This is a genomic window from Hominilimicola fabiformis (genome assembly GCF_020687385.1).
In the GTDB taxonomy this organism is placed as follows: domain Bacteria; phylum Bacillota; class Clostridia; order UBA1381; family UBA1381; genus Hominilimicola; species Hominilimicola fabiformis.
This window is the reverse complement of sequence record NZ_JAJEQM010000017.1, coordinates 1-57,671: the sequence shown is the minus strand read 5'-3', so window position 1 is coordinate 57,671 and position 57,671 is coordinate 1. Positions and strand designations below refer to the sequence as shown.

Below are 57,671 nucleotides of genomic sequence, written 5' to 3'. Positions count from 1 at the left end.
AGGACCGCAAGCACTTTCCAGTATTCTTGCACCTGCGTCAATCATAATAGCCAAAGCACCGTTATTTGCAAGCATATTCAAAACCTGCTTTGAACCCGGAGCGATTGCAAGAGAAACATCAGGATTAACAGTCTTGCCTTTTAGAATATGTGCAACTTTCATCATATCAAGAAGTGATGAGTTTGTGCATGAACCGATACAAACTTGGTCAATCTTCATACCGCTAAGTTCACTTACCGACTTAACATTATCAGGTGAATGAGGGCAAGCTGCAAGCGGTTCAAGTTTGCTAAGGTCTATATTAACTTCTTCGTCATATACAGCGTCTGCGTCTGCACATAGAGGTGTGTATGCATCTTCTCTGCCTTGTGCTTTCAAGAATTCATGTGTTATTTCGTCTGATGGGAATATTGATGTTGTTGCACCAAGTTCCGCACCCATATTTGTAATAGTTGCTCTTTCGGGAACTGATAAAGTTTTAACTCCTTCACCGCAGTATTCGATAACTTTGCCTACACCGCCCTTAACAGAAAGACGCTTTAGAACTTCCAAAATTACATCTTTTGCGGCAACCCACGGTTGAAGTTTGCCTGTAAGATTTACCTTAACGACTTTCGGGCAAGTAATGTAATATGTACCTCCGCCCATTGCTACAGCAACGTCCATACCGCCCGCGCCTATGGCAATCATTCCTATACCGCCGCCTGTCGGTGTATGGCTGTCCGAACCGATAAGTGTTTTACCCGGAATACCGAAACGCTCAAGATGTACTTGGTGACAAATACCGTTACCGGGTCTTGAGAAGTAAATTCCGTGTTTTTTACAGACACTGCCGATAAATCTATGGTCATCAGCATTTTCAAAACCATTCTGCAATGTATTATGGTCAATATATGCAACAGAACGCTCTGTTTTTACTCTTGGCACACCCATAGCCTCAAACTCAAGATATGCCATTGTACCTGTTGCGTCCTGTGTAAGGGTCTGGTCAATTCTAATTCCGATTTCACTGCCTTTTACCATCTCACCTTCAACAAGATGTGCAGACAGTATTTTTTCTGTTAATGTTTGTCCCATAACAACTTCCTCCGTAAACTCATTTTTCTATATTATTTTAATACAAATCCTATGTATTTGTCAAGTCATACACACCTTTTATTTAAAACCGCATATTATAAAGCGGAGGTGTTTTAGATATGACGGATATATGTTTTATTGCATTGTTTACTGTGTTTTGTACTATGGGAATATACTTCTTTGTAAAAGAAATTACATCGGCACTTTTGAAAAACCATATTAAAACGAAAATTCTTCTTGAAGTACATAATTCCGATATTGATATTGAAGGTCAGATACGTTCGATTATTTCGGCAAATCCCGAAAGTGATATATTGATAAGCGATAAAAGTGAGAATGACGAAATAGGTATGATTCTTCATAAAATGTCCGCTGATAATTCGTGTATAATTTTAGACAACGTTAAAAGCTCCCAAAAATAAATTTTGGGAGCTTTTTAAATTATTTATCTTCGTTTTTTGCTATTTCTTTTATTGATGTTACAAGTCCTGCAAGTCCTTGTATTTCCGACGGTATAATTATCTTTGTAGCCTTGCCATCAGCGGCTTTTTCAAAACTTTCAAGCGCCTTTATTGCAATATACGGTTCACTCGGCTTTGAGTCGTTAATTCTTCTGATACCTTCGGCAACGGCTGTCTGTACTGCGATAATTGCTTCAGCCTCACCTTCCGCCTCTTTAATAGCGGCTTGTTTTTTAGCCTCTGCACGAAGTATTGCAGACTCTTTTTCACCCTCTGCCAAAAGAATTGCAGACTTCTTTTCACCCTCTGCACGAAGTATTGATTCACGTCTTTCTCTTTCGGCTTTCATCTGACGTTCCATTGCGTCTTGAATTTCAGCAGGAGGCATAATGTTTTTAAGTTCAACTCTGTTAATCTTAATACCCCATGGGTCAGTTGCCTCGTCAAGAATTGCACGCATTTTTGTATTTACAGTATCACGTGATGTCAATGTTTCATCAAGTTCAAGATCACCTATAATATTTCTTAATGTTGTTGCAGTAAGATTTTCAATAGCCATCATAGGTCTTTCAACACCATATGCAAACAATTTAGGATCTGTTATTTGATAATAAACAACCGTATCAATCTGCATTGTTACATTATCCTTTGTTATAACAGGTTGCGGCGGAAAGTCAACAACGTGTTCCTTTAAATTAACTTTCTTTGCAATTCGGTCTATAAACGGCACTTTAAAATGAAGTCCGACACCCCATGTTGCATAGTAACCGCCAAGACGTTCAATAATGTATGAATGTGCCTGTGGAACTATTTTGATATTTGCTACAATAATCACCAATATAATGATTAATAAAAGTATAATTGCTAATGGCATTTTAATCATCCTTTCTCTTTACAATAAGTTTTACACCCTCAATTTTTTCAATAACAGCCGTTTCACCTTTGAGTACATGAGAGTTGTCTATACTTCTTACAGTCCAGACTTTTCCGTCAACTTTGCCCTCTCCCAAGCCTCTGATATTATCGACATCGCACGTTATCAAAACTTCTTTACCAACCAAACTTTGAGCATTTGTTTCAACATTTCTCGGTTTGAAAAATTTCATTGAAATCGGTCGTAAACACAGTATACAAATAAATGATACCGCAATAAACACAGCCATTTGAACATAGAAATTTACACCTGAAAATGCCGCAATCATTCCTCCTAATGCACCGATTGCAAACCAAATGCTGACAAGCTGATAAGTAACTGCCTCAAGAATAATAAACGCTATTATTCCCAAAATCCATATTACAGCCTGTTCCATAACTATAACCTCCCTCTATTTCATTATATATTAAAAGTTATAAACTTACAATAGTTTTTCAAAAATATTTTTCACATATGTTTTTCTTTTACATATTATATATTAAAAGATTACAGAGGTGGGATATATGCTTAATTGTTGTATGAGAGGTTGTTCAAAGGCAGTTGGGCTGGCGGCTTTGTCATTTTGTGCAGGTGTGATAGCGGGAGCATTTCTTCCTATGTCTATTATTGCGGTAATCGAAATGATTTTTCTTCTGCTTTTTGGGTATTTGTGTTTGTTTAAATGGTAGAAAGGAGTAGGTAAAAATGAAAATCGTTGTCGTTAAAATGCCAAAATGTCTTAGAGGTATCGTTAAAACAATTTTTAAAATGTAGTACATAGAAAAAGGAAAGCAACTTAATGCTTTCCTTTTTCAGTATTATAAATTGCTTACCCAATTTTTAATTTCTTTTTCCGATATACCGTTTACCATTTTACCTGTTTGCCATTTTGCATTCGGGCTCAGTTTGCTCAAAACATCAACTGTCTTACCCATACCGCTGCCACCTGAAGTTGCAAACGGAACGATTGTTTTACCTGACAAGTCATAGTTTTCAACAAATGTATCTATAATTATAGGTGCAACGTACCACCAAATTGGGAAACCGATTAATACTGTATCGTAATCTGCCATATTGTCAAGCTTGTTTGCTATTTTCGGACGTGAGTCGGGATTGCTCATTTCAACTGAACTGCGACTTGTTTTATCTCTCCAGTCAAGGTCTGCATTTGTATAAGGCATTGTAGGTTTAATTTCAAATAAATCCGCATTAGCCACTTTTGCAATTCTTTCCGCTACGCTCTTTGTAACACCGCTTGCGGAAAAATATGCTACCAATTTTTTACTCATTTTAAATTCCTCCTAATTACTTATTGAATCCGCTGTTTGTAAGCCATTTCTGTATTGTCTGTCGCTTGTGTTGTTTCGCCTGCAACACAACCTGTTATACCGCAAAATACAAGCGAGCTGTAAATTCATGTTATTATTGATATTATTCTTTTTATGGTGTTTCTCTCCTTTTAGTTTTCTTTTGGATAATGTTCATCATCAACAGGTTCAAACCATTCATTTGATGTATTTTCACCCGGACACTCAACTGCCAAATGGCTGAACCAACTGTTTGCCTTTGCACCGTGCCAATGCTTGACACCTGCAGGAATAGCGACTATATCGCCCGCTTTCAGGCTTTGCGGTTCTTTGCCTTCTTCTTGATACCAGCCTTCACCGTCTACACATAAAAGAAGTTGACCGCCACCGCTTGTTGCGTGGTGAACGTGCCAATTATTACGGCAACCAGGCTCAAAAGTTACATTTGCCACAAATACCGTTTCATTCGGATTTGTAAGCGGTTTTAAATAACTGTTTCCGATAAAATACTTCGCATATGCCGTATTTGCCTCACCAATACCGAACATTCCTCCGTGATTTTCAACAGTAGTATCATCGGCATACACTTCTTTTACAACGCGAAATGCCGACCACGCGTTCGGCCAACCCACATAAAAAGCAAGATGTGTTAAAATCTCTGCCATTTCTGTTTTTGTAACGCCGTTTTTCTTTGCGGTCATTGCGTGGTACTGAAAAGAACTGTCGATTAGACCTTTGCTAACCAATGCGGTTACTGTAAGTATTGATCTCATTTTTAAAGACAATTTATCTTCTCGCGACCATACTTCTCCGAATAATACATCATCATTCAGTTCTGCGAATTTCGGAGCAAAATCGCCTAAACTGTCCCTACCTGCTGTTTGTTTTACCATTTTAAATTCCTCCTAATTATTATTTTTTATTTCATTCTTTAAATAATCTAAATTAGATATTTGTTTTTCTAATATATGAATTTTGTCAAGCGCTTTTTTTCGTTTTTGACTTAGGATTTTAAGACATTCCTCGTCATTTTCGCCTGACAGTATCAGCTGCATATATTCATCAATATCTTCTTTTGAAAAATCTGTTTCATACAATGTCATTATCATACTTAATCTTTTTATATCTTCATCATCATAATGCCATTCGCCCATAACTCTTTTTACGGTTTTGCAAAGTTCCATACTTTCATATTCTTTTAAAATTTTTATGGGAATACAGTATTTTTCGCTTGCCTCTTCTATTGTCATAATTTCCTCCATAAAAAATATAGATGTCTTTTATTTGACATCTATATTCTATCACTAACAAGTACATATGTAAAATACTTATATTGTATTTCAAACTATACATTCAAGGCATTTCTTAATGTGTTTTATAAAAGAATTGACAGACGGTGAAACAGTACGATTTTTTCGCCAGACTATTACAGTTCCTGTTTCAAGCATCGGTGAAAGCGGTTTAAAGCATAAATCGTCGTAATACATATCACTGTCAATACACAGTGCCAAACCTACTCCGCCTTTTACAAGCGATTCGGTATTATATATAAGGTCACAGCTTGCCACTATTTTGATATTGTCGTAGCAATCACCGAACCAATTTTCTATTTCATTTCGTACGCTTTCACGTTTTGCGAATATCAAAGGCTGACCTGCTAAATCTTTGGGAGTAATATATTCTTTTTCCGCAAGCGGACAATCTTTTCGCATTATAACTCCCCATTTTTCTTTTTGCCCCAAACGCACAAATTCATATTTACTTATATCGACAGGCTCTTTCAAAAGACCAACATCAACAGTACCGTTTTCAATTTTATCTTTAATATCGTCAGCAATTCCACTGCAAACCTCAAACATTACTTTCGGATTTTCTTTTCTGAATGATGCCGCCAACTTTGCAACTCCACTCAATACACAAGTTTCTCCGCTTCCAATGGTTATCGTTCCCATGAGCATATCGTCACTGTGTGACAAATCTTCTCTTATCTTTTCTTCTATATTTATAATTTCCTGTGCACGTTGTTTTAACAGTATTCCGTCCTCCGTAAGTGATATACTGTGTTTTCCGCGTTTAAACAACTTCACTCCGAGTTCTTCTTCCATCTGCATAAGCTGTCTTGATAAAGTAGGTTGCGTTACATTCAGTCTTTGTGCCGCTCTTGTTATATTTTCCTCTCGTGCAATCATCAAAAAATATTTTAATACTCTAAGTTCCATCGTAACCTCCGAATATTTGTTCTTTATTTTAGTTTATCACAACTATTAAACAAAGGCAATCCGAAAATTCCGAATTGCCTTTAACTTGATATTTTGTTTTACCAAATATGCACTCTGTCCTCAGGGGCAACATACATACCGTCATTTTCCTTTATGCCGAATGTATCATAAAATTTCTGGTCATTTACAATAGTACGGTTTGTACGCAATTTATCAAGGCAATGAACATTTGTTTGAGAAATATATTGCATATATTCACGGCTTGAGCTTGATGCCCATGTTCTTGCTATTGATTTATATAATGCCTCGTAATTCGGATTATCAAGGTGAGAAACTATTTCCGTTATACAAGATACCGCACCCAAATCGGCTATATTTTCACTCAATGTCAGCTCGCCGTTCACAGCAATTCCCGGTGCCGCCTCTTCTCCGTCATAAAAAGCTTCAACATCCTTGCAAAGTTTTGAAAATGCACTGTAATCTTCTTCTGTCCACCAGTCAGTCGCATTACCGTTTTCGTCAAATTTAGCACCGTTATTGTCAAATGCGTGTGTAATTTCATGTGCAATAATATATCCGATACCACCTAAATTTTCTTCATATGACGCGTTTACATCATATATTGGTGCTTGCAATATTCCAGCCGGGAATGTTATACTGTTTGCCAATGAGTCATACATTGCATTAACCGTATAAACAGCCATGCCCCAATCATTTTTATCTATCGGTTCGTCTTGATGTTCAATCAAATTTTTCACCTGTTCTTTGGAGATTGCAAGCATATTTTCAAAATAACTTCCGCCGTCTGCAGCTGATTTAATTTCAACATCGTCCATATATGACTGAACATCTTCCGGATAACCTACATTAATTTGCATTGTATCAAGTTTTTTCAATGCCTTTTCCTTTGTGGTATCGCTCATCCATGTAAGCTTTTCAATCCTTGTTCTGTATACATCTATTATGTCACTTATCATTTTCTCGACATTTTGTTTTGCCTCTTTGCTGAAATAATTTTGAGCATATAATTCGCCAAGATAGTCATACATAACGTTTTCTATTGTTATAGTTGCCTTTTCCTCCGCTGTATAACTTCCCTCTGTTCCGTAAAACGCATTTTGGAAATCGGTTGACACTTGTGTAAATTCTTCATTTAACGTTTCGCCCCAACCCAACAATACTATAAGTTTGGCTCTTGTCTTTAAAACATCAATATTGTCTTTATTATAAAGTTCTCCGTTTTTCTCCAACAGACCAACGTCCGAAACAAGGATTTTACCGTTATACTTCAATTCCGAATCCTTTAATATTTTTGAAATATCCATATTCGGTACTGCTTTCTGCAATTCTTCCAATGTATACAGATTGTATATTTTGTCAACATCAGCATTATCCTGTGTATCAAGCATACTCTCGGCAAGCTGTTTTTCAAAATCAAAATATGCCTCTGAATGTTTTTGAGCGCTTTCTTTAGTTTCTCCGCTCAATACTAAATTTTCAGTCAAATAATCTTTGTATGCTTTTATCTGCTCCGCATTATCCGACATATATATGTCTTTCGGCAATATCGGTGCTATCATATAAAAATCCAGTATATTTTTTGTGTTGTCCTTAAAATCAGCCGTTACCGAAAAATCACCCAATGCCGATATACAAAGCTCCTTAATCAATTCACTGTTTATTTCGTTTAAATCCTTAATTGTCTTTGCTTCATCAATTTTATCAAGATACGGTTTTATTGGAGTAATACCTGCTTTATTTCTTGATTCCGTATCTGTTATATTATTGTATAAGTCAGCTATTTTCTGTTCTTTTGTACCTTTTGCGTGTGATTGGTTTATGATATTTGCCAGCAAATCATTTATTCGCTCTGTATTTGTATCATCTAAGCTGTATGCATTACCTGCAATCAATCTGCCGGGTTTTATTTCAAAATTGTTTAGTGCTTCTTTATTAACCGTTGCATAAAAATCGTCTTTTAAATTGCTGCCGAAAACCGCATATGTTCTTTTTATAAACAAATCCATTTGAGTGTCGGTTACATTTTCATCAGGTGAAAATACTCCCTCAGAAGTTCCTGCCACAATACCTGCGTCAAATACGTCCGCAAGTTCGGTTTCTGCCCACTTCGGTATGTCCGTAAAATCTTCTTTAGGTATTGCTATACGTTTTGTGTACTCGTTCAGTTCAGGCATTTTTCCAAAAGCACGCTTTAACATAACAAGTGCCTCTGCTCTTGTTACATTCCAATCTTCGTGAAGTTCGCCGTCCTCATATCCTTGTATAATATCCTCTTTCTTCACATTCGGGTTATAATCGTCTGCCGCAACCAATAACATATCCGCAACCTGACCTCTTGTTACATATTGGTCTTTAGCCGATACGACATACATACTGCCAACAGCTATTGACAATGCCAATAGTCCTGAAACTACCTTTTTAATTTTCATCCTTTACCCCTCCGTTTTATAATTTTTAATCCAATATTCATCATCAACATTTGTCATTTTTCTTTTTAAATGCAATTTTGAAAACATCGTATATAACATTTTAACTTTTAATGACATAGTGACCTTTTCGGAAGTCTTATTTATTTTTCTTGCTGTTTTATCAAGTTTTTTCAAAAGTGAATTTTTAAATTTATCGGGCATATTGTCCCAAAAATATCCCCAAACACCTTGATAGACAGAATAAGTCCTTGCGACTCCCCAATAATCCATACTGTCCTTTATATCTTTAACCGTTGCTTTTAAGCCTCCGCCGCCTGCACTTGCAATTATAACGGCTCGTTTTTTCAGCATTTTAAAATCGGGACGATGAACCAACCACCTGTATCCAAAATGGTCAAGAAAACTTTTAATTTGACCGGGAATATGACCTACATAAACAGGCGAACAAAATATAATAAGACTTGAATCATCAAATGCGTCTAATATAGGTTTCAAATATTTATATCCACCGCACTTTTCCTCATCGCCTTTTATACACGCATAACACCCGCAACATATATGTGGCATATCCTCCGGCAAAGTAAATTCATAAACTTTATCAACATTTTCCAGCTTAGATATAAGATATTCAGCCGAATTATATGTAGTGCTGTTTTTTCGTTTATTGGAACGAATAAGTGTTATATTCATATTTTCCTCCGCAAAATTATTATATTATTTTATTCGGATAATCGGGAATAACAAGTGCGGCAATGATGTATGCCAAAATTCCCGTTCCGAAGAAAACTACAAGCACAACCCAAATTAATCTCACTATCGTTGAATCAATCCCCAAATATTCCGCTATTCCTCCGCAAACACCGCAGAGCTTTCTGTCAACATCAGATTTGTATAACTTTTTCATAATAATCACCCTCCGTTAATTATATTTTCCCCCAAACAAATAATTTGTTGATTGTAAAATCTTTACTTCATTATATATGTTTATTTTTTTAATGTAAATAGATTATAAAAAAAATTTATAATTATTTTTGAATTTTAATGTTTTTTTAAGGTTTCTGTCTTATACTTCAATTATGGAAACGAAATAAAGGAGAAATTCAAAATGTTAAAGAAAAAAATTACAACTCTATTAATCACAGTGGCTTTGCTTACTTCGATAATGCCTGAGGCATTTGCCGATACTACGGAACAGCCACCGCAAATGCCGACACAGTCACAGGGCGAACAGCCACCTGCAAAACCTGACGGAGATCAATCCGACGGTGAGCAGCCACCGCAAATGCCTAACGGCGAACAACCGCAAGGTGATATGAATGTATCAATTCCGTTCACCGATGTTGCAAGTGATGCTTGGTATTATAATGTAGTATCACAAGCATACGGAAAAGGACTTATTTCCGGTATGAGTGATATAGAATTTTCACCTGAAAGCTCCGTTACAGGTGCTCAGATTATTATGATGCTTTACAGAGCAGACGGTAATACAGTCAGCGAACAAACAAGCGGTAATTGGTATGACGAGGCAGTAGATTGGGCTAAAGAAAAATCAATCATCTCCGACAACAACGGTTGGACTTTTGACGCAAATGCCGATTTAACACGTGAACAAATGATGGTATTTTTATATAACTATTTGCAATACAAAGGCAATGATTTATCGGCTTTAGATGATTTATCATCATATACTGACAGATCTGAAATTTCAGCATATGCCGAAAATGCAGTAAAAGCACTTGTAGGTAAAGGAATTATCGAGGGCGACGGCAAAACATTAAGACCGCTTTCGTCACTTATCCGTGCGGAAACAGCCGTAATTTTAATTAACGCAGTTGATTCCGTCAATCCTAGTGCTAATCAAGGCGGTATGCAACCACCGAGCGGTAATATGCTGGGCGGATTTGGCGGTTCGGATACAGTAACACAAGGCACATCTGCTACAACAATCACTGAGGACGGAACATATTCATCAACATCATATTCTTCAACAGGTGATGACGAAAACGCACTTCGTGTTGACGGTGCAACTGTTACACTTGATTCTGTAACAGTCGACAAGTCGGCAGGTTCTTCGTCAAATACAGAGGACGGCGATTTCTACGGTCAAAATGCCGCATTGCTTGCAACAAACGGTGCTAATGTTACAATAAAAAATGCAACAGTAAACTCATCTGCACAAAACGGTAACGGTATCTTCAGTTACGGCACAGGCACAACTGTAAACGTATCCGATTCAACTATTACAACAACTGCCGATAATTCCGGAGGTATTCAGACAACAGGCGGCGGTACAACAAATGCTACAAACCTAACTGTAAACACAAGCGGTAACTCTGCCGCAGCAATTCGTTCGGACAGAGGCGGCGGTACAGTGGTTGTTGACAAGGGTACTTATACTTCAAACGGTTACAACTCCCCTGCCGCATATTCAACATCCGACATAACTGTTTCAAATGCCACTCTTACCGCAAACAATTCTGAGTCACTTGTAATTGAGGGTAAAAACTCAATCAAGCTTAATAATTGTGACGTATCGGGCAATATGAGTTCTACGGAAGGCAGCAGTTCTGACGAAAACGTACACAACGTTATGATTTATCAATCAATGTCAGGTGACGCAGAAGTCGGAACATCCGAATTTGATATGACAGGCGGTTCTCTGACAGGTAATAACGGAGATATGTTCTATATTACAAATACTCACTCAATCATCAATTTGTCAAACGTTGATATTACCAACAAAGACGCTGACGCTTATTTAATGCGTGTTACAGGTAACAGCGCTGCAAGAGGTTGGGGCAAAGCAGGCGCAAACGGCGCACAAGTTGAATTTACCGCGTCAAATCAAACGCTTAACGGCGATATTGCAGTAGATACCGTTTCCACTCTTAATATGACTCTTACAGATTCATCTGATTTTACAGGTACAATAAACATCATTGACAACGCACAAAACGGCACTGCTGTTGATAATAATGCAGTTGTTACAATCGACTCCGACAGTACTTGGACTTTGACAGGTGACTGTACTGTAACAAGTCTTGAAAACAACGGTACAATAAACTTCAACGGTCACACAATAACCCTTGCAGACGGTACTGTTTTAAACAAATAAACACATACAAAAAAATGAGCCTTGAAAGTACAGACATAGCCTTGAATTATCAGCATAAAATTGTCCAAGAATATGTTCACCCCCCGACTCAAAAATAATGTTTTTGTAGGTTTACAACCACTTTGGAATGGCAATCCCGAAGTTAAAATCTATGCTGTTGCATAAATTTTGCATGATAAAACTCCGATGTGAAATACATCGGAGTTTTGTATCAGTTATTTATATATACTGTTCTTGAGTCACCGTCCCAGTTAACCGATGCACCAAACGCTTCTGACACAGCTCTTACAGGAACCATTGTATATCCGTTGTACAGTACAGTAGGCGGGTTTAGAGTTATCTTTTTAGTATCCGTAGCTTGTCCGTTCTTTAAGGCGGTTATGCTCATATATGACGAATCGACCTCAAACACTATGCTTTTAGAATTTAATGTTGCTGTTGCACTTCTGTTACTGTTTCCTTTTTTCGGTGTGTACCAATCAACTTCAGCACCCATTGACTCAAATATCGTTCTCATCGGAACTAATACACCGTCATTTAAAATAACGGGATTTTGTTCAAACGATAATTGTTCGCCATTCAATACAACTTTGACATCTGAATCACTTATATTTGTGTACTTGAAATTATCTTTATAGAACATATACCCTGTTGTACCGCAATCACGACCGTTTTCGTAACCATGCCAATCAAGCCAAATACCTTGATCACCTAAGTCAAGGTTAATTGTTCCCTTTACAATAAAATCGCCGCCGTCCCATACTTCGTAATAGTCTGATTTAACCTTCTTACCGTATATTGACCCATATGTTGTTACGGCAAATTGTCCGTATTGGAAGTGGATTGTCATTGAGCCGTCACCTGCTTTATTTATCTGTAATTCAATCGGTGTTCCGCTACTCTCTTTTATGTGCCATGTTCCCTCATAGCAAGGATAATATGGTTGATCTGCAAATGCAGGTATTGCCATTGCCGCCATAAGCATTACTGTTGTTAGTATAATCGATATTACTTTTTTCATTTTTATTTCTCCTTTTTAATTATTGTTCTTCATCATTAATTAGTTTTGTTCCACATTCTAAACAGAATTTTTGACCTTCTTCGTATGTAGTTCCGCAGTTAGGGCAATTATGCTCAACTTCAACCAACGCACCGCAATCAGGACAGAATTTCACACCGTCTTCAACATCATGTCCGCATTTAGGACACTCTTTCATCAGCTTTGCTCCGCAATTAGAACAGAATTTCTTGCCTTTTTGATTTGCTGTTTTACAGTGTTTACAGATAACTTCATCTTGATTTAACATTCTTCCGACACTCATTCCGATAGCCGCACTTTGACCACCGCTTAGAATGAATTTTTCTATGAAGTCAAAAATTTCACCAGGCAATTTCTTTTGTAAAAATGCACCTATTGCCGCTGTTATTGCAAGTGGTGCAAAAACAAAATATCCTACCACTCCGGCACCTATTTTATCTGACCATTTACCAAATCCCGTAGTGACATTTACAACATTTTCTGCTTTAAACATCTGTACACTAATCGCTTGGTCTGTACCGGATATCCTCTTCCAGCCGTCAGCCTCCTGTCTACCTTGTATAAGGTATCCACCTGTTGTTTGTCCCGCTTGAGTCTGCATACCTTTTGAATCTCTTAAAAAGCCTTCGACCGCCTCTCCAAGCATTTCAAGTGTTACTCCGTTCATTAGTTTGAATACTCTCGATTCTGCCATTTTAAAAACCTCCTCAAATTGAAATTAACAGCATTTTATTTTTATTGATTATATGTCTTATATATAACATATGTAGATTTAGCACAAATCCAATATAGTTACCTATAAGCAAATTTAAAATACATACAATCAATATAATTACAAGACTTTTTTCCCATTTGGATACAAACATACTCGCTTTTGATTTTATGTCATACGAGGCATATATTTCACATATGCTTATTGCTATGTTCCACGCACCAAATGCGTGCTGATACTGAATATATTTAAATATTTCAATATTGAACATTCCTCGAATGTAATAAATATCAAAAAGCTGTAATGCTCCGATACATATCCATAAAATACAATTAATAATAATGTGTATCTTAATTTTATTTCTCGCCTTTTCTCTGCATTTATATAGTACAAACGGTGCCGTCCCTTGATATTCTGCTCCACATTTCGGGCATACTCCGTTTTCCACTAATGCTCCGCATTTTCCGCAAAATTTAGCCATTTTTTCTTTTCCTTTAAAATGTATGCAACAGACAAAATATGATTATTTAAACAAATAATTTATCATCTTAATTACTATTTTCTTCATCATTAATTAGTTTTGTTCCACATTCAAAGCAGAATCTTTGACCTTCTTCATATACCCTTCCGCAGTTTGGGCAATTATGCTCAACTCCAATCAATGAACCGCAATTAGGGCAAAATTTCACTCCGTCCTCAACATCATATCCGCATTTAGGGCACTCTTTCATCAGCTTTGCTCCGCAATTAGAACAGAATTTCAGACCTTTATCGAGAGCCACATCGCACTTCGGACAAGATATTTTCTCTTCAACAGTATCTTCTCTTTTTTCTACAAATTCAGTGCCACATATCGGACAAAAGCGAAAAGCATTTTGTCCGATGTATCCACACTGCAAGCATTTGAATTCATTACAGCTTACTCTTTGTGCATTTATTGTATTACCTTGTCTGCTCTTAAATTCACTTACCGCTTTAGGGATTATTTCAAGCCATTTCTCCTTATCTTTTTTCCAGAATGTAAACTCAAATTTTTCCCCTAAACGAGTTTCGACCTTTATCATATTTGGATTTGGCACTAACGGATTAAATGTTTTTGCCGTACCTGTAATATTTTCAAGAGGTATTTTATCTAAACGAGTCCCTATATTGAACACATATGCTTGAAAAACAAGCTGCTTATCAGTCAGTATTAGCTTTCCGCCTTTATTGCCACCTAAATTTATACCTTTGACGTTCCATACTTTACTCGCTGCACTTTCAAATATAATATTTTCTCCCTGAGATAGCCAATCGTAGGTCTGCATAATATACCTCTTTCTAAATCATTAAAAATTTCTGTTTTCTGCTCTTTGAAAAATTTCTCTGTTTGCAATAACAAAATTTCGTATGGTCAACTCATATATATTACCAACAACACCGATTAACCCACCGAACAGAACATTATAAATCAATGAGATAACTATCGGTGTCATGCTTTCATATCTTGATATAATAGCAATAGGTCTTTGGAGCAATTCCTTACTGTATTTATAATCTTTGTATCCTGCTACTATATTTAAAATTCCTATGGCCATAACAGCTAATGTGTAAATTGATGCATCATAAAAAGCAAACATATAAATTGCGCCTATTATTTGCAACGCTCCTATGACTATCCATATAAGCGCATTTGTTTGATTTTTCTGCGAAAGCTGTGCAAGCATATTTTTCATAGTTATATCATCATTACCAAAAGCTGCATTATTCGGATTTTGATATACGTTTGCATTTTGATATTGATTTGTATTCTGATATGAATTCACATTCTGTGTATTAGATACACTTTCCTTTGCTTGGTTCACACTTTCTGTATTAAAACCACACGAAGGACAAAATTTCTCCTCCGTTTTTAACTCATGTCCGCAATTTGTACAAAATTTGTTCATGTTATTTCCCTCTAAAAATTAATAATTTATTTTGATTTATTTTTTTATTTACTTAAATTGTAGTGTTATATCATAATCCGACATTTGTCTACATCCGCCCTGCATTTTACTTCCGCAAATCATCTGACTATTTTTCCGGTGACATTTTTTCCGGCAACGTTGAAATATCTATGGAGCTTTCACTGCAATCTACCATATACTTAATTCCGTTACTACAATAAAAATCTTGATATCCTTTTATATACATTGCATTATCAAGCATTTCTTCAATTTTATCTGTGTCAACTTCATCATCAATTATAGAAAAAGCACTTATTACTGTATCAACAATATCATCATAATATTCTTCATAATATTCTGAATCCACATTAAAATCTATAGCAAATATCTTATCATTATCACTGTACGTTGTAATCATTGTGTAGCCACCCGTATCATTCCATATATATGAGTTAAGTTTGTCCGATTTTTTTAACTCAGCCGATTTCACAGATATCTCGCTATTTGTTACTTTGTTGAATTTATTAACATATTCTTTAATTGTATATTTAAATTGCCATTCTCCGGATGCACGTTCTTCTACCAAATCACTATATTGTGTACTAACTGATTTTGAAGATCCTTTATCATGATATACATTATATGCTTTTGTGTCAATGTCTTCCATAATAGGCGATAATATAAGGCAAGCTACAAAAGCTGCTGCCAAAACAGGTATTGTTACTTTTAAATTTGCACCGTACTTTGGCAATGTAGGATTTGCCGCTCTGTACATTTTTACTTCTTTATTGTATGAAAAATATTTTATTAGTGAAAAAATGCAAATCAGCACTGCCGCTATTATAGTCACAACCGATAACACTGACATTATATGAAGTAATGTTTTTTCAAATCCGTCCTCAAACCAAAACCACTTATCATAAAACGGAATCATTACAAGTGCAACAGATATAGCACCGATAATTGCATAAATACATGACGAACGTTTCTTTTCAACCTTGAAGTAATCGTCATTATTATTAATCTCACAACCAAATATTTTCTTTACCGTAGCCCTAACTTTTTCTTCCGTGTCATTCTGTGCATATGAGTTTGTTTGGTAATTAAAATTTTGATTGTAATTTTGCTGTTGATTCACTTGTTGATTTACCTGCTGATTTACCTCATTTGCCACCTTTTCTTGATTGGTACTCTCCGGTTGCGTATTTTCGTTTGCAATTTCAGCACCGCAATTTGTACAAAACTTTGTACCCTCAACCAATTCTTTTCCGCATTTTATGCAAAATTTGCTCATCGTTATCCCCCCTAATTTTAATATTTCTATAAGTATTATATCATATTTTGTCTATTTGTCAAGTTTTACGTCTTGTATATTGTGTCAATGAACAACAAATTATATTAAAATAATATAAAGGAGGCGATTCAGTGAACAATATCAATTACGTCAATCTCGGCAAAAAAATTAAATCTACTCGCAAAGAACGCGGATACACCCAAGAAAAATTGGCAGAAATATGCGACATTTCCACAGGTTTTCTCGGGCATATCGAACGTGGTACAAGAAAGCTTTCTTTAGATACATTATTTTGTATCGCAACGGTTTTAAATGTCAGTATAGATTATCTTTTAATAGACTCGGCAAACAAATCAGACAATTTTCTTGAACAAATGGATTCGGTTGCTCGTTCTTTAAATCCGTCAGCCTACAATTCTTTTCGCAAAACCGTTAAAATTCTTGCGGAACATATTGATGAAATGTAACAAAAAAGACTTTCTATATCTACCGTTTTCATTATATCGGTATTCATATAGAAAGTCTTGTACTTTTTGTCCAATTTTAATTTATTTCCAACATTCCGTTGTAATACACATCAACCGTTGAGGACGCTCCGGTCAAAAACATATAATATTTACCTTTATGATTATAATGCGGCATTCCGTCCGTACTCAACAAATTATCATACTTCGTCTTTGCCATATCGTATGCCTGTTCGCTTGTGAAAGCCTGTATTGACAAGATGTCATTAATCGATTTACACTCTCCGCTTGTATCTGCCTTAACGTTCACAGTTCTTTTTGCCTTATCATATTCAACTTCCGCACCGAATTGCTCGGCAAATATTTTCAAAGGAATATATATTGTGTCGTTTATCTCGGCAGGCTGACAAGAAGATATTGTTATTTGCTCATACTCGTACGGATACGATGTTTTTATATTTTCATCATGAGTCACATACAAATTCCAATCCATATCATCAAATGACGAAAAGAATATTATGGTCTTATCATTCATTATTGTAATTCGCTTTTCGCTGTCACCTGCCCAAGTTCCGCAGTCATAATATGCGTCAAGTTTTATCTCACGCGGGAATGTATCATACGGAACATATATTTCATCGTCAATCATAAGCACAGGATTATTTTCAAGTATAACTCTGTTTCCGTTTACATTAATCTGAATGTCTTTTTCCAAAATCTCATCCGCATTTATCGAACTTGACGATTTCGTGTCGGACGTCGTTTTGACGGTTATTTCATTACCGTTTAATTTTAGCGTTCCGTCAGTGTTGTCTGTATGAAAATCAACCGTATTATTATTTATCTCAGCCGTAACATTATTTAGACTGTATATACCGCCGTTATCCTGCTGTTGCTTTAAATTAAACGTCATTATGTTATTATCCACACTCAAAACCTCAAGCGAAATATTGCTGTCATTATGCCACGTTCCGATATAATCGTCATATCTATTTTCTATATGTGTCTTTAAATTAATCACAAACACACAGCACACAACCGCTATGCACAAAATTAAAATGGTCAAACCGATTGTCACACCGTTAATAAATTGCATCGACATAGCTCGTTTAAGCTGTTTGATACTTTGGTATCTTTGCATTGGATCAAAACGTTTGCATTTTTGAGCAATTCCTAAAAGTCTGCCTTTCTCACCTGAATATTTCATAAGCTGTTCTATTGTTGCACCGAATGCGTATATATCGGTTTTATAATCGGTAGGCATCATACCAAATTGCTCAACAGGTGCATATCCGACCGTTCCCAAAACTGTTGTATCTTTTCTGACTTCGTTGTTTACAATTCTTGCAATATCATAATCTATCAGCCAAATATGTCCTTCAGAGTTCATAATTATGTTGTCGGGCTTTATATCTCTGTGTATAATACTGCACTTATGCAAAGCCTCCATTGCAGATACAAGCTGTTTGGCTATCGAATTTATTTGACCTTTTGCAAATTCAAAGTGATTTTCCATAAATTCATTTAATGTTATACCTTGAACAAACTCCTCAATCACAACGGTTTTATCCGTCAATTCCACATCATATATCTTCGGAATATGATTGTTATTGATTTTTTGAAGCATTTTATAGATATATCTAATATCATCATTTACAGAACGCTTTATAAATCGTTGATTTGTTTTCGGATTGTAAATCACCTCGATTTTCTGCCTGTCATCATTCTTTAATACTTTTTCTAAAACAAAATCTTCCAAATTCGTCTGCTCCCCTCTTGCAAATAATGTCGATTTATACTATACTGTAAGTATAATACAATGTTAGAAGGATTGTCAATGAAAACCATAACTCAAGAATTACTCGACGGCTTGAAAAATGCCGATGATATAAAGACTTTTCTTGATTTGCATGAACAAGATTTTTTATCACAATCGCTTATTGACTATTTAAACGAATTGATGAACGAAAAAAATATAACCGTTGCACAAGTCGCTAAAAATTCAGGTATCGGTGAATATGTTTATAAAATTTTCAACGGTGAAAGAAATGCAAAACGTGATACACTCGTTGCGATTTCATTCGGTATGCACTTGACTTTTGAAGAAACACAGTTGCTTTTGCGTATTGCAAAATTTGCTATTCTTGATTCACGCGACCGCCGCGACGGAATTATAATTTATGCTTTGATGCACGGTTTAAGTATATTTGAATGTGACGATTTACTTAACAATGATAATCTCATAACCTTGGTATAAAAAAATCTCCGATATTTATTCATCGGAGATTTTTACTGTATAAATTTTAATATTATCAAATTGTGCTTTTGAATAAGCTTTTCCGGCTTTAAAGTTCAGTCCTACAGGCGTTATATCTGTTGTGGCGATTGAATATTTTTATAAGGCACAGTCATTTGAATGACGGTATGTTTCCTGTGCCAATGTTGCCATAACCGTGTCATAAAAACGTTTATCCTCAAACAATTTTGAAAACGCCTTCATCTGTTCTATATAACCATCCTGTGCAACCTGCTTAAACACCTCAGGGAATATCGACTTTGTATAAACTTCCTCATCATTTTTCTGTGCCTGACGGTTTAGTTTCTTGTTTTCCTTTGCCCTGTTGTAAAGAGTTTCAACGATAACTCTGTCGCCCTCCGAAAAAATACCGTCAAACCGTTCATTTATTTTGCTGATTATTTCTTCAAGCAAAGCATCTTCTTCGGGCATAAATCCTGCCGTTTTTAATGACTTCGGATTTTTGAGCGTTTTTGCTGTTTCCGCCGGTGCTAAACCAATATCTCCGTGAAAATCCTCTTGGTCTTTCACCTCATCTTCCGCAAGTCCTTCAAGCTCGGCATATTCCCTTACAGTATCTTTGATTTTTTCTAAATGTTCTCAGTGGTTTGTTGTATACGTTTTTAAACACTCACGTACACTGTATTGATAAAGAAAAGCCTGTACATTCCGTAATTTCTTCTATCGGCATATAGTATTTATGAGCATACTGTGTACTTTTGTAAGTCTTAAATCACCACGTTCCAACGTGTAACATGTGTTGTCGTAAAACAAGTACCTTTTGCCCGATAACTGCAAATATATTTTGTAAGTATCATGATAATGTTGAACAGACATATTGTGCTTGTTTTCACTTTTCAAATATTGAACATATAACTCGTTATGTGAAGAAAATGCTGTTCTTTTCATATCCTTTTACCTCTTTGTGTAATGATACATTAATATTATCACATTTTCTTGTCGTTGGCAATTATGAGTTCACAATCGCCGTTCTGCTATCGGCGTCCCAATCTACGTCATATCCCATATTTTCCGAAAGGAAACGTAGCGGTACCATTGTTTTGCCGTTTACAAGTCTTGCTGGCACGTCCATTTTAGCGGGTTTATTATTTATTCTTGCGTTGACGTTATCTATTGAAAATGTTACTGCCTTATTATCAAGCGTTGCTGTTGCTGTCTGAGTTTCGCTATCCCATTCAACATCTGCTCCCATTTGCTCGAACAAAAATCTCATAGGTACAAGCGTGCTGCCGTCTTCGATAATCGGCGGTTCATCAAAGCCGAGAATATCATCGTTAAACTTCACATAAACAGGATTATTAGGCAATTTTTCACGCAGCTGTGAAAATACTTCTTCCTTATCACCAACATAATAGTCACGATAGTCTTCTATTACTATCTCATCTCCTACTACAAACATATCCTGAATACCTTCCATTTTTTTATCTATAACCATATACACCCAATATACACCATCATTTGAAAATGCTAATACTGTATTATCTTCTGTCTTCTTTTCATTCTTTTTATCTTCTTCACAAAGAAATTCTCCAACCTTATACGTTGGTCTTGAATAATGGTTTTCATATACTACCTTATCAAAATTTCCATCAGAATACAAATAATTATCTATAAGCAGTTTATTATTTATCTTGTGCATATCAATATAATAGTTGTCCTCATAATCAACCTTTGTCCATTCATCACAATCATAGCTATAATATATTTCGAACTCGCTACTATTTATACCTAAAACACGCCCATCACTTACACTTGGGAACACATTTTCTGTTGCTATAAAAATTTTATCATCCACAAATTCCATATAATTTATCCAATTTGGAATTTCATATGTATTTAATATTTGCTGAAAATCAGCTGAAAGTCTATACAAATACTTTTGCTTATCATATCCTTTGTAGTCATGGTCACTACGATATACTAAATAATCGTTTCCCGTCCATACATAAATATAACGACTATTTTGCAACCTATTCTTAACTGCTTTATTTTCTTCTATATCAGTAAACTCAATAGCATTTTTAGAGATGCGGGGAGGATATTTGTCCGTAATCCATTCTCTACCACTCCATGTTATATTTTCGTCCATACGTTTTTGGGTAAATTCAACGTTGTTTAAATATTCCGAGGCATATGACACTTCACCGAAAACAACTATTATTAAAAATAGAGATATTACCTTAATTATTTTTTTCATACACTTCACCTCATTTTATCATTGCAGTAGCACTTCTTACTATTATAATAACATATGTTGCATAAATTGTAAACCAAAATAATACATTTACATACAAAAAAGCAGTCCATATTATATGAACTGCTTTTTTTCGTCAATGTATTATTGTTTAGCTGACAATGAAATTGTGCTTGAACCCGAATATGCTCCGTCTGTAACCAAGCCGTAGTTTCCGTTTGTGAACGTTCCGCCTGTTACCGAACCGCCATAGTTTAGAGTATATGTGCCGCTTGACATTTCAGGTGTTGACACAAGCACCCAAGAATATTGCTTTGACGGTACATAAGTTACTATCTCATTACCGCTTGAATCTGTAAGCTTAAATGCCTTGCCTGTCGCTTGTGTTGAAAATCCAGAACTTGATGAACTACTGCTATGTCCGCCAAATCCGCCACCGCCGCCTGACGATGATGAACCTGATGCAACAACATAATACTGCGAATTAGTCGCTTTAGTAGGTGTAACAGCCATATCAGATGTACCTGCACCGATTACAATACCGCCTGTTATCGTCAAAGTATTGTTATTGTCGCCTACATCAAATACGCCGTTACCGCCGCTTGTAGGACCGTTTACAAGTACAATACCGCCAGTGATTACGCCGTCACCGTTTGAGTCAAATCCATCACCCTCGGCTTCAATATAAAGCAGACCTCCTGAAACTTCAAGATAACCGTAGCTTGAACTGTCCTCACCGCCCCAGTTAGGTCCTTGGTTTCCGCCGCCAAAACCGCCCGGTCCTGCAAATTCGGCTATATCATCACTGCTTAGAGTAATTGCATTCTCTGTCGGCTCATCACCTGCCGCATTTGCACCGTCATCGGTTGACACGATATACGTTTTACCGCCTTGTACATATATTTTTGCAGCCTCAATACCCTCATAACTCTTTGTTATGTTTATATCTGCATTATCTGTTATATACAAATAGCTGTCGCCGTGTACACCGTCATCACCTGCGGCAATATCTATATCACCGCCCGATATACGAACAGTGTTATTTGAATGTATGCCGTCATCATATGTGTTTATATTAAATGTACCGCCACTGATATTTACAAGACTTCCTGCTTTAACACCTTTACAGCTGTCTGTTGTAGATGAATTATTTGAAGATACCGTTGCAGGTGCTCCGCCGTATGATTTCAAATTAAATGTACCGTCAGAGATATTCATAATATTTTCAGCTTGAATACAATCCATTTTTGAATCAACCGTTATATCTCCGCCTGTAATCGTGATATTACCTGTACCGCACTGAATACCGTCTTCACTGCTTGTTATATTTAAAGTTCCGCCGCTTATTCCTATACTTCCCGTTACATATGCTTTTACGGTTGTTCCGTCTGATTCGTATGTAACTTCATTTACCTGTATGCCTTCTTTAGCTTTTATAATTGTAATTTCGCCGTTTGATACATTAACGCTCTTTACTGCCTTTATACCATCCTCACCGGCTGAAATATTGATTGTACCGCCTGTGATGTTAATACTTCCGTCACCGTCTTCCAATGTCGGATTATCTCCATCAATACTTGACGCATTTGCTTTTATTGCGTCGCCTGTTGATGTGATGTTAATTGTACCGCCCGATATAGCACATAGCATTGATGCTTTAATACCGTCACTTGTTGATGTTGTGCCGTCCTTTGTGGTCGTTCCAGTTGTCAATGTAACTGTACCGTCTGCAATTTTAACAGTTCCACCCTCTAACACGTCGCCGTCATATGCAGGATCTTCGTCTGATTTTATCGCGTCACCGTTTGAATTTACAGTTACATTACCGCTCTCGACAGTTACCGAATCATTACCCTTTATACCGTTGTTCGCCGCCTCGGTTATGTTCAACGTCAAATTCTTTATTGTAACGTCAGCTTTACAGCCGATTGCGTTGTTATATGTTGAGCTTACCTTAAGTGTACCTTTACCTTTTATCGTCAAATCATTTTTACTGTATACACACGCATTGACTGTTTCTTTATTGTATGTTGCGGTTGATGTGAATGAATTTGTCGTTCCTTTTTTTGCCGAAAGGTCAACTTTACCTTTTGTAGCCGCAAACGGTGCACCTGTGGTTGACGTTACGTCTACACCTTCAAGATTTATAGTGACTTCATCCGATTTTGTAGGAAGCGCCACTGCTATCTGACCGTCTGACAAGCTACCTGTCACTGTGTATTCACCGGCTTGTGAAATGGTTACGACAGAGCCTTCCGCTGTTGCACCTGTTCCGTCAACGGCTATTCCGTCATCACTTAATGTTATAACAGCTCCGTATGTTGTCGGATTGTCCGTTGTTGGTGTATCTGTTGTTGTCGGTTGACCTGTTTCACTCGGTGTTTCCGTTGCGGTTGGCTCATCCGTTTCAGTTGGCGTGTCTGTTGTTGTCGGTTCATCTGTTACAGCAGGCGTTTTTGTTGCGGTTGGTTCATCCGTTACAGCAGGTATTTTTGTTACACTTGGTGCCTTTGTCGTGCTCGGATTTTCTGTCGGTTCTGAAACACCGCCTTTATATATCTCGCCTACAGGTTTCATACTTCCGTCCCATATGAAGCACTTCAATGTTTCGGTATCTTCGTCAAATTCAATCTCTTTGCCGAAGTTAAATACTCCGCTGCTTGTGATACTGTCAACCGTATAAAGTCCTTGTAATAATTTATCTTTATATACCGCCGCATATATTTTATAACTACCGCTTTTTGTAACATCTACCGTTACAGTTCCGTTTTCGGCATCTATGCTTTTAATTTGTGCATTATTATCTGTTTGCGCCGACACAACACCCATTGACATAACTGTCATAATGCTTGCAGTCAGCAAAGCCGTAATTTTGCGATGCACTTTGTTCATAAAAATCCCTCCTAAACTTCGTTTTGATATATAATTCGCAATTTATATCGAAATTTTTGGGGTAATATGAAATTTTTTTATAAAAAAATGCAGAAACTTTTTGTTTCTGCATTTCAAATTATTCTCTGTCAAAATGTGGCATTGAATCTTCACCGTTTCCATATGGCTCACTCGGTGGCGGTAAAAAAACATTTCCGTCATTCTGTTCCGGTGGAATATCGTTCTTACTTCCTCCAAAATCATTTGATTTATTCGGACCTGTCGGTTCATTAAAATCAGGTGACTGATTATTTCCGCCGTTCGGCTCATGTGACAGATTACCGTTGTCTGGCGGTGGCTGTGGATTTTCGTAAGGTTTATTCGGTGGTTCATTACCGCCGTCAAAATTCGGTCTTTGCGGTTGTGGCGGTGTATTGTCTTTATATATATCATTCGGTTTATCATGATTTTGTGGTTGTGGCGGTTGATTATTAGGATTGTCCTGTGGTGGCTGTTCATTGCCATTATCGGGTATAGGCGGATTAATTTCCGTATCACCGTTAGGTTTATTCGTATTGTTGTCCGACGGTTTATCTTGATTTTGATTTGAATTATTAGGTCTACTGCCGGATGTTGTATGACCGCCGTGACTTGTCTGTGGTTTTATTTCTTCTTTCGGCTCGTCTTGTTTCGGCTCTGTCGTTTTTATAGGTTTAACTGTTTCCGACGGAACAACTATTTCACATTGATTGTCCGATTTATACTTATCTTCATGTATCGGTCTAACCGTAGGCTCTTCAGATTCGGGTACAGTATCATTTTTTACCTGTGGCTTATCTGTAATTTTAGTTTCTTCTTGAATCGGACCAGGCAATGTTTTTGTTATAGAATTATCAAATATCGTATCATTCGACTTTTCTTCTGTAATCAAAGTATTAACCTTTTTACTTACTGTGTCGATATTTTTCGATCGTCTTACATTTGTAACTCTGCTTACTTCTTGTACTTCTTTTGTCGGTACAGTTTCGTTTTTTGTTCGAACGGTCGGTTGAAGTGTTTGTACACTATTTGAAATATTCTTGTTTTCAGATTTTTGAACAGGTATACTTTCCTGTTTAACTTCTGCTTTATTTTCAGTCTTGCTTTCGATTTTGACTTCCGATTTATTTTCAAGATTTCTTCTAATCTCTTTTACAGACTGATTTTCAAATTTATGCACATTTTCTTCTATACTGCCGCCGTTTTGTTTCGTATATTCGGCAATAGCTCTTGCTTTTGCAATAGATACACCCATTTCTTTTGCATTTTTCAAATCGGCTTTATCGGCATTTTCAATAATAACCTCTACATCACCGTAATTTTTATCCGGCAATTTAATTTTGCCTATACCGTCAACCACTTCAACGATAACATCTTTATTATGCTCATTCAAATATCCGATTTCTTCCGACTTTTTTATAAGTTCGTCCATACTGTCCGACACACTCATACCGCTTACATCGGTTTTTGAAAGCAATATCTCCGCGTCATCATTAAGCGGTTTTGTATTAATAACCCTGTTGTAAATATTAATCGTCATCATAACACTTGGGTTAATATCCACACTCATATATTTTGCAGGCACAAAATATGAACTTATACCGCCGCACACAACAATAAAGCTTGCCGCAGCCGCAAGGATTTGCCCTTTATACTGCGGTATTTTCACTTTGTCGCCGACAGAATAATTTTTGTTTTTTACCTTTATAAAATCGCTGTTTTTTGTAAGCAAAACCGCATATCTGCCCTTCACGGACACAATAATTCCGCTCATATTTCACACCTCCCTCATATTGAAATATTCGGCAATGGCAGGATAATCCTGAGTTATAGCAATAACCGCCGTTATTATGTATTTCCTGTGACGTTCGATAGCTTTTCTGTTCAGCTTTATATTATCGGTAATCTCTTTTATCGGCAATATGTGCTTATTCATAATTATATCGACAAGTTCACTGTTGTTTATAATATAGTTCACTGCATCAAAACAAAGCCGTTTCGTTTTACGACTTTTCGGACTGACCTCCGCAAGTTCAAAAAATGATATTTCAAAATTGCTGAGTTCCTCCGTAAGTGATTCGATTTCCCACTTCAAATCGCTTTTATCAACGGTATGTATTTCAAATTCAATCGTTTCACCGTCTGAATTTTCTTTTTCCAACGCAGAAAACGGCACTGAATTATGTTTTGCCTCACGCCTTATACTGTCAATAATTCTGTTTCGTATAACAGTCTTTGCAAAGCCGAGAAAATCACCTTTATTTTCATTATAGCCGTCAATCGCGTCGCCGAAAGCCATCATAGCAATGATATACTCATCATCACTTGTCGTAACACTTCTTTTAAGCGTCTTGCTTGCAGCTGCCAAGATGAAATTTTGGTATTCACCGATTAAATCATTTTTCAGTTTTTTATCATTTGTGGCTTCTGCCACTCTTTCTTCTAACTTCATCTTTCAATATATTATTCGTATTCTCTTTCATAAAAAATAGGGTAGTTTTAAATCTTGCATTTACTTTTTATTTTATATTTGTATCGTATTACAAATATAATTGCTCTGACAAACCAATCAATCGTCATTGCAATCCATACACCGAGTACACCAAATCCGAGCCATTTGGCTATTACCACGCTTGCACCTATTCTGAATATCCACATCGACAAAATTGCAACTATCATTGTAAACATTACGTCATTTGCGGCACGAAGTGAATTAGGCAATGCGAACGAAAGCGGCCATATCGTACAAGTACAGATTGCGTGATACCATATAATTTGTTTTGCAATCTCGGTTGTTTCACTTGATAAGTTGTACGCTTTTAATATAAGCGGAAGTATCGCAACCACAACTACATTTATTGCAACGGCAAACACATATATCGTTTTCATAAGTCGCTTTATGTAAAAATCAAGCTGTTTATAGTCGTTTGCACCGACACACTGACTTGATACGGTTAATATAGCCTGACATATCGCCATACCCGGCAGTATCTGAAACATTGCTATTGTGTTTGATACCGCATTTGCGGTTATAGCTCTTGTGCCGAATGCCGTTACTATTGTAAGCACCAATATTTTACCAAGCTGAAACATTGAGTTTTCAAGCGAATTCGGTATTCCTATTCTAAGTATCTTTTTAATCATTCGCCAATCGAATTTCAGCTTAAACGGTCGGTCAATATGTATCTGTAAATCTTGATTTCCAAGTCTTACAACAATCACAACTGCCGCAACTATCCTTGATATAAGCGTTGGTATTGCCGCACCGGCAATTTCCATATGAAAACCGTAAATAAGTATCGCGTTACCGACTATGTTTACAAGATTCATAATAAGCGATGTGTTCATTGAAACCTTTGAATTTCCCATTGCACGGAATATAGCCGCGCCCGCATTATACATTCCGATAAACGGAATTGACGCCGACACTATGAGCAAATATGTATTTGCATAATTTGCAACATCATCTTCAATCTGTCCGAAAACGGTATGAAGTATAAAATTTTTCAGCACATACACGATAATCATTACAAACAGTGCAATAAGCGTTGTAAATATAAGCGTTTGGTTCGCCGCTTTGCAGGAATTATACTCCTGTTTCATTCCTATATACTGCCCTGCAACGACAGCTCCGCCTGTTGCAAGTGCCGTAAATATGTTTATAATAAGTATGTTTACAGTATCAACAAGCGATATTGCCGATACCGCCGATTCTCCGACACTCGCAACCATCATTGAATCTATAAGACCGACAGCAATAGTCAAAAATTGTTCTATTACAAGCGGTACAATAAGTTTTTTTAAATCAATTTTACTAAACAAATAATTTTGAGGGATTTGCCTCAAGATGACCACTTCTTCCTAATAATTTCATACGAAAATACACTATTCGTAAGAATAGTGTATTTCGTGATTTAACCACGCAAAAAGCCTTCGATAATCTTTGCCTCCGCCTCTTCCGAAGTAAGACCGAGAGTCTGCAATTTTATAAGCTGTTCTCCTGCAATTTTTCCGATTGCCGCTTCATGTATAAGTGACGCGTCAATATCGCCTGCAAACAAAGCCGGTGCGGCGTTAACCTTACCGTTTCCGACAAGTATTGCGTCACATTCGGAATGTCCCGTACAACGGCAGTTACCCTTTATTGTCGAATGATATTCCTGATACGAATTGCCTTTTGCAACCGAACGTGACACCAAATCAACACCAGAATCTTCACCGTTAAGTTCAACCTCAAATTCAGTCTTAGCCTTTTCGTCACCGTCTGTCATAATTCTTTCGTGTATAATAAGCTTTGCTCTTGCACCGAGTTTACCCGATGTTTTTCTTACAGTTGAATCAACACCGCTAAGCTGAATTGTATCCATTTCAAGTACGGCATCATCTTCAAGATATGCGTCGGTTACAGGATCAATCGTTCTTTTTCCGACACCTTTACCTGTTCCGATATGCTTTTCTTTATACAAAACGTGTGCACCTTTACCGATAAAGAAACGGTGTATTCCGTTATGTCGTGCATCGTGACCGTCTGATGTATGCACACCGCAACCGGCAACAATAATAACGTCTGCACCTGCCTCAACATAAAAATCATTATATACAAGGTCGTCTACATCACCATGCGTAACGCAAGCCGGTATATAAACTGTTTCCTTTTGTGCATTTTTGCTTATGTGTATAACAAGACCCGGTCCGTCCTCTTTTGAATCAATCTTTATATTCGGAGTAGATTGTCTGCCCGCACACTGACTGTCCTCACGAATGTTAAATGCCGCCGTTTCAAGTTCGTTGCCTTGAATGTCGGAAACGATTTTCAAAAATTCTCTTGTTGTTTCATTCATCAGTTGTTCTCTCCTTTCTTATCCTTACCGAGAGGACACTTTGACTCTTTTTCTTCTTTCAAAAGTTGAGGAAGAACATCTTTACCCTCACCAAATGCACGAACATTACCGTCCGCAATCACAACTATATAATCCGCAATTTCAAGTATACGTTCTTGGTGCGATATTACAAGCAAGGATTTTCCGCTTTCGTTTTTAAGTTTTTGGAACGCGTCAATAAGACTTGTAAAGCTCCAAAGGTCAATACCTGCCTCAGGCTCGTCAAATACAAGTATCTTCGCATTTTCACGCGATAAAACGGTAGCAATCTCAATTCTTTTGCTTTCACCGCCCGAAAGACTTGCGTCAACATCTCTTTCAATATAATCTCTTGCACAAAGACCGACTTCACCGAGTACAGAGCATATCTCTCTTTCGGACAATGTTCTCTCTGCCGCAAGATTAAGCAAATCTCTTACTGTAACGCCCTTAAAACGCACAGGCTGTTGAAATGCGTATGCAATGCCGTTTTTAGCACGTTTTGTAATATCCCAATCGGTTATATTCTCACCGTCAAGCAAAATTTCACCCGAATTAGGCACTTCGAGTCCTGCGATAATCTTTGCAAGAGAAGTTTTACCGCCACCGTTCGGACCTGTTATAACGGTCATTTTGCCGTCAGGTATTTCTAAATCTATACCCTTTAAAATTTTATCTCCATCGGGAATTTCCCAACTTATATTTTTAAGTTCAAGCACTTTTCAATGCTCCTTTCGACTGTTTATCATTAGTTATGATAACATAATATTCATTGAATTATAATTTTATCATAAAACAATACCGTTGTCAATTTTATCTAACAAAAAATGAGCGTTCCGTAAACGCTCATTTAATCATTAATTAATTACTTTGTTTCAAGAATTTTATCAAGGCTTACAAGTTTTACGCAAGTAACGAAAATTTCACATGCCTGCTTTAATTCTTCTGTTGACGGGAATGTCGGTGCAATACGAATATTTGAATCGTGAGGGTCTTTTCCGTACGGATATGTTGCACCTGCCGGAGTCATAACAACACCTGCTTCTTTACACATAGCGACAACTTTTTTAGCACAACCGTCCATAGTATCGAAACCGATAAAGTAACCGCCGTTTGGCTTTGTCCATTTTGCTATGCCTAAATCTCCAAGTTCCTTGTCAAGCATCTCAAGCACAGCTTCAAACTTAGGTCTTATAATATCTGCGTGCTTTTTCATATGCTCAAGCATACCGTTGAAGTCACCGAAAAATCTTGCATGACGAAGTTGGTTAAGTTTATCATGACCGATAGTCTGTACCGACATCTGCTTTTTAATAAAGTCAAGATTAGCCTTTGACGCTGAAATAGCGGCTATACCCGAACCCGGGAATGTAACCTTTGATGTTGAACAGAACTTAAATACCATATCAGGATTACCTGCTTTTTCACATTCTTCAAGAATTTCAAGAATGTGGTCTTGGTGATCCTCATATAAATGATGTATGCAGTATGCGTTATCCCAATAAATTCTGAAATCCTCAGCCGCCGGCTTTAGATTTGCAAAACGTCTTACTGTTTCATCAGAATATGTTATACCCATAGGATTTGAATACTTCGGTACACACCAAATACCCTTGATTGCCTCATCCTTTGAAACAAGGTCCTCAACCATATCCATATCAGGTCCGTCCTCAGTCATAGGAATATTAATCATTTCAATACCGAAAAATTCTGTAATTGCAAAATGTCTGTCATATCCAGGTACAGGACACAAGAACTTAACTTTATCAAGCTTTGCCCATGGAGTTGAGCCCATAACACCGTGCGTCATTGAACGGGCAACTGTGTCATACATAACATTAAGACTTGAATTACCGTAAATTATAATATTGTCTACGGGACATTCAATCATTGCACTTAGAAGTCTTTTAGCCTCAATTATACCGTCAAGCACACCGTAGTTACGACAGTCAACGCCTTGTTCACCTACAAGATTGTAGTCGGTAAGTGTATCAATCATTCCCATAGAAATATCAAGCTGTTCGGTATTCGGCTTACCTCTTGACATATCAAGTTTTAAACCCTTAGCCTTTAGCTCATCATATTTTGCCGCAACTTCTTTGCGGATTTCCTGTAATTCTTCTTTAGTCATTTCTTTGTATGACATCAAAAACCCTCCTTAAAACATTCCACTTTGTTTTATTATACCACACACTGTATAATCAGTCAATTAAAAATGTTACAAATAACGCAAAAAGCCTACTTTAATATCTGTTACTTTACAATAAATTTGTACTCTGTTGTAAAATTATATTCATCGCCGACCTTTAAAATAGGAGCAATAAAGTGACTGTTCTTCATACCGTTTGGGAAATACTGTGTTTCAAGACAAAATGCCTGATGTGTACTGTATTTTGCACCTTCTTTATATATTCCCTCCGGAAGTCCGTTTGATGTATATAACTGAACACCCGGTTTATCTGTATACACTTCCATTGTTATGCCGTTTTCAAGGCACTTTGCAATGGCACAAAGTCTGTAACCTCTGCCCGAAATCGCAAAGTTGTGATCATAACCGCCGAACATTTCTATTTGCTCAAAATCTGCGTTTATATCCTGTCCTATCGGCTTTGGTGCTCTGAAATCGAACGGCGTACCCATAACAGAAAGTACTTCGCCTGTCGGCATACATTCACTGTCGTTCGGTGTATAAAATTCCGAATTGATTTGAAGTATCTGATTATTGATTGTACCGCTTGCGTGTCCCGCAAGATTGAAATAAGAATGATTTGTAAGATTCACCACTGTATCCTTGTCTGTCACCGCACTGTAATTAATTTTCAGTGCATTTTCCTTTGTTAGAGTATATGTAACAGTTACTTTAAGTGTTCCAGGAAAACCTTCCTCACCGTCCTCTGACACGATTGAAAGTTTCAATGACGGTTCTTCCCCGTCAACTTCTTCCGCACTCCAAACCTTTTTATCAAAGCCGTTTATTCCGCCGTGCAAGCTGTTCTTGCCCTCATTAAGTCCTACATTATATTTTGTACCGTTAAGCTCAAATTCGCCGCCTGCAATTCTGTTTGCGTGTCTGCCGATAAGTGCACCGAGAAAACCGTCGTTATTTAGATAATCTTCCATCGTTTCGCGTCCAAGCACAACGTCGGTTTTAACACCGTTCTTGTCCTCTACATAAAGATTTCTGACAATACCGCCGTAATTTAAAATTCTCGCACTTACTCCGTTTCCGTTATCAAGTAAATATGCGGTTATATCCTGTCCGTTTGTCAATGTTCCGAACAATTCTTTTGTTATAGCCATTATTTTCATCCTCTCAATAAAAAAATTCCTTGTGAAAATTTTATCATCATCACAAGGAATTGTCAATCTAATTATTTAAGAGAAATGTACATATGTATCTCCATATTATCCATATCGTCACCTGCTTGGTATTCTTCAAAGTCACACACAAACGAACGGTCAAGGTTCATATTCCAAACCTTTTGCCAAAATTCCTGCACCGCCGTAACAACGTTGCCTTTTACAATAAATTTAGCATATTTTCCGCTTGGTATTGTAATCACTTCGTAATTCTGATTTGCATCGTTCACCTCCGCACATATTGAAACGGTATAGTCACCGTTTGGCTGATACTTATGATACATACCGATTGATTTGTTATTCGCTTTGTCGTTAATCTCACCGTAGACCTTTTTATAAAATTCGTCCCACAAACCACCGATAATCTTCGGCATTTCAGGTGATTTGTTGTTGGTTACGGCTGATATGCCCACCGCTTTCTTTTCTTCGAGATTTACAATTTCATATTCCATTTTGTTATCCTCCTTTAACTTGATACAAGAAGTATAACACACCTAATATGACATCGTTATGTCATATTATAAATAATTGTTTATCATTTTCTCTATTTTCGTTTTAATTATATCTCTTATGTATGTTGGTTCAAGCACTTCCGCATACTCCCCAAACGACATTATATAGCCGTAAAGCCATTCATTTTCGGGATATGACATATTCACAATAAAATCGCCGTCCGCTGTTTTTTCTGTGTCTTGAAATTCGTCATAAACACGGTATTCGGCATTTTTGCTTATTTTCAATTTTACATTAACACAAATATTTTCATCGTCATTATCATATTTATATTCACACATTTCACGTTCAAAATGTTCGTTTGTCACTTCAACATCCCTTATTCGTGACAACCTAAATATTCTGTAATCATCGGCTTTTCTGCAATATGCGATAAGATACCACGATTTACTTTTAAAATACAGTTTAAGCGGCTCTGCAATACGCTCGGAAATTTTGCCGTTACTGTTTATATACTTCAGCTTCAGTGCAAATCGTTCAATTATCGAATCTCTTATTTTATCGAAAAAATTTTTTTGTTCCACATTCCAATCCGAAAAGTCAACGTCAATCCATGAACTGTCGTTAGATTTAAAAAGTAATGACATTTTATCCGCAATGCCTGTTTTTTCAACATTCGGCAACACTGACATAGCAGTAAGTGCCGTTATTATCGCACTTTGTTCTTCCTTTGATATAACCGACTTGTCAAGTATAAAATTATCAAGAATAGATATTCCGCCACCTTTGCCCTTGGTGGTGTAAATCGGTATTCCGGCACCCGACAGGATTTCAACGTCACGATAAATCGTACGGCTTGATACTTCAAATTTCTTTGCCAATTCATTAGCCGTTACGGTCTTTTTGTCAAGCAATATGTATATAATTTCAAATAATCTGTTAATTTGCATAATTTCACCTTTATCTATGTACAAAAAAAGGAGCTACAAAATTGTAACTCCTTTAAATGACTTTTACGCAAGTTTTGCAAGTTTAAGAGCAAGCTGTGACTTCTTTCTTGCAGCGTTGTTCTTGTGAAGAATACCGCGGTTTACACTTTGGTCAAGCTTCTTTGCAGCTTCGTTGAAAAGCTGTTGAGCCTCTTCCTTGTTGCCTGCCTTTGCAGCAGCTTCAAACTTTTTGATAGCTGTCTTTAGAGCAGTCTTGTGAGCCATGTTGATAAGAGTCTTCTTTTCTATAACTCTTACTCTTTTTTTAGCTGATTTAATGTTTGGCACTTTTTTACACCTCCACGAAATTTAATCTATAATACCGTAATATTATACATCATCACAGAGAGAATTGCAAGCTTTTTTTATTATTTTTTAACGTTTTATCTATTTTAACCAAAAAACATTGTTTTTTCAATAAATATATAAATACTTTTATGTAAACTAACCAATTACATAGTGAGCATTGTTTTATAATAATCCAAACTTGAAAACTTTTGGTCAAGCTGAAGTTCAACATACTGTTCGGCGATTTTGCAAAGCAACTTCATCAATCCGTCACTTGCATTAAAACTGAGCATTTTTTTATCATCTGAATATATTATGTAATCCAATGCTCTGTAAAGATTTTTGTCCAACTTAACAATATATTTGCCGCCGCACGCTCTGCACACACTTCCGCCCTTTAGCAAGTCAAACGCATACACCTCATTACTTCCGCATGACACACACGCATTAAGCTGTGGCGAATATCCGCCTATACTCATCATTTTGAGTTCATACACCGCTTTAACCTTGTCCATCGGCTCATCACGGTACGCAAGTGCATACACACTGTTCAAAAACAAATGCAACATTCTCGAATCGGGGTTATTCATACCAAGAATACAATAAGTTATATCTGCAAGATAAACGCACAGGGATAATTTTTTTATATCTTCCGAAACAGGATAAAAGCCGTCAAGAGTGTCAATATTATTAATTGTCATTATATCTTTTCCGACACCTTTGTAAAAATCAAAATCACCGTAACACAAAAATTGACTTGATGCGGCAGCTTTGCTCTTTGATTTTTTAACACCGTAGCTGACGGCCTTAACTATCCCGTATTCTTCCGTAAATACAGTCAGCATTCTATGCCCTTCACCGTAATCGGACTGCTTTATGATAATGCCTCTTGCTCTAATTTCTGCCATGTATCATCCTTATCCTCTTGCTCCGTTATACCGCTTACCGTTTTATACAGCAAATAAGCGTCTATATCGCCCGTTCTCGTAAAAGTTTCCCACGAAAGTCTGTTAAGCTCCATAACCTATCCCTCCGAAAAAATAACTTATTATCCTTATGTTTTTCATTTTTTCAGCGGTTATACTAACACTATTTACTATTCATTTGTGAAACCGAAATTCTTGATTAAAAAGTCACTGTTTCTCCAATCTGATTTTACTTTTACCCAAAGTTCAAGGTAGACTTTTTTATCAAGCATTTTCTCGATGTCGCCTCTTGCCATCGTACCTATTTTCTTAAGCATTTCTCCGTGCTTACCGATTATAATTCCTTTATGTGACGCTTTTTCACAGTATATTGTCGCGTAAATATTTGTAATTTTTTCTTTTTCCTGCATTTTGGTAATTTCAATAGCAATACCGTGCGGAACTTCCTTATCAAGCAGCCACAAAAGTTTTTCGCGGATAATTTCAGCCGCAATCTGTTTTTCGGGCTGATCCGTTACCATATCCGAATCATAAAATTCCGGTCCTTCTTCAAGATAGTCCTCAATATCGTGCAATAAAATATCGACTCCGTCATTATTCTTTGCACTTACAGGCACTATCGACGCAAAATCGTGCATACTCGAATAATCTGCAATTATCGGAAGTAAATCCTCTTTTTTCATAAGGTCTACTTTATTCAAAACCAATATGCACGGAAGTCCTGTTTTTGAAATATTTTTTGCTATTTCACGTTCTGTTTCCTGTATTTTTTTACTTGCGTCCACAACAAATATAAGTACATCCGTATCGTCCATACTTTCATTTGCAACGTGTACCATATATTCCCCAAGCTTGTTATGCGGTTTGTGTATTCCGGGTGTATCGGTAAATATAATCTGTTCTTCATCTGTTGAGTAAATTGCAAGTATTTTATTTCTTGTTGTCTGAGGTTTATCTGATATTATTGCAATCTTTTGTCCTACTATCGTATTAAGTAATGTTGACTTTCCCACATTCGGCATACCTATTATTGCCGCAAATCCCGATTTAAAACTTTTCTTATTCTTCATAATTTTTCTCCTAATCACGAGTTATTCCGAGCGAAGTTAAAACTCTTTCCTGTTTTTCGCACATTATTTCTTCGCCCTCTTTATCATCAACATGGTCATATCCAAGCAAGTGGAGCATTGAATGTGCCGTCAAAAAAGCCACTTCTCTCAAAAAACTGTGTCCGAATTCATTCGCCTGTTCTCTTGCACGTTCCATTGATATAACAATATCACCAAGCATCACAAGTTCACCGTCCATATCGTACTCATCGTCCGATATTCCGTCCTCATCAAATTCCAGCATTGGGAATGACAAAACATCCGTTGCTCTGTCAATATCTCTCTGTTCCTTGTTTATAGAACGAATTGTATCATTATCCACAAGCGTAACGCTGATTTCAGCGTCGAAGTCACATTCTTCTTCCTCCATAACGGCAACACAAACGTCCTTTATTGCCTTTTCAATTTCCGGAGTTAACTCTTCCTTATCCTGTTCATTTTCAAGTATTAGTTCAACCATTTGATTTCCTCTTGTTTCTTCTCTTTTCCTGTTCCTCGTCATACTTTGCGTATGCTTTTATAATTTGTTGTACAAGCGGATGACGTACAACGTCTTTTTCGGTAAATGTACAAAAAGCTATATCTTCAATATTTTTTAGAATTTTAGCCGCCTCTTTTAATCCCGAGCGCTTATCTCCCGGCAAGTCGATTTGAGTTATATCACCCGTTACAATCGCTTTAGAGCCGTAACCTATTCTTGTCAAAAACATTTTCATCTGCTCAGGTGTTGTATTCTGTGCCTCGTCAAGAATTATAAACGCATTGTCAAGAGTACGGCCACGCATATATGCAAGCGGTGCAACTTCAATTACGCCCTTTTCCTGATATTTCAAGAAGCCCTCACCGCCGAGCATTTCATACATACCGTCATAAAGCGGTCTTAAATACGGGTCAACCTTATTCTGCAAGTCACCCGGAAGAAAACCGAGTTTTTCGCCTGCCTCAACAGCAGGTCTTGTAAGAATAATTCTGCTTACCTCTTTACTTCTAAGTGCCGTTACAGCCTTTGCAACCGCAAGATATGTTTTACCCGTACCGGCAGGACCTATACCGAACACAATAGTATTTTTGTCTATCGCGTCAACGTACTTTTTCTGTCCGAGCGTTTTTGTCTTAATCGGGTGACCTTTTGCACTGATTGCAATACAGTCATCACCCATCATTTTAATGTCAATCCCGCCGTTTTCCTGTACCATTGTTATCGCATACAATACTTTCTGCTGGTCGATAATCTCTCCTCTTGCGATAATCTGCATAAGCATATTAATAACTTGGCTTGCCTTTTCAACATTTTCTTCTTCACCTGTCACTCTCAAAGCGTTGTCGCGTGACGCGATATTTACCGAAAGTGCTTTGTCAAGCATTTTGATATTTTCATCAAAATTTCCGAAAAGAGATGCCAAATCGACCTCCTGCGGTACTTCAATCTGTCTGTTTATCAAGTATTTCCTCTCCTTCTGTATCAGCCGAAATAGGCTGACTGGTAGCTATATTTTGTATGAAATCCATTTCAAGTTTTACATTTATTGTTTCATTATCAATCTTTTCATATTCAACATTCTCGTCTGTCAAAATTGAGCCGTACAGCAATTCATTTGATATTTTTTCTTCTAAGTCATTTTTTGCAAATTCTACTGCTGTTTCTATGCTTATCGGCTCTTTGTTTACATTTACTTCGGTATATTTGACCGTATCGAACGCAATCCCCGTATATCCGAAAAACGGTATACATATCTCATGCCTTGCTTCATTTATATCATATTCTTCAAAATTCATTCTGCCCAAAGGCAATGAAAACATTTTTCCGAAAACCTCAAGCGAAACCATATATCTATTTTTGCCGGTCGGCACTCTCGATTCATAATACAGCTTATAGTCGCCGTTTTTTGAATGAGTTGTATAAGCCATTATATCCGCCATTGAGTGAACATATATGTATTCTTCGGGATAACCCTCTTTATAAGTTGCAACCTTTCCCGATACAATCACATCGCCTGTTTTAACCGCGTCACCGTCATTCAAAACTTCTTCGCCGTTTTTGACAACCATATGATTTATAATTCCGTCACACGCCGCAACAATGTCACAAGGTGTATCTTTGTCAAGAATATTCGGCGGAATAATCTGTTCGTATATCTCTACGCGTGCCTTTGCACCCTCAATATAAACCCATGCCCAAGCTATATGGTCATTGTTATTTATAATCGCCGCCTTGCTTTCCATACCGTCAGGCAGTTTTGCTTTCAGTGCGCCGCTCTTTATACCGATACTGTCAAGCGTAGATATTATACCGTTTATATCGCTGTTTTCCACACCGTTAATTTCAACAACCCATATAAACTGAGCCGACACGGCAAAAAATATGATACACAATGCAAATCCAATCAAAAACAAATATCGTTTTCTGTACAGACGCATTAAATGCTTTATTCCGCGTCTTTGTGATATTTTGATTTTTACATTACTCTTTTTTCTTACTTGACGTATATGAAAAAAATCCTTTATGTAAATACACATTTCAATACCGTCATCAAACGGTTTTATGTTCCATACATCAATATTACGTCTTAAACAAATATTTATAAATCTTTCTGCACCTTTGCCATATACTTTTATTATAACATATCCGTAAAGAAATTTAAAGAACTTCTTAAACATTTTTTACTCCCTTTTTCAGATTTCGTATTCAATTTGCTTAAATTGACCCGATATTAATATATCTTCAAGACGTATTCTGTCAATCGAAAGTCCATTTCCGAACACTCTGACTATCCCCATAGGCGTTGACACCCGAATTTCCGTATCCGTATAACTGAGTATTCCTTTATGATTTTCTATATATATTTCACTCGCACCCGCGATTGTAAGTTTGGGAATATTCATTATAACTTCTTTCGGCACTCCCCAAGCATCCGCTATACTTTCTGATATACGTTTTTTCATTTTTACCAACTCCTATAATAAATTATGATAAACAAGCGGTTTTAAGTACAAAAAAGTTATCATATAATTTAATAAAAATTAAAATCGGAGATGATAATGTGAAAATAAAGAAAATACTGATTTACTTGTTTGCTGTCGGTGCGGTTGTTCTGCTTATAAAAAATGCGTCAAGTGCGATAAGATACGCCTCAGACGCAATAGATTTATGTCTTGAAATGATTGTACCGACTCTTTTTCCGTTTTTTATATGTTCGGGAATTTTAATATATTCCGGCTTTTGCGAACTTTTGGCAAAGGCATTTCAATTTTGTATGTATCCGCTTTTTCGGATAAGTCCTGTCGGGAGCAGTGCCTTTATACTCGGTATTGTAAGCGGTTATCCTTTAGGTGCTGTTACCGCCGGTGAATTATATGCAAACAATTACATTTCAAAAACAGAGGCTGAACGCTTGCTTGCTTTCTGCAACAATTCAGGTCCTTTGTTTATATTGGGTTCTGTCGGTATTGCGATATATTCAAATATAAAATACGGTATCGCTCTTTACGTTGCACACATTCTTGCGGCTTTAACGGTCGGTATTCTGTTTAGATTTTACGGCAGAAACAAGCACACCGCCCCTCCTACAAGAATGACAACACCTGAAAGAAGTATGGGTGAAATATTCGATATCGCACTTCAAAACAGCATCAGAAATATATTGACCGTTTGCGGAGCGGTACTTTTTTTCAGTGTAATAAGCAGACTTTTTCTTGACATTTTGCCTGTCGGCGGAGTTACGTCCGCACTTGTTTCGGGGCTTTTGGAATTTGTTACGGGGACAGTAAAAATATCGGGATTGACTATTCCTATTATGGATAAATTGGTATTTACATCTGTTGTTGTCGGCTTTGCGGGACTCAGTGTACACGCACAGGTTATGGCTGTAATTGCAAGATTTCATCTGTCGCTTGCACCGTATATAATCGGTAAAGCCATGCACGGAATTATAGCGGGACTATATATGTACATATACTTTAGATTTAACCCTATAACAACAGCAGTATTTGAGCCGTCTATGAGCCGTTCGTTTGCAATTTCATCGACTATCGAAACCGTTACCGCAATCATTGTTGTTATAGCCTGTATATTTTGTGCATTCGGTCTTTATTTAAAACAAAATAGTGAATATAAAAGGGACACTAAATTTTAGTGTCCCTCAAACTCTGATATATATTTTTTTAGAATACAAATTCAAATTCCAAATCACCGATTTGAACAATTTCTCCCTCTTTTATTCCCATATTGATTAAGTCCTCAATAACACCGCGTTTAAGCAATGCACGTTGGAAATACTGTAATGACTCTTGGTCGGAGAAGTTTACACTGCCGCCGACAGCCTCAATCCATGAACCCGATATAACGTATTTTTCGTTTTCGCGTTTAATTTCATAGCCTTTTTCGTCATCCGTAATGTATTCTTCTTCGTTAATATCCATTTCAGGCTCGAATATAGCTATCGGAGGTAATTTTGAAAGTTCCTCGTAAGTTTTATTCATAAGTTCCGCAACACCTTTATTTGTAGCGGCAGAAATTTCAAATACTTCTATACCTCTGTTTTTCATTTCTTCAAGAAATGCGTTGTATTCGTCCATATCTTGAATTATGTCTGTTTTATTTGCCGCAACAATCTGCGGTCTTGATTCCAATTCCAAATCGTATTTTGAAAGTTCCGAATTGATAATATCAAAATCTTCTATCGGATTTCTTCCCTCAATTCCAGAAACATCAACAACGTGAATTAATATTCTTGTACGCTCAATATGTCTTAAAAATGCGTGTCCAAGACCTACACCCTCACTTGCACCTTCTATAATTCCCGGAATATCGGCAAGTACAAAACTTCTGTGGTCGCCAAGATCGACTACACCCAAATTCGGCTCAAGCGTTGTAAAGTGATAATTTGCAATTTTCGGATCTGCTTTTGTCGTCATTGAAAGCAATGTAGACTTACCGACATTAGGAAAACCTACAAGTCCGACGTCAGCCAAAAGCTTCAATTCAAGTACAATTTCACGTTCATCGCCTGTTTGTCCATTTTTCGCAAAGTTCGGAGTTTGTCTTATCGCCGTAGCAAAATGAGCATTACCCCAACCGCCGTTACCGCCTCTTGCAAGAACAACCTCTTTATCGGGATCGGATAAATCGGCAATCAAGCGATTACTTTCCGCGTCACGAACGATTGTACCTTGCGGTACTTTGATTATTATATCTTCGCCCTTTTTACCTTTTTGACGTTTACCCGAACCGTCCATACCGTTTTGAGCGACATACTTTCTCTTATATCTGAAATCCATAAGAGTAGTCATACCAAGCTCAACCTTGAATATAACATTACCGCCTTTGCCGCCGTCACCGCCGTCAGGACCGCCTGCCGCAACATACTTTTCACGATGAAAAGATATTGCACCGTTACCGCCCTTACCGGCCTTTATAAAAATTTTAGCCTTATCTATAAACATATTTATTCTCCGTTTCGATTATTAACAATTATATATTTTTTCCAACTTATAATATATCATTACACCGCCGTTTGTGTCAATAGTTATTTTATATAATGAATTATTAATTATTCAAAAAAAATATACCCTACAAGTGTAAGGCATATTTTTTCTTATGCACGCGGGTGTGCTTTTGCATATACGTCTTTAATTTTACTGTTCATCATTCTTGAATAAACTTGTGTCGATGAAATATCGGCATGTCCCATCATTTCTTGAATTGAATGTAAATCAGCACCGTTTTCGAGAAGATGTGCCGCAAACGAATGACGTAAAGTATGCGGTGTTATATCAGTTTCAATACCTGCGATATGCTGATAGTATTTTATAAGTTTCCAGAAACCCTGTCTTGAAAGACGCGCACCGCTGCAATTTACGAACAACGCTGTTTCGTTTTCATCTTTAACCATATATTTTCTGACATTGTTTATGTAATTTTCAAGTGCGTCTTTTGCCTGATGTCCCATAGGAATAATACGTTCTTTCTTTCCGCCCTTACAACGAACAAAACTCATAGGAACATTAACATCACTTACGTCAAGATTGATAAGTTCACTCACTCTTATACCTGTTGCGTACAAAAGTTCAAGCATAGCCTTGTCGCGTATACCCTTATTATCACAGTTTTTAGGCTGTTCCAAAAGAAGTTCAACTTCTTCGCCTGATAAAATTTTCGGAATTTTCTTTTCCACATGAGGTGCCTCAAGATTAGAAGTCGGATTTGACTTTACAACACCGTTTTGCATCATAAACAAATAATACGAACGAAGTGACGCAAGTGTCCTTGAAACAGTCGAGCTTGCTCTGCCCTCCTTTTGAAGATAAAGCAAATATGACAATACCGTGGTCTTTGTTGTAGACGATATATCCGTTACGCCTGTTCCGTCAAGATAAGAAATATATTGTGTAACATCACGCTTATATGATTCAACTGTGTTTAGCGATTTATGGCGTATATCTGTCATAAAACTTGTGTATTCCTTAACGTAGGTATTCATTTTGTTCATTCCTCCGAGTTTACTGTTTCTTTACGTATATTTCAAAAATATTTCATTTATATTTCAATGTGATTATAATTATACCACATTTTTTTAATTTGTAAACCCCTATTTTTCTTGTTTTTATGCCATTTTCAGCGTTTTAGCTTAATTTCGGCGAAACCCAGCTCATAAATGTTGTGGTCAAGTATCCCTCCGACAATGACGCAACACAAAATATAGAAATTATTATTATCATAAAAAATATATACGAAAAAATTATTTTTTTTGATTTTCTTTCGGAATTAAGTGAATATTTAATGCTTACAGCCGAAAAAAGCAGTAATGTCGGTATTGTTATAAGTATTGTCGGCATTGTTGAAAGCATAACAAGCATACCTTTTGCTCCATAGAATTTAATAAATGACGCGGTTGTAAAACCTATTATAAACCCTTTCCTTACAATAATCGCTCCCGTTACAATAAAACCGAATCGCAAAAATCCCATTAAAAATATAATTCCGACACTGATAAGATTAGCTTGTAACGAATTTTTAAAAACAGTCATACTGTTCTTATTTTCGCTTACAGCCGTACAAAAACTGCCTATATAATTTTTTATCCCCTCTCCCATATCGCCGCTGTTTTTCGCCAAATACACACTCCCTACCGTCACACCGACAACAAGCAAAAAAATAAGCAATCCCAAAAGTCCGTTACCGTGTTTTTCGTCGGCTACAATGTCGTTTAATTTCACACGTCCCACCTCCAATTCAATATTATTCAAAAAATCAGTGTTTTATCACCAATTTATTGTGCTTATCTTCTTATATTATTTACACCGCCAATTTTTTTTGGTATAATAATATAGTTAAAAAACATACGTAAGGAGAGAGATACAATGAACAAAACACTGAAAAAAGTCTTAAGCGGTGTTATTTCAGCATCTATGTTGTGTTCGGCACTTGCCATACCTCACACCGCATTGGCTGATGACGCACTGCCTACGGACGGTCTGCTTATGGACATCACGTTTGATGAAACAGGCACTTCCTCCGGCTCATTCAATGCAACGGTCGGCGGTACCGTTATGGAACACGGCAGTGTAAGCTATGTTAACAACTATGACGGTTCAAGCAAAGCATTAAGCATTTCAACAGACGCAGCAGGCAATTATCTTGAACTTCCAAAAGGTCTTTTAAACGGCAAAGATGCCGCAACATTTTCTTTTTGGATTAAACCGTCAAGCAGATGGGCGTTTATGACAACACCTGTAAGTGATAAGCAAAACTTTAATTATGAAAAGTATTTAGGTATGCTTGCCTCATCTTCAGGCTATACCGTTGAGCGTTACAACAACAGTGGAACACGTCTGAGCAGCGTTAATGCAAACGCAAGCGGTGACTGGCAATACGTCACAGCAGTATTTACCGCTGACGGTACAAAGGTATATGTAAACGGTAAACTATTAGCCTCAGACACTGCGGCAGTTGACATTAAGTCACAGTTTACCGCCGACGCTTCTACTTGGATTGGTCACGGTAATTGGTATGATGACAAAACTGGCAAATTTGAAGGTTTTTCGGGTATGATTGATGATTTCAAAGTATACGGCAGAGCATTGAACGAAACCGAAATTAATCAGCTCGCCGCAAAAGCTATACAAAGAGAGCAAGAGGAAACTGTAAAAGAAAAGAATTGTCTTGATATTAACACTCAATTCTACACAAATTACAGTGTTACAGAGAGTGGCAATAACGTTACTGTTTCAGTTCCGTCACCTTCAGAGGACAAATACGAAATAATTGCGGCTTCATACTCAAACGGTGTTCTTACAAATGCAGCAAAAAAGAGTAAATCAGATGTAACATCAGACAAAACAGTTACTTTTGAAAATATAAAGAAAAACGAAAATGACACTGTAAAAGTGTTCGTATGGAACTCAATAGACGGCTTACAACCGTTAAGTGACAACAAAGCATTCCAAATCCGTACAGGCGATAAAGTAAAAGTGAAAACAAGCGTTACAAACTACACTCCGTCGGAGCAGTCTGTTTCATTACAAATTGTTCCTTTTGACAAAGACGGAAAGCAGTCCGATGCTGTACAGACGCTTGATTCTGTAACACTCGGTATTATGGACAGTTACGATTTTACAGATTACATAACAGGTGACAGTAATGTTTCATATTATAAAGTTCTTGTATCAAGCACAGCTGATGACAAGACTGCAACTTACGAAGCAGGTTACTTGCCTACCGCAAGTGTTGAGTTCCCTGACGCAACACCTGCCGACAGCGCAGACACAACAGAAGAAGCTCACGACCCAACAATATTCAAAGACCCTGTTTCGCACCGTTATTATGCTTATTCAACTCACAATCTTGTATTTGAATCGGATGACTTGATTAATTGGGAAAAGCACGATTATAGAAGTGAAATAACAGTTCCGGAAAAGGCTAAAAAGTTTATTGATGATAACTACCAGCAAACAGATAAAAATGGAAAAATTATATATCCAACAGTCAACACTACTTATTGGGCACCCGATTTATACTATAAAGAGGGTGACGAATATCCGTATTGGTTCTATCTTTCAACATCATGCGGTTTTGGTGGCAGAAACTCAGTCATCAGCCTTATAAAAGCTAAGTCACCGGGACTATGGGACGATGAATATATTGACGCAGGTGTCGTAATCGCAAGTAAGGAAAACAACAATTACAATACTAACTGTATTGATGCAAACATCTTTACAGATACAGACGGCAAGACCTACTTTATTTGGGGTTCGTTCTGGAAAGGTATTCACATAGCTGAACTTGATACTGATACCGGTCTTGTAAAAGGCATCGACTATACTTCTGACGAAACAATCCTTTCAAGCAGTCAAAAATTCGGTACGAGATTATTCTCAACTCCAAGTGGTGTCGTAGGTCCGGAAGGTCCGTATACTGTATATAATAAAGATACAGGTTACAGATATATGTTCACTTCATACGGATATTTAGGCACTAACTACAACTTAAGAGTTGCAAGAACAGATAAGACTTTCAGTACTATTCTTTCGAATAAAGATCCTCATAAACAACTTCTTGACCAGAAAAACAGACCTGTCGGTGCAACATATTCAGATCAGGTTAAAGAAGGCGGTTCGCTTGATGAACTTTGGGGTTACAAGATGTCAGGTTCATTCCGGCTTGGTGACGGTATCGAATATGTCGGCAGCGGTCACAACAGTGTATTTCAAGACGATGACGGTCAATGGTATCTTGTTCAGCACTGCCGTAAGGTAGCCAATGCATTTGCTTATCTTCAAGTCAAGAAAATTCTTTGGACTGAGGACGGTTGGCCGGTAATCTCACCTCTTGTATACGCAGGTGAAAAAGAGCAAAAAATTCCAAAGGAAATGATTTACGGTACTTGGGATTTATCAAGTGTAGGTCATACAATTATGGCTGACGGTGTTACCGATGTAAGTAAACCGGATAATAAAGAAACCAATTATTACGGAGCACGTGAAAATAGCGACTTGCCTGTACATTCAAGCCAAATTATTCTCCAACCGGACGGTACAATCGGTAACGGTATCGGCACTTGGGATTACGACAATGACCATACTGTAACACTAAACTTTGACGCAGACGGCAACAATGACAATTACGAATTCTATCAGTCAGGCGATACAATGAAGTTGTTTGTTATGACAGGTTACGATAAAGATAAGAGAGAATCTGCAATTATAATGACAGGTACTGACCAAAACAGCGTTGCAAGCTTTGCAAAAAAGAGCAATGCGGTTTCACAGTCAACAAAAACAGTAAACAGAATTGAAACAACTCCGACTACAATTACAAAAAGCACAAACGGCAATCCGATACTTGGATTTGACGCAGACGGCAAAACTCTATACGCAGGCGACCCTGCCGCATATGTTGAGGACGATACAGTTTATCTGTATGCAGGACACGACACATCAACAGGTGACAGCTATGTAATGCCTGAATGGGTATGTTACACTTCAAAGGATATGGAAAACTGGGAATATAAAGGCTCGGTTATGAGTGCTAAAGATATTTCTTGGAGATCAAACGATACATCAGCCTGGGCAAGTCAAGTTATCAAGCACAACGGTAAGTATTATTTGTACTTCTGTACTTGGGATAAAACTTCAAGCGGTAAGCATTCAATCGGTGTTGCAGTATCTGACTCCCCTACAGGTCCGTTTAAAGACATCGGCACACCGCTTGTTAAGGGTACATTAACAGAACCGCAATCAAGCAACTGGAACGATATTGACCCAACTGTTTGGGTAGAAACAGTTGACGGCGTTGAACATCGTTATCTTGCTTGGGGTAACGGAATATTCTATGTATGCGAACTTAATGATGATATGATTTCCGTAAAAGATTTAGACAATGACGGTTCTATCACAATGGGTAAAGACGTACTTCAACAAGAATTTACAGGACTTCAAGACGGTCTCGGATTTACAGAGGCTCCTTGGATTTATCGTCAGCAAGATGCAGACGGAAATTACACAGGTAAATATTATTTGTTCGGTGCTTTCGGTTGGCGTGAGCAAATGGGTTACGCAACATCAGATTCAATGTACGGACCTTGGACATGGGGCGGCATTATAATGGAGCCGACGTCTACTTCAAACACAAACCACCCATCTGTTATAGATTTCAAAGGTAAAACATACTTTATCTATCACAACGGCTCTCTTGTTTGGGGCAGCGGTTTCAGAAGAAGTGTCTGCGTTAGTGAAATGACATTTAACGAGGACGGTACTGTTCCGTATATTGATGAAACTTCAACAGGTTTGACAGGTACTGCCTCATTTATAACAACCGCTGACAACAAATATCTTGGTTACACAGCATTCAGCAATCCGTCAGACGATGCAAGTTATCCGCTTAAAAAGCAACTTACAGTTACTGCCGACGGTGCTGATTTAAAGACAACTCAATGGGAAATAGAAAAAGGGAAATCAGACAGCACAAACGAAAATTACGTTTCAATCCAAGCTGTTTATAAACCGGGATTGTATCTATGTGTTGACGGCACAAATGTAGTTTTAACACAACAAGATACAACAAGCACTGCTTTAGCAAAGAAAATGACATTTAAAACAGTTGAGGCTATCGACGGTACAGTCGGTAAAATTTCATTTGAAAGCGTTTCAACGCCGGGATATTTCATCACCGTATCAGGTGATAATATCACACTTACAGACGGTTCAAATACCGCAAATTGCTCATTTTCAGTTACAAACAAATAATTAAAAACACAAAATACCGTTGCCAAAAGGCAACGGTATTTTTTATTTTATACAACAAAAGCCATTCTGAAAAGTTTAATTTTTAACAACTTAAATCATTATATTTTATATGCCAGAAAATCATTTTTAAATTTTTAATTTCGTGCAACAAAAAAAGTCGTTCCGAAATGTGTAACCATTTCGAAACGACCCGGTTATTCAAAAATTAGTCAGCATAAACACTGCACTGTGTCTTATCTCTGCCTTTTCTTTCAAACTTAACCTTACCGTCGATTAGTGCGAACAATGTATCATCGCTACCGATACCAACATTGTTACCGGGATGAATCTTTGTTCCTCTTTGTCTAACAAGAATGTTGCCTGCAAGAACGAACTGACCGTCTGCTCTCTTTGCACCTAGTCTTTTAGACTCACTGTCACGACCGTTTTTTGTACTACCCATACCTTTCTTATGAGCCATTTAAAACACCTCGCTATCTTAATGTCTTATCATGCGTAATTAGGCATTAATCTTTGTGATTTCTACCTTTGTGAAAGGTTGTCTGTGACCCTTCTTCTTACGCTCGTTCTTCTTTCTCTTCATCTTGAAAACGTAAATCTTCTTAGCTTTACCGTTCTTTACGATATTAGCTTCAACTGTTGCACCTGCTACTGTAGGAGCACCAACCTTTACATCTTCACCTTCACCGACCATAAGTACCTGATCAAATGTTACTGCTGAACCTTCTTCAGCTTCGATTTTTTCAACGAAAAGTGTATCACCTTCGCTAACCTTGTACTGTTTGCCGCCTGTTACGATTACTGCGTACATCCAAAACACCTCCTCTTAAATTTATGAGGACACGCTATCATAGGTACTGCGAGCAGATTTAAAACCCATTCTATGCGGTCACTATTACATAATACCATATTATTCATAGCTTGTCAAGCATTTTTTAATCTTCTTTTAAATTTATTATTACACCGACCGACGGTTTCGGGAATACGCTGATTGTAACCTCCGGCAATCTCTCACCCATTGCAGTTATGTTTCTTATCTGTTCGACTCTTACAGGGTTCATTATGAACATTATATCGTACTTTCCGTCTTGAATATCTTTATAACACGATTCATAACTTCTTGTCGAATGTACATAATCCTCATACTTTTCTTCATCAATATGGAACACGTCATCAATTATCAGCTTATTAAGTGCCACTATGTCAAGATTGCAATATTCCTTTGACATATCTGGATAAACGTCATTTTTAATGTAATCCTTATCCCAAAGCACCATTCTGTAAAAATAATCACCACCGCAATATGCCGCAATTCTTGTTTCGGCTTTTACAGTACTTATCTGCTTAACCATTGTACGAACAAGCGTTTCGTCATTTGAATCGACAATAATTTTTTCAACTCTGAAATGATCTTGTGCACCTGCAATAAAATGTGATTCACTGAAATTCTTTATCGTTTTCACTTCTCTGTGTACAGGAAGTACAACAAGACCGTCTGAATGTGCATTTGAAAGCGACATCATCATATAATTATACGGCTCTTTTCCCGTATGATTCGGATTATGCTCTTTCATATAATCTCTGTACTGCAAACAAGTTTCGTATCTTGTCTGACCGTCAGTGATGTACAACGACAAATCCTTAAAATGTTCAATAATAAAGTCGATTGTCGGCTTATATGAAATTTTCCAAATTTTTTGCTGTACATTATCGTCAGATGAAAATTCAAGATCAGGCTTTTCTTCTCTAAGCTCATTCATCAAATTGAAAAGTTCTTTTTCAGGCTCTACATAAAGGCAACTTATCATACTCATATCGGCATTTGTTGATTTCAAAAGCTCATATCTGTCAAGCATAGAAACTTCGTGTGGTTTTTCGCAAGGCATAATCGCTCCCTTGCCTATTTCCTCAAGTTCAACAAGTGCAACAAAGCTTGTATTTGAATAATGAGTATCGTACATTTCTATCGTCTGTTCGTACATATATATGACAGGTTCTTCATCTCTGACAAGAATACCGTCCTCAATCCATTTATCAAGATAGTTTTTCGCTCTTGTAAATGTATTTTCTTGTCTTGTATCACTTTCAAGCTTTTTACCTGAAAACAGACGCACCGAATTGTATTCGCTCTTGTCATAAAGTGCATCCTTATCTTCTTTTGTCATATTATAATAAGGAGGCGAAATGACTGAGCCGAGATTGTCAATTTTATCCGTATTATATCTGTATCCTCTGAACGCTTTTATATTAGCCATAAAAGTATCACCAATCCTTTCTTTCATTAATTCGCCCCACGGCGAAAACTGTTCCGTCTGTTAAAAATATAAAATTTATATTGAAAATCCATTTATTTTCTGTTTTATTATGTTTGTTTCGTCAAATAATAATACCATACCGATTAAATAAGGAGGTTAAAACATATGCACAAAATGTCCTGTTTTATAAAAGGTACTCTGGTAGGTTTTGCTGTCGGTGCGGCAGTCGGTGTAATGACTGATCCTCTATCCGACAGAGAACGTCGCAAAATTTCAAAAAAGACTGAGGGTATTTTTAGGAATATCGGTTCTGTTATGGATAATATAATAGATATTTTCCATTAAGCACAAAACGAGGCTACGCAAAATTGTAAGCCTCGTTTTTAGTATTATTCTTCTGAAATATCTTTTCCGAGATACTTAGCAACTGAATATACATCTTTATCCCCTCGTCCTGAAAGACACACGACAAGTATTTCATCTTTTTTCATTGTAGGTGCAATTTTTCTTGCAAGAGCGATTGCGTGTGATGATTCGATTGCAGGAATAATTCCTTCCATTCTTGACAAATACACAAAAGAATCCACTGCCTCTTTATCTGTTATCGGATAATATTCCGCTCTGCCCGTTTTCGCCATGTAGGCATGTTCCGGACCTATTCCAGGATAATCAAGTCCTGCTGAAATTGAATATACAGGCATAATATTACCGCCGTTGTCTTGTAAGAACAGCGACTTCATACCATGAAGTACACCGACCGTCCCCTTAGTTATAGACGCCGCATGACGTTCTGTATCAACGCCGTCGCCCGCTGCCTCTGCACCGTAAAGCTTTACAGAAGGCTCGTCAATAAAATCGGCGAACATACCGATTGCGTTTGAGCCGCCGCCCACACAAGCCATAACTGCGTCAGGAAGTTTACCTTCCATTTCAAGAAGTTGTTTTCTTGTTTCTTTGCTTATTACACTCTGAAAATGCTTTACAATAAGCGGATAAGGGTGTGGACCTACCGCTGAACCCAATACATAAAATGTATCTTCGGCATTTGCTGTCCAAGCACGCATAGCTTCATTTGTAGCATCTTTTAGTGTTCCTGTTCCCGATGTAATAGGATGAACCGTAGCACCAAGCAAATTCATACGAAATACATTAAGTGCCTGTCTTTTTGTATCTTCCTCACCCATATATACATCACATTCAAGTCCCAAAACAGCCGCAAATGTCGCAGTTGCAACACCGTGCTGTCCCGCACCTGTTTCGGCAATGACTTTTTTCTTGCCCATCCTCTTCGCGAGCAAGCATTGACCTATTACGTTATTAATTTTATGTGCACCTGTATGGTTTAAATCTTCACGTTTCAAATAAATCTTTGCACCGCCAAGATCCTTTGTCATTTTTTCGGCATAATACAAAATTGACGGTCTGCCCGTATATTGCTTGTGATAATAATTAAGCTCACGGTTAAAATCCTCGTCATCTTTGTACTTGTTAAATGCCTCCTCCAAATTAATAAGTGCATTCATAAGAGTTTCAGCGGCATACTGTCCGCCGAATTCTCCATATCTACCTTTCTTTTCCACTATTCTATTCTCCTCTCGTCAATCTATGTATAACACATTATAACAAATTTTTCGCATTTGCACAAGAGTTTTTATAATATTTTTTCATAATATTTCATTCGTCCACGGTTTATTGACTAAAAATATTGCGTATGCTATAATATTAAAAGAATTCAATCAAAGGAGATTTTTACAAATGAATAAAATTACAACAAGAAAATTAGCAATAGCAGGCGTACTTATAGCTGTAGGCGTTGTATGCTCGCCGTTAAACTTTCCTGTCGGCGCGTCAAAATGTTTTCCGGTGCAACATCTTATAAACATAATTGCGTCAGTATTTTTAGGACCGTTTTACGGAGTGATTATGGCATTTATCACATCACTTCTTCGTCTTGCAACTGGTATGGGTACACTTCTTGCATTTCCGGGAAGTATGTGCGGTGCACTTATCGGCGGATTGTGCTATAAATTTTCAAAGAAATTGCCGCTTGCTTATATCGGTGAATTGTTCGGAACGGGTATAATCGGTGCACTTGCCGCTTATCCTATCGCCGTTTACGTTATGGGTAAAGAGGCTGCACTTTTCGCATATGTACTTCCGTTTATAATAAGTTCGGCAGGCGGTACTGTTATAGCAATTTTCCTTGTTACCGCATTAAAGCAAACACACGCACTTGATAAATTTTTCGGAGATGAACAATGATAAAAGACATTATACAAAATGTTTATTCAAAACATCCGCTTGTTCATAACATAACCAACTACGTTGCCGCAACGGATTGTGCAAATATAACATTGACAATCGGTGCGTCACCGATTATGGCTGATGAGCCTAAGGAAGTCGGTGAAGTAACGCAAATTTCCGACGGACTTGTTTTAAACTGCGGAACAATTTCCGAAAGTCGATTAAATTCTATGCTTATATCCGGTAAAACAGCAAAGTCAAGAGAAATACCTATCGTTCTTGATCCTGTCGGAGTCGGCATTTCCAAATTCAGAACAAGTGCCGTTCATAAAATAATTACGGAAGTAAAACCCGATATTATAAGACTTAATGCGTCGGAACTTAAAAGTATTTGCCTTAACATCAAAAATATGTCAGGGGTGGACGCCGTTAATATCGACAGTTTGGACGATACTGTTGAGCTTGCAAAAAAGCTTTCGCTTAAGACCAACGCGATTATAGGTGTAAGCGGTATATCGGATATTGTTACGGACGGCAAAAATACCGCCGTTATTTCAGGCGGACACGCAATGATGAAAAAAATTACAGGCTCCGGCTGTATGCTTTCATCTGTTATCGGTGCATTTGCCGCCGCAAATCCGAATAATCTTTTTTATGCGGTATCTGTTGCATTCGGTTTATATGCAAGTTGCGGAAGAAACGCATACAAAGAAAATATAGGTATCGCAACATATAAAAACAACTTTTTTGATGAAATGACAAATCCTGATTTGGAGGGGATTGAAATTGAATATAGATAAAAAAACACTAAGACTTTATGCTGTTACGGACAGAACATGGCTCGACGGCAGAACGCTTTATGATGACGTTGAAAAAGCCTTAAAAGGCGGTGTTACACTGCTTCAGCTACGCGAAAAAAATATGTCAACCGACGATTTTATAAATTCTGCAAAAGAAATAAAATCATTGTGCGAAAAATATAATGTACCGCTTATTATAAACGACAACGTAGACGTGGCAAAAGCGGTTAATGCAGACGGTGTGCATATCGGACAAAATGATATGCCCACTCACGAGGCAAGAAAAATCTTGGGTAAAAACAAAATAATCGGCGTCACCGCAAAAACTGTCGAGCAAGCACAAAAAGCCGAAAAAGACGGTGCTGACTATCTTGGCAGCGGTGCAATATTCGGTACAACAACAAAAGGTGACGCAAAGAAAATGGATATGCAGACTTTGAAAAGCATAACAAGCTCTGTTAATATACCCGTTGTCGCAATCGGCGGAATTGACGGTGATAATGTACTTCAATTAAAGGGTACAGGCATAGTCGGTGCGGCGGTTGTTTCGGGTATTTTTGCACAAGATGATATTGAGACGGCGACAAAAGATTTATATAACAAGATTGGAGAAATAATATGAAAACAGCTTTAACTATTGCAGGCTCTGATTCAAGCGGCGGTGCGGGAATACAAGCGGATTTAAAATCATTTGCCGCTAACGGTGTTTTCGGAATGAGCGTTATAAATTCCGTAACTTCACAAAACACAACAGGAGTTTTCGGTGTATACGATATTCCCTGTGATGTTGTTGCATCACAAATTGACGCGGTATTTAAAGATATTTTCCCTGACGCGGTAAAAATCGGTATGGTATCTTCGGCAGAAATTATAAGCACCATTGCAGACAGATTAAAGTATTACAATACAAAAAATATTGTACTTGATACGGTTATGGTTTCAACAAGCGGTTGTAAACTGCTTCGCGACGACGCAATAGACGCACTCACTTCCGTATTGTTCCCCATTGCCGATATTATCACGCCTAATCTTCACGAGGCACAAATTTTATGCGGTTTTGATATAAGAAGTGAAAGCGATATGGTGCGTGCGGCAGACGTGATTTATAATAAGTATAACGTAACCGTTCTGCTTAAAGGCGGTCACCTTGCAAATACAAGCAACGACTTACTGTATGACGGAAACGAAACTTGGTTTGAGGCTGTCAGAATTGATAACCCCAATACTCACGGCACAGGCTGTACTCTGTCATCAGCCATTGCCGCTAATCTTGCAAAAGGTATGGATATAAAAACCGCCGTAAAATCGGCAAAGGATTATATCACTGGTGCTCTCTCCGATATGCTCGACTTAGGCAAAGGCAGCGGTCCTTTAAATCATATGTATAAATTTTATCCGAATAAAAAGTAACATAAAAAGCGGTTCAGAGGAACCGCTTTTTTATATATTATCATGAACCGTTATAAAGCGCTTTAAAATACCTAAAATTATATATGTTAGCTTCAGTATCAAAGTTAATTCCAAATGAATTTTCAATCTGAGAATCGGTATTATAATCGTATATCGGAAGCATGGGCTCACCATAGAGCTTTCGAATAGGATAATCAAGTCGAATTAAATTTGGAATATATGTTCCTCCCGACGGTTGACTAAAACGCTTTTCAACATAAGCATTAATACCTGGAAAAACATTGTATACGATACCCCAATCGCCCATAAACAAATAATGATTATTAAAAATACAAGTAAAATCTCCTCCTATGCTAATTACAATACCATTTTCTTTGGATACGTTCAGCTTCAAAGCATCAGCAGTGATATTGTCCACATAATGTTCACGATATGTTTTATTAAAAATTGAATATATCGGAACATATAAAATACCATTAACTATTTGTGCAGGTGAAGTTAGAGTATGAAGCATATAAAAATCTTTTTTAAAACCAACTCGATTACTGTTTATTGTAAAACTGATTTCTTTATCTGTTATACCTTCTTCCATATATTTTAACATTGAAGTTATTAGTTCATTTTCACTGTCTTTTGTTAAAAAATCATTTGGTTTTATATAATTATTGTCATCAAAAGCCAATATATTTATATCCAATAAATATGCAAAATACGGTTTTGACCATTCTTGAATCTTGTATGCGTCATAAGAGGGAATGTCATAGTGAACATAATCCGGTATTGTTTCTTTGTATGATTCAAAAATTTGCTCTATATGATTATAGTGACCGTATTTACTTATATAGTAATCAAAAGCCTCCGCATAGTCATACGAACATCCCAAAATTCTTGAAATGAAAAATGCTGCGTCGGTACGAGTGACACCTCTGTATGGATGTAATTTACTTCCGTTTTCATAACTATACTCGTCTATAAGATCTGCCTTAACAAGCAAATTTATGTACTTTTCTAACTTTGTATCTTTTATATCGCTGAATTTTTCAAGATAAGCAATATTTGTGTTTTCTTCATCATCAGTTTTTACATAGTGGTTATAAAAATTACTGTCAAAATCCATATGAGTTGCTTTGATGAGATCTATCATAAAGTCCTGATATGAAACTCTGTCATCAGAGATATCCAGCGACAGTGTTTTGTCAGGTTCACACCATACATAATTCAGAAAGAAATCCGAAATTTCATTATCCTTATTTGCTTCCGTATATATTTCACAGGTACGTTCAATCGGTATAGCCATTGAACCGTCAATATTAAATGCCGGGACTTCTATTCCGTTTATTTTAACCTTAATATCCGTATACAGAACATTTATGTCGGATTTTGTCGGTTCTAAAATAGGTGTTTTTTCTTTTTGCCAATCATAATCCGCATAGGCAATGCCGTCTTCAAATTTTACATCAAAACCGTAGTTCGACAAAGCTGATACTAATACTGCTGTTTCGCCGCCTATATTGTACGCAGGTATTTCATATCCACATATATCCGTTATTATATCTGTCGGATACACCGCGCCTATAACATCACCGACATTTTCTGCGGTGGCAGTAATACCGAATAACATAAATAAAGCGACTAATATAAATATTTTTCGTTTCATTATTATCTCCTTTTTTATCTTAAATATTGTCCTATGATTTATCCCATTATATCATATTGATTGTAAGTATAATATGTATAAAAATCATATGAAAATGTTGAAATAAGTTCTCTGTCTGACAGCGAATATACTTCTACTTCCTTATTCGCTTTATTTACTTTAGTGTAACAAACTTTATTATCACGTTTGATAAGATACACTTTTCTATCAGATTCTAAGAATACCTCACCGTCGGGATTGTATATATAGTATTTCGAACTTCCTTTTTCGTATTTGTACACTGGTGTATATCCGCTAAAGCCCTCAGTATCCAGAAAATCAATAAATTCCTTTGGATATACAGATGTATATAACAGCATATTAAATCCATCGACCGTATAATTCCCCTTAGGAGATACGCACTCGCTGTCTATATTTTCTGCCAATAAATCCTCAATATAGTCATCAGCGGATTTATATTGCTGATTTTCATCCCAATTCAATGAATCAATATGTTCTCTTGTCTGTATATCATATACCTCAATACTATATTCATCGGTTTCACCGAAACAAATTTTATTTTTATATGGCATTACAAATAATTTTTTATCACTTTTATAAATTATTTCTCCGTTGGGATTGTAAATTATGTATTCATCGTTATATTTGACCGGTGTATATCCTTTCAGCGTATCGGTATAAAAATATGTGAAATCCTTACTATATGTTGGACTGTAATACGGAGGTGACTTAATCAAATTCTCACCCTGTACAAAATACTCACCCAACGGCGATTTCGCCTTATCCAAATCAACTCTTATTTGTTGGTTATTACAAGGATATTCATTCTTATCAAGGTAATCACCACCCAAGTATGAATCATTGTGAGATGAGGCAAGCATTTCACCATCATAACTGTAAAGTTTCATATTTGTTATAAAAGAAGCAGGTTCGGATCCAGCTGAACCGAATGTTGTTACCATATAATAATTATCTGCAAACTCAATACGATCAGTTGCTCTTTGACATGTATCTAACGTATCAACCATCAGTTTATAGTCCATATTTCCTGTTTCGGCATTGTATATACCTGTGCATTTATTATTCTTGCTGTAATTTGCACTTTTGTTGTTATGAATATAAAAATACCATTTCCCGCTTTTTTCAAAGAACACAAACGACCTCTCATCATCAGCA

59 protein-coding genes (1 of these 59 running past the window's edge) are annotated in these 57,671 nt (G+C 37.0%); 12 read left to right on the top strand and 47 right to left on the bottom strand.

Going from position 1 to position 57,671, the window contains the following annotated elements; genetic code table 11:
- Positions 1-1,077 carry the 5' portion of an aconitate hydratase gene (locus LKE05_RS11685; RefSeq protein WP_308456973.1) on the bottom strand. 855 nt of this gene lie to the left of the window's left edge, so the window shows 1,077 of its 1,932 coding nt (coding positions 1-1,077); its start codon is at positions 1,075-1,077; its stop codon lies off the left edge, out of view.
- Positions 1,078-1,196: 119 nt separating this feature from the next.
- On the opposite strand from LKE05_RS11685, the gene LKE05_RS11680 reads away from it, so the two are divergent.
- Positions 1,197-1,499, top strand: a complete 303-nt coding sequence (locus tag LKE05_RS11680; protein WP_308456972.1) for a hypothetical protein — start codon at positions 1,197-1,199, stop codon at positions 1,497-1,499.
- 19 nt (positions 1,500-1,518) lie between these two features.
- Here the strand turns inward: LKE05_RS11680 and LKE05_RS11675 are convergent, their stop codons facing one another.
- Positions 1,519-2,412, bottom strand: coding sequence for an SPFH domain-containing protein (locus LKE05_RS11675; protein WP_117967223.1), 894 nt, complete (start codon positions 2,410-2,412; stop codon positions 1,519-1,521).
- Between the two features lies 1 nt (position 2,413).
- Entirely contained in the window at positions 2,414-2,848 is a 435-nt protein-coding gene (locus LKE05_RS11670; RefSeq protein ID WP_308456971.1) for an NfeD family protein, read from the bottom strand.
- A gap of 127 nt (positions 2,849-2,975) precedes the next feature.
- On the opposite strand from LKE05_RS11670, the gene LKE05_RS11665 reads away from it, so the two are divergent.
- Entirely contained in the window at positions 2,976-3,140 is a 165-nt protein-coding gene (locus LKE05_RS11665) for a hypothetical protein (protein ID WP_308456970.1), read from the top strand.
- Positions 3,141-3,269: 129 nt separating this feature from the next.
- Here LKE05_RS11665 and LKE05_RS11660 read toward each other — a convergent pair whose 3' ends face one another.
- The 7 genes from LKE05_RS11660 to LKE05_RS11630 form a co-directional block, all read right to left on the bottom strand.
- Positions 3,270-3,740: a flavodoxin gene (locus LKE05_RS11660; protein WP_308456969.1), complete on the bottom strand. Its 471-nt coding sequence runs from the start codon at positions 3,738-3,740 to the stop codon at positions 3,270-3,272.
- Positions 3,741-3,910: 170 nt separating this feature from the next.
- Positions 3,911-4,651 (bottom strand): carboxymuconolactone decarboxylase family protein, encoded by a 741-nt coding sequence (locus LKE05_RS11655; protein WP_308456968.1) that lies wholly within the window; start codon positions 4,649-4,651, stop codon positions 3,911-3,913.
- A 12-nt stretch (positions 4,652-4,663) separates the two neighbouring features.
- Positions 4,664-5,008 carry a MerR family transcriptional regulator gene (locus tag LKE05_RS11650; RefSeq protein ID WP_022229394.1) on the bottom strand — a complete coding sequence of 115 codons (345 nt, stop codon included), beginning with the start codon at positions 5,006-5,008 and terminating at the stop codon, positions 4,664-4,666.
- Positions 5,009-5,098: 90 nt separating this feature from the next.
- Positions 5,099-5,977, bottom strand: a complete 879-nt coding sequence (locus LKE05_RS11645; protein WP_308456967.1) for a LysR family transcriptional regulator — start codon at positions 5,975-5,977, stop codon at positions 5,099-5,101.
- Positions 5,978-6,075: 98 nt separating this feature from the next.
- On the bottom strand, positions 6,076-8,427 hold the full coding sequence (locus LKE05_RS11640; RefSeq protein ID WP_308456966.1) for a M13-type metalloendopeptidase: 2,352 nt from the start codon (positions 8,425-8,427) through the stop codon (positions 6,076-6,078).
- Between the two features lie 3 nt (positions 8,428-8,430).
- Complete coding sequence (locus LKE05_RS11635) at positions 8,431-9,117, bottom strand: flavodoxin family protein (RefSeq protein ID WP_022229397.1); 687 nt, start codon at positions 9,115-9,117, stop codon at positions 8,431-8,433.
- Positions 9,118-9,136: 19 nt separating this feature from the next.
- Entirely contained in the window at positions 9,137-9,331 is a 195-nt protein-coding gene (locus tag LKE05_RS11630; protein WP_022229398.1) for a PspC domain-containing protein, read from the bottom strand.
- 201 nt (positions 9,332-9,532) lie between these two features.
- On the opposite strand from LKE05_RS11630, the gene LKE05_RS11625 reads away from it, so the two are divergent.
- Positions 9,533-11,542 (top strand): S-layer homology domain-containing protein, encoded by a 2,010-nt coding sequence (locus LKE05_RS11625; protein ID WP_308456965.1) that lies wholly within the window; start codon positions 9,533-9,535, stop codon positions 11,540-11,542.
- A gap of 211 nt (positions 11,543-11,753) precedes the next feature.
- Here LKE05_RS11625 and LKE05_RS11620 read toward each other — a convergent pair whose 3' ends face one another.
- From LKE05_RS11620 to LKE05_RS11595, 6 genes are all read right to left on the bottom strand, one after another.
- Complete coding sequence (locus LKE05_RS11620; protein WP_308456964.1) at positions 11,754-12,563, bottom strand: copper amine oxidase N-terminal domain-containing protein; 810 nt, start codon at positions 12,561-12,563, stop codon at positions 11,754-11,756.
- A gap of 19 nt (positions 12,564-12,582) precedes the next feature.
- The gene (locus LKE05_RS11615; protein WP_308456963.1) at positions 12,583-13,275 is read right to left on the bottom strand and encodes a zinc ribbon domain-containing protein; all 693 of its coding nucleotides are present in this window, start codon (positions 13,273-13,275) and stop codon (positions 12,583-12,585) included.
- A gap of 13 nt (positions 13,276-13,288) precedes the next feature.
- Positions 13,289-13,774, bottom strand: a complete 486-nt coding sequence (locus LKE05_RS11610; RefSeq protein ID WP_308456962.1) for a zinc ribbon domain-containing protein — start codon at positions 13,772-13,774, stop codon at positions 13,289-13,291.
- Positions 13,775-13,841: 67 nt separating this feature from the next.
- Complete coding sequence (locus LKE05_RS11605; RefSeq protein ID WP_308456961.1) at positions 13,842-14,600, bottom strand: zinc ribbon domain-containing protein; 759 nt, start codon at positions 14,598-14,600, stop codon at positions 13,842-13,844.
- A gap of 21 nt (positions 14,601-14,621) precedes the next feature.
- Complete coding sequence (locus tag LKE05_RS11600; RefSeq protein ID WP_308456960.1) at positions 14,622-15,221, bottom strand: zinc ribbon domain-containing protein; 600 nt, start codon at positions 15,219-15,221, stop codon at positions 14,622-14,624.
- A gap of 127 nt (positions 15,222-15,348) precedes the next feature.
- Positions 15,349-16,515, bottom strand: coding sequence for a zinc ribbon domain-containing protein (locus LKE05_RS11595; protein WP_308456959.1), 1,167 nt, complete (start codon positions 16,513-16,515; stop codon positions 15,349-15,351).
- Between the two features lie 131 nt (positions 16,516-16,646).
- Here LKE05_RS11595 and LKE05_RS11590 point away from each other — a divergent pair, with 131 nt between their 5' ends.
- A complete protein-coding gene (locus LKE05_RS11590) occupies positions 16,647-16,982 on the top strand; it encodes a helix-turn-helix domain-containing protein (RefSeq protein WP_308456958.1) in 336 nt (111 codons plus the stop codon).
- Positions 16,983-17,058: 76 nt separating this feature from the next.
- Here the strand turns inward: LKE05_RS11590 and LKE05_RS11585 are convergent, their stop codons facing one another.
- Complete coding sequence (locus LKE05_RS11585; protein WP_308456957.1) at positions 17,059-18,738, bottom strand: protein kinase domain-containing protein; 1,680 nt, start codon at positions 18,736-18,738, stop codon at positions 17,059-17,061.
- Between the two features lie 78 nt (positions 18,739-18,816).
- Between LKE05_RS11585 and LKE05_RS11580 the strand changes: the two genes are divergently transcribed.
- Positions 18,817-19,236 (top strand): helix-turn-helix domain-containing protein, encoded by a 420-nt coding sequence (locus tag LKE05_RS11580; protein ID WP_308456956.1) that lies wholly within the window; start codon positions 18,817-18,819, stop codon positions 19,234-19,236.
- A 138-nt stretch (positions 19,237-19,374) separates the two neighbouring features.
- Here LKE05_RS11580 and LKE05_RS11575 read toward each other — a convergent pair whose 3' ends face one another.
- The 21 genes from LKE05_RS11575 to yqfC all read right to left on the bottom strand — a co-directional run bounded on the left by LKE05_RS11575 (position 19,375) and on the right by yqfC (position 39,327).
- Complete coding sequence (locus LKE05_RS11575) at positions 19,375-19,806, bottom strand: hypothetical protein (RefSeq protein ID WP_308456955.1); 432 nt, start codon at positions 19,804-19,806, stop codon at positions 19,375-19,377.
- Between the two features lie 150 nt (positions 19,807-19,956).
- Positions 19,957-20,184 carry an AraC family ligand binding domain-containing protein gene (locus LKE05_RS11570; RefSeq protein ID WP_308456954.1) on the bottom strand — a complete coding sequence of 76 codons (228 nt, stop codon included), beginning with the start codon at positions 20,182-20,184 and terminating at the stop codon, positions 19,957-19,959.
- 61 nt (positions 20,185-20,245) lie between these two features.
- Positions 20,246-21,493 (bottom strand): copper amine oxidase N-terminal domain-containing protein, encoded by a 1,248-nt coding sequence (locus tag LKE05_RS11565; RefSeq protein ID WP_308456953.1) that lies wholly within the window; start codon positions 21,491-21,493, stop codon positions 20,246-20,248.
- A 141-nt stretch (positions 21,494-21,634) separates the two neighbouring features.
- The gene (locus LKE05_RS11560) at positions 21,635-24,382 is read right to left on the bottom strand and encodes a carbohydrate-binding domain-containing protein (RefSeq protein ID WP_308456952.1); all 2,748 of its coding nucleotides are present in this window, start codon (positions 24,380-24,382) and stop codon (positions 21,635-21,637) included.
- Positions 24,383-24,500: 118 nt separating this feature from the next.
- Positions 24,501-26,174 carry an anti-sigma-I factor RsgI family protein gene (locus LKE05_RS11555; protein WP_308456951.1) on the bottom strand — a complete coding sequence of 558 codons (1,674 nt, stop codon included), beginning with the start codon at positions 26,172-26,174 and terminating at the stop codon, positions 24,501-24,503.
- A 3-nt stretch (positions 26,175-26,177) separates the two neighbouring features.
- Positions 26,178-26,852 carry a sigma-70 family RNA polymerase sigma factor gene (locus LKE05_RS11550; RefSeq protein ID WP_308456950.1) on the bottom strand — a complete coding sequence of 225 codons (675 nt, stop codon included), beginning with the start codon at positions 26,850-26,852 and terminating at the stop codon, positions 26,178-26,180.
- A 47-nt stretch (positions 26,853-26,899) separates the two neighbouring features.
- Positions 26,900-28,222 (bottom strand): MATE family efflux transporter, encoded by a 1,323-nt coding sequence (locus LKE05_RS11545; RefSeq protein WP_308456949.1) that lies wholly within the window; start codon positions 28,220-28,222, stop codon positions 26,900-26,902.
- Between the two features lie 92 nt (positions 28,223-28,314).
- Positions 28,315-29,241 carry a SufB/SufD family protein gene (locus tag LKE05_RS11540; protein WP_117965918.1) on the bottom strand — a complete coding sequence of 309 codons (927 nt, stop codon included), beginning with the start codon at positions 29,239-29,241 and terminating at the stop codon, positions 28,315-28,317.
- Positions 29,241-29,978: an ABC transporter ATP-binding protein gene (locus LKE05_RS11535; protein WP_022229503.1), complete on the bottom strand. Its 738-nt coding sequence runs from the start codon at positions 29,976-29,978 to the stop codon at positions 29,241-29,243. Before LKE05_RS11535 ends, LKE05_RS11540 begins: the two co-directional genes overlap by 1 nt.
- A 146-nt stretch (positions 29,979-30,124) precedes the next feature.
- Positions 30,125-31,408 carry an aspartate aminotransferase type Ic gene (locus tag LKE05_RS11530; protein ID WP_117965912.1) on the bottom strand — a complete coding sequence of 428 codons (1,284 nt, stop codon included), beginning with the start codon at positions 31,406-31,408 and terminating at the stop codon, positions 30,125-30,127.
- Between the two features lie 104 nt (positions 31,409-31,512).
- The gene (locus LKE05_RS11525) at positions 31,513-32,559 is read right to left on the bottom strand and encodes an aldose epimerase family protein (RefSeq protein WP_308456948.1); all 1,047 of its coding nucleotides are present in this window, start codon (positions 32,557-32,559) and stop codon (positions 31,513-31,515) included.
- Positions 32,560-32,630: 71 nt separating this feature from the next.
- Complete coding sequence (locus tag LKE05_RS11520; protein ID WP_308456947.1) at positions 32,631-33,071, bottom strand: GyrI-like domain-containing protein; 441 nt, start codon at positions 33,069-33,071, stop codon at positions 32,631-32,633.
- A 66-nt stretch (positions 33,072-33,137) separates the two neighbouring features.
- Positions 33,138-34,046: a helix-turn-helix transcriptional regulator gene (locus LKE05_RS11515; protein WP_308456946.1), complete on the bottom strand. Its 909-nt coding sequence runs from the start codon at positions 34,044-34,046 to the stop codon at positions 33,138-33,140.
- A gap of 39 nt (positions 34,047-34,085) precedes the next feature.
- On the bottom strand, positions 34,086-34,349 hold the full coding sequence (gene rpsT / locus LKE05_RS11510) for a 30S ribosomal protein S20 (protein ID WP_022229498.1): 264 nt from the start codon (positions 34,347-34,349) through the stop codon (positions 34,086-34,088).
- Positions 34,350-34,513: 164 nt separating this feature from the next.
- Positions 34,514-35,257, bottom strand: a complete 744-nt coding sequence (gene recO, locus LKE05_RS11505; RefSeq protein ID WP_022229497.1) for a DNA repair protein RecO — start codon at positions 35,255-35,257, stop codon at positions 34,514-34,516.
- Positions 35,224-35,370: a YqzL family protein gene (locus tag LKE05_RS11500; protein ID WP_022229496.1), complete on the bottom strand. Its 147-nt coding sequence runs from the start codon at positions 35,368-35,370 to the stop codon at positions 35,224-35,226. The genes recO and LKE05_RS11500 overlap by 34 nt, the downstream gene beginning before the upstream one ends.
- Positions 35,371-35,445: 75 nt before the next feature.
- The gene (gene era / locus LKE05_RS11495) at positions 35,446-36,345 is read right to left on the bottom strand and encodes a GTPase Era (protein ID WP_022229495.1); all 900 of its coding nucleotides are present in this window, start codon (positions 36,343-36,345) and stop codon (positions 35,446-35,448) included.
- Positions 36,346-36,355: 10 nt separating this feature from the next.
- A complete protein-coding gene (gene ybeY / locus LKE05_RS11490) occupies positions 36,356-36,844 on the bottom strand; it encodes an rRNA maturation RNase YbeY (RefSeq protein WP_022229494.1) in 489 nt (162 codons plus the stop codon).
- Positions 36,837-37,826 carry a PhoH family protein gene (locus LKE05_RS11485; protein ID WP_489711271.1) on the bottom strand — a complete coding sequence of 330 codons (990 nt, stop codon included), beginning with the start codon at positions 37,824-37,826 and terminating at the stop codon, positions 36,837-36,839. The genes ybeY and LKE05_RS11485 overlap by 8 nt, the downstream gene beginning before the upstream one ends.
- A complete protein-coding gene (gene yqfD / locus LKE05_RS11480; RefSeq protein WP_308456945.1) occupies positions 37,807-39,042 on the bottom strand; it encodes a sporulation protein YqfD in 1,236 nt (411 codons plus the stop codon). Before yqfD ends, LKE05_RS11485 begins: the two co-directional genes overlap by 20 nt.
- A 15-nt stretch (positions 39,043-39,057) precedes the next feature.
- Positions 39,058-39,327: a sporulation protein YqfC gene (gene yqfC, locus LKE05_RS11475; RefSeq protein WP_022229491.1), complete on the bottom strand. Its 270-nt coding sequence runs from the start codon at positions 39,325-39,327 to the stop codon at positions 39,058-39,060.
- Between the two features lie 98 nt (positions 39,328-39,425).
- Between yqfC and LKE05_RS11470 the strand changes: the two genes are divergently transcribed.
- Positions 39,426-40,517 (top strand): nucleoside recognition domain-containing protein, encoded by a 1,092-nt coding sequence (locus tag LKE05_RS11470; protein ID WP_308456944.1) that lies wholly within the window; start codon positions 39,426-39,428, stop codon positions 40,515-40,517.
- A gap of 28 nt (positions 40,518-40,545) precedes the next feature.
- Here LKE05_RS11470 and obgE read toward each other — a convergent pair whose 3' ends face one another.
- The 3 genes from obgE to LKE05_RS11455 all read right to left on the bottom strand — a co-directional run bounded on the left by obgE (position 40,546) and on the right by LKE05_RS11455 (position 43,599).
- The gene (gene obgE / locus LKE05_RS11465) at positions 40,546-41,826 is read right to left on the bottom strand and encodes a GTPase ObgE (protein WP_308456943.1); all 1,281 of its coding nucleotides are present in this window, start codon (positions 41,824-41,826) and stop codon (positions 40,546-40,548) included.
- A 152-nt stretch (positions 41,827-41,978) separates the two neighbouring features.
- A complete protein-coding gene (gene xerD, locus LKE05_RS11460) occupies positions 41,979-42,863 on the bottom strand; it encodes a site-specific tyrosine recombinase XerD (protein ID WP_117965885.1) in 885 nt (294 codons plus the stop codon).
- Between the two features lie 142 nt (positions 42,864-43,005).
- Positions 43,006-43,599 carry a stage II sporulation protein M gene (locus LKE05_RS11455; RefSeq protein ID WP_308456942.1) on the bottom strand — a complete coding sequence of 198 codons (594 nt, stop codon included), beginning with the start codon at positions 43,597-43,599 and terminating at the stop codon, positions 43,006-43,008.
- A 144-nt stretch (positions 43,600-43,743) separates the two neighbouring features.
- On the opposite strand from LKE05_RS11455, the gene LKE05_RS11450 reads away from it, so the two are divergent.
- Positions 43,744-48,129: a family 43 glycosylhydrolase gene (locus LKE05_RS11450; RefSeq protein ID WP_308456941.1), complete on the top strand. Its 4,386-nt coding sequence runs from the start codon at positions 43,744-43,746 to the stop codon at positions 48,127-48,129.
- Between the two features lie 205 nt (positions 48,130-48,334).
- Here LKE05_RS11450 and rpmA read toward each other — a convergent pair whose 3' ends face one another.
- From rpmA to LKE05_RS11435, 3 genes are all read right to left on the bottom strand, one after another.
- On the bottom strand, positions 48,335-48,589 hold the full coding sequence (gene rpmA / locus LKE05_RS11445; RefSeq protein WP_022229485.1) for a 50S ribosomal protein L27: 255 nt from the start codon (positions 48,587-48,589) through the stop codon (positions 48,335-48,337).
- A gap of 39 nt (positions 48,590-48,628) precedes the next feature.
- Entirely contained in the window at positions 48,629-48,940 is a 312-nt protein-coding gene (gene rplU, locus LKE05_RS11440; RefSeq protein ID WP_022229484.1) for a 50S ribosomal protein L21, read from the bottom strand.
- A 124-nt stretch (positions 48,941-49,064) separates the two neighbouring features.
- Positions 49,065-50,411, bottom strand: coding sequence for a DUF1015 family protein (locus LKE05_RS11435; RefSeq protein ID WP_147514949.1), 1,347 nt, complete (start codon positions 50,409-50,411; stop codon positions 49,065-49,067).
- A gap of 138 nt (positions 50,412-50,549) precedes the next feature.
- Between LKE05_RS11435 and LKE05_RS11430 the strand changes: the two genes are divergently transcribed.
- A complete protein-coding gene (locus LKE05_RS11430) occupies positions 50,550-50,729 on the top strand; it encodes a YtxH domain-containing protein (protein ID WP_022229482.1) in 180 nt (59 codons plus the stop codon).
- Positions 50,730-50,773: 44 nt separating this feature from the next.
- On the opposite strand, the gene trpB is transcribed toward LKE05_RS11430, so the two are convergent.
- Positions 50,774-51,964, bottom strand: coding sequence for a tryptophan synthase subunit beta (gene trpB, locus LKE05_RS11425; protein ID WP_308456940.1), 1,191 nt, complete (start codon positions 51,962-51,964; stop codon positions 50,774-50,776).
- A gap of 175 nt (positions 51,965-52,139) precedes the next feature.
- Here trpB and thiW point away from each other — a divergent pair, with 175 nt between their 5' ends.
- From thiW to thiD, 4 genes are read left to right on the top strand one after another with little or no spacing between them, the layout of a single operon-like run.
- Complete coding sequence (gene thiW / locus LKE05_RS11420; RefSeq protein WP_118445665.1) at positions 52,140-52,646, top strand: energy coupling factor transporter S component ThiW; 507 nt, start codon at positions 52,140-52,142, stop codon at positions 52,644-52,646.
- Positions 52,643-53,428, top strand: a complete 786-nt coding sequence (gene thiM, locus LKE05_RS11415; RefSeq protein ID WP_308456939.1) for a hydroxyethylthiazole kinase — start codon at positions 52,643-52,645, stop codon at positions 53,426-53,428. Before thiW ends, thiM begins: the two co-directional genes overlap by 4 nt.
- Entirely contained in the window at positions 53,415-54,050 is a 636-nt protein-coding gene (thiE, locus tag LKE05_RS11410) for a thiamine phosphate synthase (protein WP_308456938.1), read from the top strand. The genes thiM and thiE overlap by 14 nt, the downstream gene beginning before the upstream one ends.
- Positions 54,047-54,838 (top strand): bifunctional hydroxymethylpyrimidine kinase/phosphomethylpyrimidine kinase, encoded by a 792-nt coding sequence (gene thiD, locus LKE05_RS11405; RefSeq protein ID WP_308456937.1) that lies wholly within the window; start codon positions 54,047-54,049, stop codon positions 54,836-54,838. Before thiE ends, thiD begins: the two co-directional genes overlap by 4 nt.
- A gap of 40 nt (positions 54,839-54,878) precedes the next feature.
- On the opposite strand, the gene LKE05_RS11400 is transcribed toward thiD, so the two are convergent.
- Positions 54,879-56,495 carry a hypothetical protein gene (locus tag LKE05_RS11400; protein WP_308456936.1) on the bottom strand — a complete coding sequence of 539 codons (1,617 nt, stop codon included), beginning with the start codon at positions 56,493-56,495 and terminating at the stop codon, positions 54,879-54,881.
- Between the two features lie 38 nt (positions 56,496-56,533).
- A partial coding sequence (locus LKE05_RS11395; RefSeq protein ID WP_308456935.1) for a hypothetical protein occupies positions 56,534-57,671 on the bottom strand: 1,138 nt, incomplete at its 5' end.

Excerpts from the sequence above, each read along its gene's own strand:
- yqfD (WP_308456945.1), bottom strand. The coding sequence starts at position 39,042 with ATGTTTAAGAAGTTCTTTAAATTTCTTTACGGATATGTTATAATAAAA.
- LKE05_RS11560 (WP_308456952.1), bottom strand. The coding sequence starts at position 24,382 with ATGAACAAAGTGCATCGCAAAATTACGGCTTTGCTGACTGCAAGCATT.
- LKE05_RS11630 (WP_022229398.1), bottom strand. The coding sequence starts at position 9,331 with ATGAAAAAGTTATACAAATCTGATGTTGACAGAAAGCTCTGCGGTGTT.
- LKE05_RS11675 (WP_117967223.1), bottom strand. The coding sequence starts at position 2,412 with ATGCCATTAGCAATTATACTTTTATTAATCATTATATTGGTGATTATT.
- LKE05_RS11555 (WP_308456951.1), bottom strand. The coding sequence starts at position 26,174 with ATGAGCGGAATTATTGTGTCCGTGAAGGGCAGATATGCGGTTTTGCTT.
- LKE05_RS11625 (WP_308456965.1), top strand. The coding sequence starts at position 9,533 with ATGTTAAAGAAAAAAATTACAACTCTATTAATCACAGTGGCTTTGCTT.
- yqfC (WP_022229491.1), bottom strand. The coding sequence starts at position 39,327 with ATGAAAAAACGTATATCAGAAAGTATAGCGGATGCTTGGGGAGTGCCG.
- LKE05_RS11520 (WP_308456947.1), bottom strand. The coding sequence starts at position 33,071 with ATGGAATATGAAATTGTAAATCTCGAAGAAAAGAAAGCGGTGGGCATA.
- LKE05_RS11640 (WP_308456966.1), bottom strand. The coding sequence starts at position 8,427 with ATGAAAATTAAAAAGGTAGTTTCAGGACTATTGGCATTGTCAATAGCT.
- thiW (WP_118445665.1), top strand. The coding sequence starts at position 52,140 with ATGAATAAAATTACAACAAGAAAATTAGCAATAGCAGGCGTACTTATA.
- LKE05_RS11655 (WP_308456968.1), bottom strand. The coding sequence starts at position 4,651 with ATGGTAAAACAAACAGCAGGTAGGGACAGTTTAGGCGATTTTGCTCCG.
- LKE05_RS11680 (WP_308456972.1), top strand. The coding sequence starts at position 1,197 with ATGACGGATATATGTTTTATTGCATTGTTTACTGTGTTTTGTACTATG.
- LKE05_RS11670 (WP_308456971.1), bottom strand. The coding sequence starts at position 2,848 with ATGGAACAGGCTGTAATATGGATTTTGGGAATAATAGCGTTTATTATT.
- LKE05_RS11660 (WP_308456969.1), bottom strand. The coding sequence starts at position 3,740 with ATGAGTAAAAAATTGGTAGCATATTTTTCCGCAAGCGGTGTTACAAAG.
- ybeY (WP_022229494.1), bottom strand. The coding sequence starts at position 36,844 with ATGGTTGAACTAATACTTGAAAATGAACAGGATAAGGAAGAGTTAACT.
- LKE05_RS11525 (WP_308456948.1), bottom strand. The coding sequence starts at position 32,559 with ATGGCTATAACAAAAGAATTGTTCGGAACATTGACAAACGGACAGGAT.
- LKE05_RS11570 (WP_308456954.1), bottom strand. The coding sequence starts at position 20,184 with ATGAAAAGAACAGCATTTTCTTCACATAACGAGTTATATGTTCAATAT.
- rpmA (WP_022229485.1), bottom strand. The coding sequence starts at position 48,589 with ATGGCTCATAAGAAAGGTATGGGTAGTACAAAAAACGGTCGTGACAGT.
- era (WP_022229495.1), bottom strand. The coding sequence starts at position 36,345 with ATGAAGAATAAGAAAAGTTTTAAATCGGGATTTGCGGCAATAATAGGT.
- thiM (WP_308456939.1), top strand. The coding sequence starts at position 52,643 with ATGATAAAAGACATTATACAAAATGTTTATTCAAAACATCCGCTTGTT.
- thiD (WP_308456937.1), top strand. The coding sequence starts at position 54,047 with ATGAAAACAGCTTTAACTATTGCAGGCTCTGATTCAAGCGGCGGTGCG.
- LKE05_RS11430 (WP_022229482.1), top strand. The coding sequence starts at position 50,550 with ATGCACAAAATGTCCTGTTTTATAAAAGGTACTCTGGTAGGTTTTGCT.
- LKE05_RS11645 (WP_308456967.1), bottom strand. The coding sequence starts at position 5,977 with ATGGAACTTAGAGTATTAAAATATTTTTTGATGATTGCACGAGAGGAA.
- LKE05_RS11435 (WP_147514949.1), bottom strand. The coding sequence starts at position 50,411 with ATGAAAGAAAGGATTGGTGATACTTTTATGGCTAATATAAAAGCGTTC.
- LKE05_RS11610 (WP_308456962.1), bottom strand. The coding sequence starts at position 13,774 with ATGGCTAAATTTTGCGGAAAATGCGGAGCATTAGTGGAAAACGGAGTA.
- xerD (WP_117965885.1), bottom strand. The coding sequence starts at position 42,863 with ATGAATACCTACGTTAAGGAATACACAAGTTTTATGACAGATATACGC.
- LKE05_RS11605 (WP_308456961.1), bottom strand. The coding sequence starts at position 14,600 with ATGCAGACCTACGATTGGCTATCTCAGGGAGAAAATATTATATTTGAA.
- LKE05_RS11615 (WP_308456963.1), bottom strand. The coding sequence starts at position 13,275 with ATGGCAGAATCGAGAGTATTCAAACTAATGAACGGAGTAACACTTGAA.
- LKE05_RS11500 (WP_022229496.1), bottom strand. The coding sequence starts at position 35,370 with ATGGAGCTTAACAGACTTTCGTGGGAAACTTTTACGAGAACGGGCGAT.
- LKE05_RS11550 (WP_308456950.1), bottom strand. The coding sequence starts at position 26,852 with ATGAAGTTAGAAGAAAGAGTGGCAGAAGCCACAAATGATAAAAAACTG.
- LKE05_RS11600 (WP_308456960.1), bottom strand. The coding sequence starts at position 15,221 with ATGAACAAATTTTGTACAAATTGCGGACATGAGTTAAAAACGGAGGAG.
- LKE05_RS11540 (WP_117965918.1), bottom strand. The coding sequence starts at position 29,241 with ATGAATGAAACAACAAGAGAATTTTTGAAAATCGTTTCCGACATTCAA.
- LKE05_RS11450 (WP_308456941.1), top strand. The coding sequence starts at position 43,744 with ATGAACAAAACACTGAAAAAAGTCTTAAGCGGTGTTATTTCAGCATCT.
- LKE05_RS11665 (WP_308456970.1), top strand. The coding sequence starts at position 2,976 with ATGCTTAATTGTTGTATGAGAGGTTGTTCAAAGGCAGTTGGGCTGGCG.
- LKE05_RS11400 (WP_308456936.1), bottom strand. The coding sequence starts at position 56,495 with ATGAAACGAAAAATATTTATATTAGTCGCTTTATTTATGTTATTCGGT.
- LKE05_RS11650 (WP_022229394.1), bottom strand. The coding sequence starts at position 5,008 with ATGACAATAGAAGAGGCAAGCGAAAAATACTGTATTCCCATAAAAATT.
- LKE05_RS11565 (WP_308456953.1), bottom strand. The coding sequence starts at position 21,493 with ATGAAAAAAATAATTAAGGTAATATCTCTATTTTTAATAATAGTTGTT.
- recO (WP_022229497.1), bottom strand. The coding sequence starts at position 35,257 with ATGGCAGAAATTAGAGCAAGAGGCATTATCATAAAGCAGTCCGATTAC.
- rplU (WP_022229484.1), bottom strand. The coding sequence starts at position 48,940 with ATGTACGCAGTAATCGTAACAGGCGGCAAACAGTACAAGGTTAGCGAA.
- LKE05_RS11595 (WP_308456959.1), bottom strand. The coding sequence starts at position 16,515 with ATGAGCAAATTTTGCATAAAATGCGGAAAAGAATTGGTTGAGGGTACA.
- LKE05_RS11635 (WP_022229397.1), bottom strand. The coding sequence starts at position 9,117 with ATGAATATAACACTTATTCGTTCCAATAAACGAAAAAACAGCACTACA.
- LKE05_RS11620 (WP_308456964.1), bottom strand. The coding sequence starts at position 12,563 with ATGAAAAAAGTAATATCGATTATACTAACAACAGTAATGCTTATGGCG.
- LKE05_RS11580 (WP_308456956.1), top strand. The coding sequence starts at position 18,817 with ATGAAAACCATAACTCAAGAATTACTCGACGGCTTGAAAAATGCCGAT.
- obgE (WP_308456943.1), bottom strand. The coding sequence starts at position 41,826 with ATGTTTATAGATAAGGCTAAAATTTTTATAAAGGCCGGTAAGGGCGGT.